The sequence below is a fragment of the Vibrio sp. CCUG 15886 genome (genome assembly GCF_028570825.1).
GTDB classification, from domain to species: domain Bacteria; phylum Pseudomonadota; class Gammaproteobacteria; order Enterobacterales; family Vibrionaceae; genus Vibrio; species Vibrio vulnificus_B.
This window is the reverse complement of record NZ_JAQQBT010000015.1, coordinates 1-56289: the sequence shown is the minus strand read 5'-3', so window position 1 is coordinate 56289 and position 56289 is coordinate 1. Positions and strand designations below refer to the sequence as shown.

61 protein-coding genes, 5 tRNA genes and 1 other RNA gene (1 of these 67 only partly in view) are annotated in these 56289 nt (G+C 47.1%); 35 read left to right on the top strand and 32 right to left on the bottom strand.

Annotated elements, in window-relative coordinates:
• From PQQ36_RS18625 to rpoE, 14 genes are all read right to left on the bottom strand, one after another.
• A protein-coding gene (locus PQQ36_RS18625) for a GGDEF domain-containing protein (RefSeq protein WP_011151160.1) crosses the window boundary here: on the bottom strand, positions 1 to 433 show its beginning. Its footprint begins 839 nt before the window's first position; the window shows 433 of its 1272 coding nt (coding positions 1-433); the start codon lies at positions 431 to 433; its stop codon lies off the left edge, out of view.
• A complete protein-coding gene (locus PQQ36_RS18620) occupies positions 414 to 827 on the bottom strand; it encodes a hypothetical protein (RefSeq protein ID WP_011079506.1) in 414 nt (137 codons plus the stop codon). The genes PQQ36_RS18625 and PQQ36_RS18620 overlap by 20 nt, the downstream gene beginning before the upstream one ends.
• 6 nt (positions 828 to 833) lie before the next feature.
• On the bottom strand, positions 834 to 2114 hold the full coding sequence (locus tag PQQ36_RS18615; RefSeq protein ID WP_045622070.1) for a hypothetical protein: 1281 nt from the start codon (positions 2112 to 2114) through the stop codon (positions 834 to 836).
• A 291-nt stretch (positions 2115 to 2405) separates the two neighbouring features.
• Complete coding sequence (gene acpS / locus PQQ36_RS18610; protein ID WP_013571115.1) at positions 2406 to 2786, bottom strand: holo-ACP synthase; 381 nt, start codon at positions 2784 to 2786, stop codon at positions 2406 to 2408.
• Positions 2787 to 3518 carry a pyridoxine 5'-phosphate synthase gene (pdxJ, locus tag PQQ36_RS18605; RefSeq protein ID WP_011079503.1) on the bottom strand — a complete coding sequence of 244 codons (732 nt, stop codon included), beginning with the start codon at positions 3516 to 3518 and terminating at the stop codon, positions 2787 to 2789.
• A complete protein-coding gene (recO, locus tag PQQ36_RS18600; protein WP_011151163.1) occupies positions 3515 to 4246 on the bottom strand; it encodes a DNA repair protein RecO in 732 nt (243 codons plus the stop codon). Before recO ends, pdxJ begins: the two co-directional genes overlap by 4 nt.
• A gap of 85 nt (positions 4247 to 4331) precedes the next feature.
• Positions 4332 to 5294 (bottom strand): GTPase Era, encoded by a 963-nt coding sequence (gene era / locus PQQ36_RS18595; protein WP_011079501.1) that lies wholly within the window; start codon positions 5292 to 5294, stop codon positions 4332 to 4334.
• Positions 5287 to 5964 carry a ribonuclease III gene (rnc, locus tag PQQ36_RS18590; RefSeq protein ID WP_013571113.1) on the bottom strand — a complete coding sequence of 226 codons (678 nt, stop codon included), beginning with the start codon at positions 5962 to 5964 and terminating at the stop codon, positions 5287 to 5289. The genes era and rnc overlap by 8 nt, the downstream gene beginning before the upstream one ends.
• 22 nt (positions 5965 to 5986) lie before the next feature.
• A complete protein-coding gene (lepB, locus tag PQQ36_RS18585; protein ID WP_011079499.1) occupies positions 5987 to 6886 on the bottom strand; it encodes a signal peptidase I in 900 nt (299 codons plus the stop codon).
• A gap of 106 nt (positions 6887 to 6992) precedes the next feature.
• Entirely contained in the window at positions 6993 to 8786 is a 1794-nt protein-coding gene (lepA, locus tag PQQ36_RS18580) for a translation elongation factor 4 (protein WP_011079498.1), read from the bottom strand.
• Between the two features lie 113 nt (positions 8787 to 8899).
• A complete protein-coding gene (locus PQQ36_RS18575) occupies positions 8900 to 9370 on the bottom strand; it encodes a SoxR reducing system RseC family protein (protein WP_011079497.1) in 471 nt (156 codons plus the stop codon).
• On the bottom strand, positions 9367 to 10344 hold the full coding sequence (gene rseB, locus PQQ36_RS18570) for a sigma-E factor regulatory protein RseB (RefSeq protein ID WP_011079496.1): 978 nt from the start codon (positions 10342 to 10344) through the stop codon (positions 9367 to 9369). Before rseB ends, PQQ36_RS18575 begins: the two co-directional genes overlap by 4 nt.
• Complete coding sequence (locus PQQ36_RS18565; protein WP_013571110.1) at positions 10341 to 10961, bottom strand: sigma-E factor negative regulatory protein; 621 nt, start codon at positions 10959 to 10961, stop codon at positions 10341 to 10343. The genes rseB and PQQ36_RS18565 overlap by 4 nt, the downstream gene beginning before the upstream one ends.
• Positions 10962 to 10988: 27 nt before the next feature.
• Positions 10989 to 11567, bottom strand: coding sequence for an RNA polymerase sigma factor RpoE (gene rpoE / locus PQQ36_RS18560; RefSeq protein ID WP_011079494.1), 579 nt, complete (start codon positions 11565 to 11567; stop codon positions 10989 to 10991).
• 350 nt (positions 11568 to 11917) lie between these two features.
• On the opposite strand from rpoE, the gene nadB reads away from it, so the two are divergent.
• Positions 11918 to 13525, top strand: a complete 1608-nt coding sequence (gene nadB, locus PQQ36_RS18555; RefSeq protein ID WP_011079493.1) for an L-aspartate oxidase — start codon at positions 11918 to 11920, stop codon at positions 13523 to 13525.
• A gap of 26 nt (positions 13526 to 13551) precedes the next feature.
• Here the strand turns inward: nadB and PQQ36_RS18550 are convergent, their stop codons facing one another.
• Positions 13552 to 13920, bottom strand: a complete 369-nt coding sequence (locus PQQ36_RS18550) for a protein YgfX (RefSeq protein WP_043920939.1) — start codon at positions 13918 to 13920, stop codon at positions 13552 to 13554.
• A gap of 31 nt (positions 13921 to 13951) precedes the next feature.
• Positions 13952 to 14212: an FAD assembly factor SdhE gene (locus PQQ36_RS18545; RefSeq protein WP_011151170.1), complete on the bottom strand. Its 261-nt coding sequence runs from the start codon at positions 14210 to 14212 to the stop codon at positions 13952 to 13954.
• A gap of 196 nt (positions 14213 to 14408) precedes the next feature.
• Here PQQ36_RS18545 and ygfZ point away from each other — a divergent pair, with 196 nt between their 5' ends.
• The 3 genes from ygfZ (at position 14409) to PQQ36_RS18530 (ending at position 16680) form a co-directional block, all read left to right on the top strand.
• Positions 14409 to 15383: a tRNA-modifying protein YgfZ gene (ygfZ, locus tag PQQ36_RS18540; RefSeq protein ID WP_207308092.1), complete on the top strand. Its 975-nt coding sequence runs from the start codon at positions 14409 to 14411 to the stop codon at positions 15381 to 15383.
• Complete coding sequence (locus PQQ36_RS18535) at positions 15373 to 15885, top strand: aminoacyl-tRNA deacylase (protein ID WP_273662186.1); 513 nt, start codon at positions 15373 to 15375, stop codon at positions 15883 to 15885. The genes ygfZ and PQQ36_RS18535 overlap by 11 nt, the downstream gene beginning before the upstream one ends.
• Before the next feature lie 588 nt (positions 15886 to 16473).
• On the top strand, positions 16474 to 16680 hold the full coding sequence (locus PQQ36_RS18530) for a DUF1107 domain-containing protein (RefSeq protein WP_011079489.1): 207 nt from the start codon (positions 16474 to 16476) through the stop codon (positions 16678 to 16680).
• 81 nt (positions 16681 to 16761) lie between these two features.
• Here PQQ36_RS18530 and PQQ36_RS18525 read toward each other — a convergent pair whose 3' ends face one another.
• Genes PQQ36_RS18525 through PQQ36_RS18515 form a run of 3 tightly spaced genes read right to left on the bottom strand, consistent with a single transcriptional unit; the run spans position 16762 to position 19773 of the window.
• Positions 16762 to 17994, bottom strand: a complete 1233-nt coding sequence (locus PQQ36_RS18525) for an FAD-dependent 2-octaprenylphenol hydroxylase (protein ID WP_273662184.1) — start codon at positions 17992 to 17994, stop codon at positions 16762 to 16764.
• 13 nt (positions 17995 to 18007) lie between these two features.
• Positions 18008 to 19183 carry a 2-octaprenyl-6-methoxyphenyl hydroxylase gene (gene ubiH, locus PQQ36_RS18520; protein WP_039554680.1) on the bottom strand — a complete coding sequence of 392 codons (1176 nt, stop codon included), beginning with the start codon at positions 19181 to 19183 and terminating at the stop codon, positions 18008 to 18010.
• A 14-nt stretch (positions 19184 to 19197) separates the two neighbouring features.
• Positions 19198 to 19773: a YecA/YgfB family protein gene (locus PQQ36_RS18515; RefSeq protein ID WP_039554682.1), complete on the bottom strand. Its 576-nt coding sequence runs from the start codon at positions 19771 to 19773 to the stop codon at positions 19198 to 19200.
• A gap of 246 nt (positions 19774 to 20019) precedes the next feature.
• On the opposite strand from PQQ36_RS18515, the gene zapA reads away from it, so the two are divergent.
• The 5 genes from zapA (at position 20020) to serA (ending at position 23323) form a co-directional block, all read left to right on the top strand.
• The gene (gene zapA / locus PQQ36_RS18510; RefSeq protein ID WP_011079485.1) at positions 20020 to 20331 is read left to right on the top strand and encodes a cell division protein ZapA; all 312 of its coding nucleotides are present in this window, start codon (positions 20020 to 20022) and stop codon (positions 20329 to 20331) included.
• Between the two features lie 6 nt (positions 20332 to 20337).
• Positions 20338 to 20522, top strand: a non-coding RNA gene (gene ssrS / locus PQQ36_RS18505) — 6S RNA.
• A gap of 3 nt (positions 20523 to 20525) precedes the next feature.
• Positions 20526 to 21125, top strand: coding sequence for a 5-formyltetrahydrofolate cyclo-ligase (locus PQQ36_RS18500; protein WP_011079484.1), 600 nt, complete (start codon positions 20526 to 20528; stop codon positions 21123 to 21125).
• A 52-nt stretch (positions 21126 to 21177) separates the two neighbouring features.
• Entirely contained in the window at positions 21178 to 21834 is a 657-nt protein-coding gene (gene rpiA, locus PQQ36_RS18495; RefSeq protein ID WP_011079483.1) for a ribose-5-phosphate isomerase RpiA, read from the top strand.
• Positions 21835 to 22093: 259 nt separating this feature from the next.
• Complete coding sequence (gene serA / locus PQQ36_RS18490) at positions 22094 to 23323, top strand: phosphoglycerate dehydrogenase (RefSeq protein ID WP_273662182.1); 1230 nt, start codon at positions 22094 to 22096, stop codon at positions 23321 to 23323.
• A gap of 58 nt (positions 23324 to 23381) precedes the next feature.
• Here the strand turns inward: serA and PQQ36_RS18485 are convergent, their stop codons facing one another.
• Entirely contained in the window at positions 23382 to 24074 is a 693-nt protein-coding gene (locus PQQ36_RS18485; RefSeq protein ID WP_273662180.1) for an oxidative stress defense protein, read from the bottom strand.
• A gap of 128 nt (positions 24075 to 24202) precedes the next feature.
• Positions 24203 to 25099: a LysR family transcriptional regulator ArgP gene (locus PQQ36_RS18480; protein WP_273662179.1), complete on the bottom strand. Its 897-nt coding sequence runs from the start codon at positions 25097 to 25099 to the stop codon at positions 24203 to 24205.
• Between the two features lie 127 nt (positions 25100 to 25226).
• On the opposite strand from PQQ36_RS18480, the gene PQQ36_RS18475 reads away from it, so the two are divergent.
• Positions 25227 to 25847 (top strand): LysE/ArgO family amino acid transporter, encoded by a 621-nt coding sequence (locus PQQ36_RS18475; RefSeq protein ID WP_273662178.1) that lies wholly within the window; start codon positions 25227 to 25229, stop codon positions 25845 to 25847.
• Between the two features lie 68 nt (positions 25848 to 25915).
• Here the strand turns inward: PQQ36_RS18475 and mscS are convergent, their stop codons facing one another.
• The 4 genes from mscS to epd all read right to left on the bottom strand — a co-directional run bounded on the left by mscS (position 25916) and on the right by epd (position 30652).
• Positions 25916 to 26779, bottom strand: coding sequence for a small-conductance mechanosensitive channel MscS (mscS, locus tag PQQ36_RS18470; protein WP_011079478.1), 864 nt, complete (start codon positions 26777 to 26779; stop codon positions 25916 to 25918).
• Between the two features lie 295 nt (positions 26780 to 27074).
• Complete coding sequence (fbaA, locus tag PQQ36_RS18465) at positions 27075 to 28151, bottom strand: class II fructose-bisphosphate aldolase (RefSeq protein ID WP_011079477.1); 1077 nt, start codon at positions 28149 to 28151, stop codon at positions 27075 to 27077.
• A gap of 149 nt (positions 28152 to 28300) precedes the next feature.
• Positions 28301 to 29461 (bottom strand): phosphoglycerate kinase, encoded by a 1161-nt coding sequence (locus PQQ36_RS18460; protein ID WP_011079476.1) that lies wholly within the window; start codon positions 29459 to 29461, stop codon positions 28301 to 28303.
• 150 nt (positions 29462 to 29611) lie between these two features.
• Positions 29612 to 30652: an erythrose-4-phosphate dehydrogenase gene (gene epd, locus PQQ36_RS18455; protein WP_011079475.1), complete on the bottom strand. Its 1041-nt coding sequence runs from the start codon at positions 30650 to 30652 to the stop codon at positions 29612 to 29614.
• Between the two features lie 200 nt (positions 30653 to 30852).
• On the opposite strand from epd, the gene PQQ36_RS18450 reads away from it, so the two are divergent.
• Positions 30853 to 31089: a hypothetical protein gene (locus PQQ36_RS18450; protein ID WP_273662177.1), complete on the top strand. Its 237-nt coding sequence runs from the start codon at positions 30853 to 30855 to the stop codon at positions 31087 to 31089.
• A gap of 51 nt (positions 31090 to 31140) precedes the next feature.
• Here the strand turns inward: PQQ36_RS18450 and tkt are convergent, their stop codons facing one another.
• Positions 31141 to 33135, bottom strand: a complete 1995-nt coding sequence (tkt, locus tag PQQ36_RS18445) for a transketolase (protein ID WP_039508169.1) — start codon at positions 33133 to 33135, stop codon at positions 31141 to 31143.
• A gap of 329 nt (positions 33136 to 33464) precedes the next feature.
• On the opposite strand from tkt, the gene metK reads away from it, so the two are divergent.
• From metK to PQQ36_RS18425, 4 genes are all read left to right on the top strand, one after another.
• Positions 33465 to 34619, top strand: coding sequence for a methionine adenosyltransferase (gene metK, locus PQQ36_RS18440; RefSeq protein ID WP_011079472.1), 1155 nt, complete (start codon positions 33465 to 33467; stop codon positions 34617 to 34619).
• Between the two features lie 252 nt (positions 34620 to 34871).
• Entirely contained in the window at positions 34872 to 35666 is a 795-nt protein-coding gene (locus PQQ36_RS18435; RefSeq protein ID WP_011151188.1) for a DUF2189 domain-containing protein, read from the top strand.
• 73 nt (positions 35667 to 35739) lie between these two features.
• Positions 35740 to 36246 (top strand): SprT family zinc-dependent metalloprotease, encoded by a 507-nt coding sequence (locus tag PQQ36_RS18430; protein ID WP_011079470.1) that lies wholly within the window; start codon positions 35740 to 35742, stop codon positions 36244 to 36246.
• A 100-nt stretch (positions 36247 to 36346) separates the two neighbouring features.
• Positions 36347 to 37042, top strand: a complete 696-nt coding sequence (locus PQQ36_RS18425; RefSeq protein ID WP_039554694.1) for an endonuclease — start codon at positions 36347 to 36349, stop codon at positions 37040 to 37042.
• A 45-nt stretch (positions 37043 to 37087) separates the two neighbouring features.
• On the opposite strand, the gene PQQ36_RS18420 is transcribed toward PQQ36_RS18425, so the two are convergent.
• Positions 37088 to 38422, bottom strand: coding sequence for a hypothetical protein (locus PQQ36_RS18420; RefSeq protein WP_225470991.1), 1335 nt, complete (start codon positions 38420 to 38422; stop codon positions 37088 to 37090).
• A 237-nt stretch (positions 38423 to 38659) separates the two neighbouring features.
• On the opposite strand from PQQ36_RS18420, the gene rsmE reads away from it, so the two are divergent.
• The 4 genes from rsmE to ruvX are packed head-to-tail and all read left to right on the top strand — an operon-like array spanning position 38660 to position 41421.
• Complete coding sequence (gene rsmE / locus PQQ36_RS18415) at positions 38660 to 39391, top strand: 16S rRNA (uracil(1498)-N(3))-methyltransferase (RefSeq protein ID WP_011079467.1); 732 nt, start codon at positions 38660 to 38662, stop codon at positions 39389 to 39391.
• Between the two features lie 14 nt (positions 39392 to 39405).
• Positions 39406 to 40359 (top strand): glutathione synthase, encoded by a 954-nt coding sequence (gene gshB, locus PQQ36_RS18410; RefSeq protein ID WP_013571098.1) that lies wholly within the window; start codon positions 39406 to 39408, stop codon positions 40357 to 40359.
• A gap of 54 nt (positions 40360 to 40413) precedes the next feature.
• Positions 40414 to 40977 carry a YqgE/AlgH family protein gene (locus PQQ36_RS18405; RefSeq protein WP_273662175.1) on the top strand — a complete coding sequence of 188 codons (564 nt, stop codon included), beginning with the start codon at positions 40414 to 40416 and terminating at the stop codon, positions 40975 to 40977.
• Between the two features lie 21 nt (positions 40978 to 40998).
• Positions 40999 to 41421 carry a Holliday junction resolvase RuvX gene (gene ruvX / locus PQQ36_RS18400; protein ID WP_039554698.1) on the top strand — a complete coding sequence of 141 codons (423 nt, stop codon included), beginning with the start codon at positions 40999 to 41001 and terminating at the stop codon, positions 41419 to 41421.
• A 92-nt stretch (positions 41422 to 41513) separates the two neighbouring features.
• Here ruvX and PQQ36_RS18395 read toward each other — a convergent pair whose 3' ends face one another.
• Positions 41514 to 42620 (bottom strand): PilT/PilU family type 4a pilus ATPase, encoded by a 1107-nt coding sequence (locus tag PQQ36_RS18395; RefSeq protein WP_273662199.1) that lies wholly within the window; start codon positions 42618 to 42620, stop codon positions 41514 to 41516.
• Between the two features lie 18 nt (positions 42621 to 42638).
• Complete coding sequence (locus PQQ36_RS18390; RefSeq protein ID WP_011079462.1) at positions 42639 to 43676, bottom strand: type IV pilus twitching motility protein PilT; 1038 nt, start codon at positions 43674 to 43676, stop codon at positions 42639 to 42641.
• 24 nt (positions 43677 to 43700) lie between these two features.
• Between PQQ36_RS18390 and PQQ36_RS18385 the strand changes: the two genes are divergently transcribed.
• The 7 genes from PQQ36_RS18385 to hemW are packed head-to-tail and all read left to right on the top strand — an operon-like array spanning position 43701 to position 48419.
• Entirely contained in the window at positions 43701 to 44411 is a 711-nt protein-coding gene (locus PQQ36_RS18385) for a YggS family pyridoxal phosphate-dependent enzyme (protein ID WP_011079461.1), read from the top strand.
• Between the two features lie 34 nt (positions 44412 to 44445).
• Positions 44446 to 45264 carry a pyrroline-5-carboxylate reductase gene (gene proC / locus PQQ36_RS18380; RefSeq protein WP_039554700.1) on the top strand — a complete coding sequence of 273 codons (819 nt, stop codon included), beginning with the start codon at positions 44446 to 44448 and terminating at the stop codon, positions 45262 to 45264.
• Between the two features lie 41 nt (positions 45265 to 45305).
• Positions 45306 to 45863 (top strand): YggT family protein, encoded by a 558-nt coding sequence (locus tag PQQ36_RS18375; RefSeq protein WP_013571095.1) that lies wholly within the window; start codon positions 45306 to 45308, stop codon positions 45861 to 45863.
• Entirely contained in the window at positions 45863 to 46153 is a 291-nt protein-coding gene (gene yggU / locus PQQ36_RS18370) for a DUF167 family protein YggU (RefSeq protein WP_017789833.1), read from the top strand. Before PQQ36_RS18375 ends, yggU begins: the two co-directional genes overlap by 1 nt.
• Before the next feature lie 42 nt (positions 46154 to 46195).
• Positions 46196 to 46627 (top strand): DUF4426 domain-containing protein, encoded by a 432-nt coding sequence (locus PQQ36_RS18365; RefSeq protein ID WP_011079457.1) that lies wholly within the window; start codon positions 46196 to 46198, stop codon positions 46625 to 46627.
• 10 nt (positions 46628 to 46637) lie between these two features.
• Positions 46638 to 47240, top strand: a complete 603-nt coding sequence (locus PQQ36_RS18360) for an XTP/dITP diphosphatase (RefSeq protein WP_011079456.1) — start codon at positions 46638 to 46640, stop codon at positions 47238 to 47240.
• A 9-nt stretch (positions 47241 to 47249) separates the two neighbouring features.
• Positions 47250 to 48419, top strand: coding sequence for a radical SAM family heme chaperone HemW (gene hemW, locus PQQ36_RS18355; RefSeq protein ID WP_273662170.1), 1170 nt, complete (start codon positions 47250 to 47252; stop codon positions 48417 to 48419).
• Position 48420: 1 nt separating this feature from the next.
• Here hemW and PQQ36_RS18350 read toward each other — a convergent pair whose 3' ends face one another.
• The 3 genes from PQQ36_RS18350 to trmB all read right to left on the bottom strand — a co-directional run bounded on the left by PQQ36_RS18350 (position 48421) and on the right by trmB (position 50860).
• Positions 48421 to 49047: a DNA-3-methyladenine glycosylase family protein gene (locus PQQ36_RS18350; protein WP_011079454.1), complete on the bottom strand. Its 627-nt coding sequence runs from the start codon at positions 49045 to 49047 to the stop codon at positions 48421 to 48423.
• A gap of 46 nt (positions 49048 to 49093) precedes the next feature.
• Positions 49094 to 50014: a glutaminase B gene (gene glsB, locus PQQ36_RS18345; protein ID WP_011079453.1), complete on the bottom strand. Its 921-nt coding sequence runs from the start codon at positions 50012 to 50014 to the stop codon at positions 49094 to 49096.
• Positions 50015 to 50140: 126 nt separating this feature from the next.
• Positions 50141 to 50860 (bottom strand): tRNA (guanosine(46)-N7)-methyltransferase TrmB, encoded by a 720-nt coding sequence (gene trmB / locus PQQ36_RS18340; RefSeq protein WP_039449199.1) that lies wholly within the window; start codon positions 50858 to 50860, stop codon positions 50141 to 50143.
• A 165-nt stretch (positions 50861 to 51025) separates the two neighbouring features.
• Between trmB and mutY the strand changes: the two genes are divergently transcribed.
• The 9 genes from mutY to PQQ36_RS18295 all read left to right on the top strand — a co-directional run bounded on the left by mutY (position 51026) and on the right by PQQ36_RS18295 (position 56287).
• A complete protein-coding gene (mutY, locus tag PQQ36_RS18335; RefSeq protein WP_263123079.1) occupies positions 51026 to 52078 on the top strand; it encodes an A/G-specific adenine glycosylase in 1053 nt (350 codons plus the stop codon).
• A gap of 21 nt (positions 52079 to 52099) precedes the next feature.
• A complete protein-coding gene (locus PQQ36_RS18330) occupies positions 52100 to 52372 on the top strand; it encodes an oxidative damage protection protein (RefSeq protein ID WP_011079450.1) in 273 nt (90 codons plus the stop codon).
• A 79-nt stretch (positions 52373 to 52451) separates the two neighbouring features.
• Positions 52452 to 53591 (top strand): membrane-bound lytic murein transglycosylase MltC, encoded by a 1140-nt coding sequence (gene mltC / locus PQQ36_RS18325; protein ID WP_273662168.1) that lies wholly within the window; start codon positions 52452 to 52454, stop codon positions 53589 to 53591.
• A gap of 100 nt (positions 53592 to 53691) precedes the next feature.
• Positions 53692 to 53767, top strand: a tRNA-Phe gene (locus PQQ36_RS18320).
• 54 nt (positions 53768 to 53821) lie between these two features.
• Positions 53822 to 53897 (top strand) — tRNA-Thr (locus tag PQQ36_RS18315).
• 14 nt (positions 53898 to 53911) lie between these two features.
• Positions 53912 to 53987, top strand: a tRNA-Asn gene (locus PQQ36_RS18310).
• Between the two features lie 234 nt (positions 53988 to 54221).
• On the top strand, positions 54222 to 55847 hold the full coding sequence (locus tag PQQ36_RS18305) for a methyl-accepting chemotaxis protein (protein WP_273662167.1): 1626 nt from the start codon (positions 54222 to 54224) through the stop codon (positions 55845 to 55847).
• A 233-nt stretch (positions 55848 to 56080) separates the two neighbouring features.
• Positions 56081 to 56156, top strand: a tRNA-Phe gene (locus tag PQQ36_RS18300).
• Positions 56157 to 56214: 58 nt separating this feature from the next.
• Positions 56215 to 56287, top strand: a tRNA-Thr gene (locus tag PQQ36_RS18295).
• The last annotated feature ends 2 nt before the right edge of the window (positions 56288 to 56289 follow it).

Genomic DNA, 56289 nt, shown 5'->3' with positions numbered 1-56289 from the left:
GTTGAATCACTAAATGATTGTCGTGCACATATAGAATCCCCAACGGTTTGGCATCCACTGGTGAGAGTAAAGGGTATTGATTCGCGTGCAGCCACATGTCTTTTTCAAACTGCCCCGGTTTGATTTTGTCAAACGTCACGCCCTCTAAACTTTCAAGACGCACAGCATTGATTTCATCATGCAGCAGTAAAGAGTCAATCACCTCTTCAGCAATCTCATGGTTATTGACATACAACGCGATGGCCGCCGAGTTAGAGAGAGACAGCACCAATTTTTGTTCTAACTCCGTATGCGCTTGCTGCGCATTTTTAAAGCCAAACGGAATCATCAGCGCCAGCAAAAGCACTAGATAGACAATCGCGCATATCGAAACAAATCTCAGCAGGCGATTCGCTAATGAATGTCTCGGCAAGTTATTCATAAATTGTGGCAACCACCTTTAACTCCTCAGGAGGTGAAGTTTGCATATAACCAATGGCATTTGGGTTGGCAAGCAAGTGCTCAACCAGTTCAATGTCGGTTTCAATCACATCAGGCGCTCGCATCCGTCCTGAAAATTTAAGCTTAGCCCAATACGCGTTAATCTGACTGGTGCGCATATTGGCCACTTTGCCAAAAAAACGCGCTCGAACCTCATCACTGCGGTCAAAAACTTGCGTAATGTCCACGCGGCCAAAAGAGCGTTTTCTGCCTAAATACACATCCGCCACTTCGCTTTCGTTCATTTGATGAATGGCGCTTTCATGGCTAACGACCACAAAAATTTCGCCGTAAACGGGCATCATCACCAAGCTGGCTAGGAGGGAAATTAGATATCTCATCTTCATCTCCCCCTAAAAAATAAAGTTCACACTAAGGGTGTAAAGCTGAACGTCTCGCCCTTGAGTTGATGAACGACCGTCAGCCGCCCAAAGGCCATACCCCACATCGTGAATCTGGATGTAGTCAAATTGCCCTTTGATCGCGACTTGCGGGTGAATATCCCAGCGTATGCCTAAGGAGTAAGTATTCTGATCGATGTAAGTGGAATTGATGCCGCTAATGATGAGTTGCTGAAATTGCCCTAACTGTGGGGAGATGAGCCCCCAATCGCTTTGTGCTTTAACGATGTCTCTTGCTGGCTCAAAAAACGATACGGTTGCATAAGGTGTAAAACGATGAATGCTTCGACCTAACATCAGATAGCCACCACTACCTTGCGGGATGGCTTGCTTCATACCTGCCACATAAAAAAGCTCGGACTGCATCTGCCACTCGCCATCAAAGTAACCAAGCCCGACCTGCCAGTACTTTACCGATTCTCCATTAAGGTTGGATTGGGCGTAAATCTCAGCCGCTTCTAAACTGGCCGCCCCCAATCCTGCTTGCGCTAACTGGGCAATCCCCAGTTGTGCTTGTTGGCTGTTTGGACCAAGTGAGACCGTTAAATCCGCCACATCAACAAAAGAAAAGCGCCCACTCCACTCGTGGTAATCAAACGTCAGTGCGATGGCCAACGTATGATCTGAACTGGCCTCTGAATGATCTTTTGTTCGCTCATCTTCGATCACCTGAGAAATGGCGCCATATTGCAAGCTGGCAGACCAGTTCACCTCGTTAATCGAAGAGCGGTACGTAACATCAAGACCATCAATTGAGTCATAAAAAATACTGCCGTAAAGCTCTTGAGGTGGGCGAACCCAGAGGTGGGCGTAGTCAATCCGTCGGCTGTCTGCTGCGGTATAGGCATTCAGGCCAACACGGCCGATGCGCAAATCCCAGTTGGCATCGGGTAAGTAGCGAATAAACGCCAGCTCGGTGACGTTATTAAAATCTTGCTCAACGCGATCTTCTAGCACCCACTGTGAAGTGAGCGACCATTGATAATTCAGCGCCCAATCAACCTGTACACCAAAATTTGAATCGGGAAGAAATGAGCCGTTGCGTTCAACATCAGGCGGCTGAGAAATGTTACGCAAATAGCCGATATCGGGCTCATTTTCGTAGCTATAACCCACAGAGCCGAAACCTGAAAACGCCACTTCATTCGCTGAAGCGGTACATGAGCTGCTGAGTAAAAGACCCAGCAGGGTGAGAAAAGAGAGCCTAAAAGGCCAAAAAGCAACACTCAACATGGCACCGCCTTTCTTAATGAAATCATCGCTATACTGCTTTTAAACCGACCCATTCAAGTTAAAAATTAGCGAATAAAAAAGGATAAACTGGCCAACCTTGTATTTATGATTGTTATATTTAAAAACCCTACACCCCTAGAGTATATGCAATTTAATCAACAATCGACACGATCATTTGGAACAAAGATCACTGACTAAAAGAGTATTTTTGGAATTTGTGAAAAGACAGACAAATATGAAAAGTTTATAAAAGCGCCTTATCTCGCTGAAATATCGATAAAGCGCTTCTCATTAAGATTCGAAGATGACCGTTGCGACAGCGTAGTGACGCTCATCGGAAAGAGAAAGGTGGGTGTGGCAAACCCCCATTTGATGGGCCAGTTCTGCCGCTCTACCAGCAAGCTGCAGATAGGGTTTACCATTGCCATCATTCTTGATGGTGAAGTCTTGGAAAGAGACGCCGTGAGCGATCCCGGTTCCTAACGCTTTAGAGGCCGCTTCTTTGGCCGCAAAACGCTTAGCAAGAAAACGCCCTTGCTGTTTTAAGCTGACAAACGTTTCCATTTCTTGCGCAGAGAGGATCCGTTCTGCAAACGCAACACCACTGCGAGCAAGTGCCTTTTCCACTCGCTCGATTTCAGCAATGTCGGTACCCAGTCCAACAATAGCCATTTACTGACGAGCCGCAACCATGATGGCTTTCATGTCCGCTACCGCTTTATGGAGACCATCAAATACCGCACGACCAATGATCGCATGGCCGATGTTCAGCTCGTAAATCTCAGGCAATGCCGCAATTGGTGCCACGTTGTGGTAAGTCAAACCATGACCTGCGTTCACCGTAATACCCAAATCCGCTGCGTAACTTGCGCCTGCAGCAATCTTCTTCAGCTCATCCAATTGGTCGGCTTCTGTCGCGGCATCCGCGTAATGACCCGTATGAAGCTCAATAAAAGGCGCGCCACACGCTTTGGCGGCATCAATTTGTTCACGATCTGCATCAATGAATAGGGAGACTTTAATGCCCGCTGCGGTTAATTTTTCCGTCGCAGCTTTGATTTTGTCTAAATGGCCAGCAACATCTAACCCGCCTTCGGTGGTGAGCTCTTCACGCTTTTCAGGTACCAAGCAAACATATTCAGGTTGCGTTTTGAGGGCAATCTCGATCATTTCATCTGTGACAGCCATTTCTAAATTCATACGCGTTTGCAGGGTTTCACGCAGAATACGAACGTCACGGTCGGTAATGTGGCGACGGTCTTCGCGTAAATGAATGGTAATGCCATCCGCGCCCGCTCGCTCTGCCACTTCTGCGGCATGGACAGGATCAGGATACTTAGTACCGCGGGCATTGCGTAAAGTGGCGACGTGGTCGATGTTAACACCCAGGTAAATTGAACTCATTTTTCCATACTCCGTGTTCGGGGAATCCTCATCTGTATAAACAATTCCCGACTTTTTAAAGGTTTGCCGCCAAGATACGGCTTTAAGGCTATTCGTGTAAAGCGTTTTGCCGCTTGAAGTTGCTCTTTCGTGAGAAAGCGACGCTCACTGATGGCAATCAATTCATTGCCCAAAAACGTCAGGTTGTCACGCCGCACTGACGCAATAAACCCTTTTTGCTCTCGGTAGCGATAAGTCATTTGCGGATCAATCGGCTCGCCAGTGCCAGCACAATGCAAAAAATCCACGCCGTAGCCCATCGCAGCCAGCAACGCGAGCTCAAAACGGCGCAAAGCCGGTTCAGGATTGTCCGCTTGGGCAAGCTCCGTCAAAGCAAATAGATAGTCATGGAACAGTCCCGGCATCGGCACTTCTTGCATTAGAACGCGTCCGATCAGCTCATTCACGTACAATGCAGAATAGAGATTAATGCCCGTCAGAGGCAGGCCTAAGCTGATCGGCTCAGCTTGGCGTAAGGTTTTCATTGCACCTTTGCCAGACCATTTCAGCAGTAAGGGGGTAAACGGTTGGAGTGCCCCTTTTAAATTTGATCGCTTACTGCGTGCCCCTTTCGACATCAAGGTGATGCGACCGAACTCTTCGCTGAATACGTCCAAGATCAGACTGGATTCGCTATAAGGGCGACGATGGAGAACAAAACATCGCTGTAAACCGTCAGGCGCGTTCATGCTGTGCTTCTATTCCACAAAAAATAAGGAGCCACTTAGGCTCCTTAACAAGATACGATCGGAGCGATAACTCTCGCTAACCGAGTTAGAGGTCGTCAATGTAACCCAATGAGCGCAACGCACGTTCATCGTCTGCCCAACCGGATTTCACTTTCACCCAAGTTTCTAGGTAAACCTTGCGACCAAACAGTTCTTCCATATCGAGGCGTGCCTCGCGTCCGATGGTTTTGATTTTCTCACCGCCTTTACCAATCACCATTTTCTTCTGGCCGCTACGCTCAACCAAAATTAACGCGTTGATGTGGAAACCATCGGTTTCCGGGTTGTAGTCAAAACGTTCGATCTCCACGGTCACTGAGTATGGCAGTTCGTCACCGGTAAAACGCATCAGTTTTTCACGTACGATTTCAGACGCCATGAAGCGCTGCGAACGATCCGTCACATACTCTTCAGGGAAATGGTGCACTGCTTTTGGCAAGTGATCGCGAACGTGCTTACGCAGTACATCGATGTTTTTACCCTGTTTAGCAGAAATAGGCACCACATCGACGAAGTTCATCTTCTTCGACATTTCCATCATGTGCTGCATGACTTCATTTCGATCTTGTACGTTGTCGACTTTGTTGACACACAATACGACTGGGAAATTCGCTTTCTGCAGCTTATTGAGCACCATTTCATCGTCGTTGGTCCAGTGGGTACCGTCGACCAAGAAAAACACCAAGTTCACATCACTGAGTGATGAGTTGGCTGCGCGGTTCATCAAACGGTTGATGGCGCGTTTCTCTTCGATGTGCAATCCCGGAGTATCGACGTAAATCGCTTGGTAATCACCATCAGTATCCACACCCATAATGCGGTGACGCGTGGTTTGTGGTTTGCGCGAGGTAATCGAGATTTTCTGACCAAGAATTTTGTTCAGTAGGGTCGATTTGCCCACATTAGGACGACCAACAATGGCGATAAAACCACAGTGCTGGTTTTCGGACGATGTGCTTTTCTTCTCTGTCGAGAAAAACGCATCGATATCAAATTCATTATCAGCCATTGGTTAACTGCTCCAGAGCCAATTCCGCAGCCGCTTGTTCTGCCTTGCGGCGGCTGGTACCTCTACCGACAACGGGCTTATCCATACCCGCGATATCACACTCAACCGTGAATTCCTGATTGTGTGCTTCACCTTTAATATTAGTCACTGTGTAAACAGGCAGCGGTTTTCTTCTGCCTTGCAAGAACTCTTGCAAACGTGTCTTGGGATCTTTCTGTGAAACACCAGGCTTGATGGCTTCCAAACGAGAGGCGTACCAATTGAGTACAATACCGCGCACCACTTCTAGATCGCTATCTAGATAAACGGCACCGATAATGGCTTCAACGGCATCAGCCAGAATCGAATCGCGACGAAAACCGCCACTTTTCAGCTCGCCTGGACCTAATTTTAAGTAATCTCCCAAACCGAATTCACGGCCTAGCTCTGCCAATGTATTACCGCGTACTAACGTCGCTCGCATGCGGCTCATGTCTCCCTCATTCACTTTCGGGAAACGATGATAAAGTTCATCAGCAATGACAAAACTTAAAATTGAATCGCCCAGAAATTCAAGACGTTCATTATGTTTGCTGTTGGCGCTGCGGTGAGTCAGCGCCAAATTGAGCAGCTCGTCATCTTGAAATTGATAGCCGAGCTGTCTGGTTAGTTTCTCAATTGGAGAATTCATACTTTTCCGATAATCATCAAAGTTAGTGAATACCGCCGATGCGGTTAAAACGCACGCCAGTAGGGATCCAAGAAGGCAGTACGCTATCTGAACCACGATCAAACTCGAAGCTGATCCAAATCGCCACGGCCTTACCTACTAGGTTAGCTTCTGGTACAAAGCCCCAGTAACGGCTATCAGCACTGTTGTCACGGTTGTCACCCATCACAAAATACTGACCTTGTGGTACCACCCATTCACTCACACCTGCACGAGGCGCATACGCTTCTACGCGGTCTTGACGCAGTGGGTTAACCAAAATCTGGTGTTTTACTTCGCCCAATTGTTCATCTGTTTGCGTTAGGTTGATGCCGTCTTGAATAAATTCGCTTTCCACAACGTTATTGCGGATCGCCATATGACAGACGCTCTCGCCTTTTGGCTGGATACAGATTTCTTTTTGGCGGTTATAACGCACCGTATCACCAGGCAAGCCGACTACTCGTTTGATGTAGTCAATGTTAGGTGACGGTGGGTATTTGAAGACAACAATATCGCCACGCTCTGGCTTACCCGTTTCCACTAACTGGGTACGCCAAACCGGATCTTTCAGGCCATAAGCGTATTTCTCTACCAGAATAAAATCGCCCACAAGGAGAGTCGGCATCATTGAGCCTGAAGGGATCTGAAACGGTTCATAGATAAACGAGCGTAACACCAAAACAAAGGCGATAACCGGGAAAATAGAGACACTGTTTTCCACCCACCAAGGCTGCATTTTCGCCTTTGCGAGAGTTTGTGCATCTAACCCATTAACCGTTTGACTTTCAATCTCCGCCACTTTTTGTTGGCGTTTCTTGGCCCAAACCAGTTTTTCGAGCAACCAAACCACACCTGTGATCAGCGTGACGATGACCAAAATCAGTGAGAATGTATTCGCCATGGACTTCCCTTATCTAAAAAATACGAAAGTGAAAGAGCCGTAACCCTTTCACTTATTTGGATATCTACCGTCTTATGACTGGTAAGCAAGATGTAAGTTCAAACTGTTAATCTTTACCTACATGGAGAATCGCTAGGAAAGCTTCTTGCGGTAGCTCAACGTTACCGATTTGCTTCATGCGTTTCTTACCTTCTTTCTGCTTCTTCAGTAGTTTCTTCTTACGGCTCACGTCACCACCGTAACACTTCGCTAATACGTTTTTACGTAGCTGTTTTACAGTAGAACGCGCAATAATGTGGTTACCAATTGCGGCTTGAATCGCGATGTCGAACATCTGGCGAGGAATGAATTCTTTCATTTTCTCAACCAATTGACGGCCACGAGTCTGAGACTGATCTTTGTGAGTAATGATCGCCAAAGCATCGACTTTGTCGCCGTTTAGCAACACGTCTACACGCACCATGTTCGACTCTTCAAAACGTTGGAATCCGTAATCAAGCGACGCATAACCACGCGAGGTCGATTTCAAACGGTCGAAGAAATCCAGTACCACTTCCGCCATCGGAATATCGTACGTCAATGCGACTTGGTTGCCGTGGTAAACCATGTCTACCTGAGTACCACGCTTCTCAATACACAAGGTAATCACATTTCCAAGGTAATCCGCTGGCACAAGAATATTACAACGTGCGATTGGCTCACGAATTTCTGCCACGTCATTCACCGCAGGCAATTTCGCTGGGCTATCAACATAGATAGTCTGTTTGCTGGTGGTCAGTACTTCGTAAACTACCGTTGGCGCAGTGGTGATCAGGTCGAGATCGTATTCACGCTCTAAACGCTCTTGAATGATCTCCATGTGCAGCATACCAAGGAAGCCACAACGGAAACCAAAACCAAGCGCTGCCGAGTTCTCTGGCTCGTAGAAAAGTGACGCGTCGTTTAGGCTGAGTTTGCCTAGTGCATCGCGAAACGCCTCATAATCGTCAGAGGAAACAGGGAACAGACCCGCGTATACCTGAGGTTTCACTTTCTTAAAACCAGGCAACGCTTTCTCTGCACCATTTTTCGCCAGAGTTAACGTATCGCCAACAGGTGCGCCAAGAATGTCTTTAATACCACAAACCACCCAGCCTACTTCGCCAGTGTTGAGTTCTGTTGTATCGATCTGTTTTGGTGTAAAGATACCTAAACGGTCTACACCCCAAACTTGGCCCGTACTCATCACTTTGATCTTGTCGTTTTTCTTCAGCTTGCCGTGTTTAATACGCACAAGAGAGACAACGCCAAGGTAGTTGTCAAACCACGAGTCAATGATCAGTGCTTGCAGTGGCGCTTCCGGATCGCCTTCTGGTGCTGGGATCGCGGAAACAATCTTCTCTAGCACATCATCAACGCCAAGACCGGTTTTGGCTGAACAGCGAACCGCATCAATCGCATCGATACCAACGATGTCTTCAATCTCTTCCGCCACACGCTCAGGCTCTGCCGCCGGAAGGTCAATCTTGTTTAGGATTGGAACGACTTCCAAATCCATTTCAATTGCGGTGTAACAGTTTGCAAGCGTTTGAGCTTCAACACCCTGACCTGCATCCACCACCAACAAAGCACCTTCACACGCGGCCAGCGAGCGCGATACTTCGTAAGAAAAGTCAACGTGTCCCGGAGTATCGATAAAGTTAAGCTGGTAAGTTTCACCATCTTGGGCTTTATAGTCGAGGGTCACACTCTGCGCTTTAATGGTAATTCCACGCTCACGCTCTAACTCCATGGAGTCTAGAACTTGTTCTGCCATTTCACGGTCGCTCAATCCACCACAAACTTGGATTAAACGGTCTGATAGGGTCGATTTGCCGTGGTCAATATGGGCGATAATCGAAAAATTACGAATGTGCTTCATAGATTTGGGGTGACTAAACTCTGTTATTCTGGGACATAGAAACGCCGCTCATTGGCGGCATTTCAGTTAAGTTGGCAGATTCTACCCAATTTCAACTCTGGGCGCATCATAATTTAGGCGATAGGTTCACCAAACACTCTCATCAACTCGACCTGAGCAGCACTTTTCTGCTCAAGCGGCTGAGCCAGTTTTTTGGCTAAGAGGATGCCGATAAACGCAAAAAGCATCGAGGTCAGTACTACCGCCCCCTCTCCCATCTCTAACCATGGAGAAAGCACCAGATGGCCAAACAAAGCCCCCAGCAACATCGCAACGATAGGCAGCAGATAAACCAACATCGCCGATTGAAGAAGGCTTTGCTCTGGAATACCTATTTCAACCACTTGACCAACGTGAAGTCGTCGCTGAGTCTCTAAATGCCAAAGTAAACTTTTGTTACCAAACGCTTTACTGACAACCCCTGTTCCGCAGCTTTTTTGTGAAGAACAACTGCTGCAACTGGTTTGCTGCTCACAACTCAACGCCACCTCAAACCCATGGTCATTCGGTGTCACTTGGGTGACGGTGGCGAGTGCAGTCATCATTGCGGTTTTGCCTTATTCTGATTAAGTTCAGCCGTGAAGGTGACCGATTGAGCGATACGCTGCGCAGTGGCTGGCGGAATATCTCCCACCACAGAGATTTCATGCTCACCCACCACCACACTATGCAAAGTACGGCGGCCTTGACGTACCAATTGGCCTTTCAACGAATGATCGTCTTTCTCTGCGACATAAACAGAGAAACTAAACAAGCCATCAGTGAAAAGCTGGCTTTCCACCATTTGATCTGTCAATGCCAAGCGATAACGGCTTAGGTCGTTGGCAACAAATCCTTCCGGAGTCCATGACACACGCCAGTTGCTCTTCTCCACTTCCCCTTTCGGTAAAGTCAGAACAGCAGGTAGCTGCACATCTTCAAGACCACTCATTAGGTCGGCAATTTTCTGATTCACGGTGTATGTAATGGCACGATACTGCTCAATCACCTCACCGTCACGATCCACTAGGTCGGCGCGTAAAGGCAGCTTGCTCTGCTCATCAATCCAAACCACGTAGGAATAACGTAACCCATCTTTCGGCACAATACGGATCACTTGCGTAGGAGAGCCGGCTTCACGTGCTCGGCCGACTTGCACGTAATCATAAAACTTGTGCAGTTGATCAATGTCACTGCCTAACATAGGCATGACCGGGGCAACCATTTCTCCGGCTTGAATGGTAAACGGCTCCACACCAGGTTCTATATAGCTGACTTCATGGCCACGTTTAATCACTTCGCGTACCGGGCCACTAAGATAAATCAAATGCGCATACTGCTGCGCTTCTTTACTGGCATGACGATACAGTAAAGGCTCTATGCTGTTTTTCTTGATAAGAATATAAGCTAACTCGTAGCTCAAATTTTGGCTGGCTTCGCTCATTTGATGCAATAAAGCCTCCGCCGGCTTATCGCTGGCAAAGGCTTGGGGAGTCATCACACTGAACAGAGCACAGACACTGAACAGGAATTTCTTCATTCAATTTCCGATGTAGATTGCTCACCTGCAATATGAGATGAGTCACTATTTAATCTTAGCTGGAGCTCATAATCACGTAACATAGCATGAACGCGTTTACGCTGCTCTTGAATTGACGATTCGCTCATCGATTTTTCGACCGATTCACGCGTCAAACTCACTGGCTCAGCACTGCCGGCAAACGGAATTGTCTGCAACACAGGTAATTGATCCGCTTGAGGCGCCGCGGGATCACTGCCACCGTATTGTTGCACGCCAAGGATGACCGCAAGGGACACACACGCCGCAACCGCGACTTGGCCAAACTGAGACAACCACGCTGGTAACTGCCTTCTTGCCTGTTGTGGCAAAGGTTGTGACTCTGGAGGCATCTGAGTAAGCTCAATGACTTTTTGCTGATGTAAACTGTGCGCGGGTTCGTTTTCCAACGCTAATGCGACACTTTCAGCAATATTCCACTCGGGCTGTTGCGGTGCTTCACCACGCATAACATCACCGATTAAGTGGTAATTGCGCCAAGAGGCCAAAACGTCATCGTCTTGAGCGATCTCTTTGATCAAAGCCTTATCGACAATTTCGCCATCCATGAGCGCCGAAAGCTTTTCTTTGTCAGCCATTCTAATTCACCATTGTTGTTACTGGTACTAGCGTTGCAAAAGAGGTTGAATTTTCTTTTCCACCGCCTCACGAGCACGGAAGATACGCGAACGTACCGTTCCTACAGGGCAATCCATTACTTCTGCAATTTCCTCATAGCTCAAGCCATCAAGCTCTCGTAGAGTCATTGCTGTTTTTAAATCTTCTGGTAACGCATTGATCGCACTAAAAACCACTTGCTTCAACTCATTGGACAACGTGAGGTTCTCAGGGTTCGAAATTTCTTTCAAAGCGTTACCTGTCTCATATAATTCAGCTTCATCAGCATCCACATCACTGGCGGGTGGCCTACGGCTCTGGGCAACAATGTGGTTTTTCGCCGTATTCACTGCGATGCGATACAACCAAGTATAGAAGGCGCTTTCGCCACGAAAACTTGGAATAGCTCGGTAAGCTTTAATAAAAGCCTCCTGCGCTACATCAGGGACATCACCAGGATTACTAACGTATCGGGAAATAAGATTGCAGACTTTGTTTTGGTACTTCACCACCAAAAGATTGAATGCTTGCTTATCGCCACTCTGAACTCGCTCAATCAATACTTGATCGGTCAACTGCTCGTTCATTCGAGCGGATACTCCTATTCGTTATGCTCCACATATCTCAGATATGGGCAATAATTATGCAAAATGTAGTATTGACACCACTGCTTACTTGAGCACTATTGTGACTCGCGCCAATCAAGAAAGTTCCCACTTAAGTGAAATTTTTTGTCAATTATTGAGGCGCAATGTGATGTAATAAACACTCTCTGTCGCTGATTTTGGAGGGATGGAGTGAGAAAAGCAATGGCATTAATCTCAGATTGCCTTTCTAGCCGATGTAAATCGGCGTTTTTGCGTGTACTGGAAGCACATGATGTGCGGATTTATACAAAGTGAACTCATTCACTTTAGACCGGGATTTTGAAAATTTTATGAACGCAAACCGTGAACATGAATGTGATGTGTTAGTGGTGGGCAGCGGAGCTGCTGGCTTGTCGTTGGCCTTGCGCGTCGCCAATCACTGCAAAGTTATCGTGTTAAGTAAAGGACCTCGTAGCGAGGGAGCAACCTACTATGCTCAAGGTGGTATCGCTGCGGTATTCGATGAATCAGACAGTATTGAGTCACACGTTCAAGACACTCTGATCGCCGGAGACGGCATCTGTGAAGAAGCAACTGTGAAGTTTATCGCTGAAAACGCCAAAGAGTGTGTGCAATGGTTGATTGATGGCGGTGTGCCCTTTGATCGTGAAGAGGACGACTCTGACGACGAACCGCGTTATCACTTAACCCGCGAAGGCGGCCATAGCCATCGCCGTATTTTGCACGCAGCCGATGCCACAGGCATGGCGATGCAAACCTCGCTGCAAGATAACGCTCACAACCATCCTAATATTCATGTTTTAGAGCGTCATAATGCCCTCGACCTGATCACCGAAGACAAAATTGGCGGCGATAAAAATAAAGTGATCGGCGCGTATGTCTGGAACCGAAACCAAGAGCATGTGGAAACCGTTAAGGCGAAGTTTGTCGTGCTCGCGACCGGCGGCGCATCAAAAGTTTATCAGTACACCTCCAATCCAGATGTTTCTTCTGGTGATGGTATTGCGATAGCTTGGCGCGCAGGATGTCGCGTGGCCAATATGGAATTTAACCAATTCCACCCAACCTGTTTATACCACCCAGAAGCTCGCAACTTCCTCCTGACAGAAGCATTACGTGGTGAAGGCGCCTATTTACGTCGTCCGGATGGTTCACGCTTCATGCCCGATTTTGACCCGCGTGAAGAGCTGGCTCCTCGTGATGTCGTGGCACGAGCAATTGACTTCGAAATGAAACGTCTTGGCGCTGACTGCATGTACCTTGATATCAGCCACAAACCCGCTGAATTCATTACCAAACACTTCCCAATGATCCACTCACGTCTGATGGATTTGGGCATTGATATGACCAAAGAGCCGATCCCCATCGTTCCGGCCGCACATTACACCTGTGGCGGTGTGATGGTCGATACCAACGGGCAAACAGATTTGCACAATCTCTATGCCATCGGCGAAGTGAGCTACACTGGCCTACACGGAGCAAACCGTATGGCTTCAAATTCCTTGCTGGAGTGTGTGGTCTATGCATGGGCGGCGGCAAAAGACATTTTGAAAAAACACAAACAAGTCGACTTAGCCTCCAGCTTACCAAGCTGGGACGAAAGCCAAGTGACCTGCAGTGATGAAGAAGTGATCATCCAACACAACTGGCATGAGCTGCGACTGTTTATGTGGGATTACATGGGTATTGTACGCACTGACAAGCGCCTTGAGCGTGCACTGCGTCGCATTCAAATGTTGCAACAAGAGACGCATGAATACTACAGTAACTTCCGCGTATCCAATAACTTATTGGAGTTGCGTAACTTACTGCAAGTCGCGGAGCTGATGGTACGTTGTGCGATGCAAAGGAAAGAGAGCCGCGGTTTACACTACACACTCGATTACCCTGAGCAACTTGAAAACAGTGGCCCGACGATTTTGCGCCCAGAAGAGTAAACCACTTTTATCGCTGTTCATCTTTTTTATGACTTGGGGAACGAATTCAGTTCCCCTTTTTGTTGCCACTGTTTTAGCACAATCATCAACTGTCGATAATCCGAATCCTGACAGCTATCTCGCCAAATCAAATAGCGCCGCCCATTGGCCAGCTTTATTGAAACAAACCACCAATAAAACAACAAACTCAATGAGTGGATATGCTCAACCTGCCGTTGATATTTAATGGCCCCAGAAGCGTTTACCGACACAGCTCCTTGCCATGCGGGATAACAGAAACCATGTATGGTTTGAAATTGATAGAGGGGGTAAAACAGGGCGACTACGACAACAAGCGGAAAGGGAGAAAAAAGTAACGCCCAGATGATGCTGATAGCAATCAAGCCATCAACCATCCGAGCGCCACGAGAGTCATTGAGATTAAGGTTAACGAACCTTACTGAGGTTGTGTGCGACAATTTTATCTACCATTGACGCATGACCAAGATTCTCACTTCGTCCATGCCCCATCACCCAAGTAAACAAATCGGGATCATCGCACTCCAATAAAGAGACAAAATCACGTTGTTCTTGTTCACTGAGCTTATCAAAACACTCTTCAAAGAAAGGCATAACAACCACGTCCAACTCCAACATGCCACGGCGACATGCCCAGCGGATACGTGCTTTTTCTTCTGTAGTGTACATCGGCTATTCCCCACCAAAGTATTTATAATTTAGCGCGGAGTGTAACAAGGCTACTGATTTGCCACTAGTAGATATGTCACAAACTGAGTAGCAATCGCATCTCAACAAAGGGAAGTCCCTACATTTCCTCTGCTGACAAATGGTCACTTGCAGATTAACATATCTCAATAAATCGACTTTATGGATAGCGAATAACATGCAATCGACTCAACCAATCCAACGATGCACACTTGGCAGCCAACAAGCGTTACCAGAGCTCGCCGTCAGCTTATTAGATAATCTTGGTCTGATTACCATGACAGGTAACGATAAAAAATCGTACCTTCAAGGTCAGGTGACTTGCGACGTCGTTTCTTTAGAAGCGGATCAAGTGACTTGGGGCGGCCACTGCGATGCAAAAGGCAAGCTGTGGAGTGCCTTTCGTCTGTTTCATTACGCCGATGGCTATGCAATGTTGCAAGATAAGTCAGCCATTGACGTGGAGTTGCGTGAACTCAAAAAATACGCCGTCTTTGCCAAGGTTGAAATCCATGTTAGCGATGCCATCTTGCTGGGCGTTTGCGGTGTACAGGCGGAACAAGCCATCGCGAAACTGACCAACAATGCAGAGGCGGCAGTGGCAACCTTTGCCCAAGGGACAGCGGTAAAGATCTCACCACAGCGCTGGTTATTGGTCGTAGATGCAAACCAACAAGATGAAGTGCTTGCCATGTTGGCGACAGCACCGTTGTGTGACCACGCTCTTTGGGATCTTTACGATATCCTAGAAGTCTCTCCACGCATCCCTGCTTTTGCCCAAAATGAGCACATTCCTCAAGCCGTAAATTTGCAGGCGGTGAATGGCATTAGCTTTAAAAAGGGCTGCTACACAGGCCAAGAGACCGTTGCACGAGCCAAATATCGTGGTATCAACAAGCGAGCTCTGTATCGACTCTCTGGCGCCATAGAACCATCAGCACCAGAGACAACGATCAGCTTGGAACGCAGTGTGGGTGATAACTGGCGCGCGGCTGGTGAAGCGTTGGTGAGTTATCACTTTGATGATGGGCGCGCGACCGGACTCTTTGTGCTACCAAATGATCTGGAGCCCGAGACGCAATTTCGCCTAGCAGGTCAAAGTGAGCAATTGTGGCAACGAGAGCCCCTACCGTATTCCCTCGATGACGAATAGTGATTTGTCCACAGCATTGACCCGCTACCTTGATGAGCAACAGATACCTTATCATCTGTTGCCTCATCAAACGCCAGCCACCACCATCGAAGACGCAGCCAAACAGCGGGGGATTCGTCCTGCGCAAATGGTCAAATGCATTTTGCTGCGTGATATGAGTGATCGCTATGTACTGACGTGTGCACCAGGCGATCGCGCTGTTGATCCGAAAAAAGTCAGAGCATTAATGGATTATCGGCGCATGACCTGTGTTGACAGTTCGCAAATTTATGCAATTACAGGATATCAACTGGGCACCGTGACTCCCCTGTTACTGAAAACCCCTATGCCAATTGTCTTTGACCATGCACTCCAAGCGGAGTCGATGGTCACCATCAGCAGCGGAAACAATATGGCAGGAGTGGCTTTATCGTTAACAAGCCTAGCTCAACTCAGCACCCCCATCTGGGCTGACATTTGTCGTTCTAGTGAGCTAGGCACATTCCCAACCCACCAAAAGTAATCGATTGCGCTCACAATTTGTGATCAACTTCAAATCAACAGAAAAATCTCAATAGAATTTTTAGTCACATTAAAAACATAAATAGTCACAGCGATTATTTTAGGATAACCTGAATTTGTTGATTGACCGCTCAATGAGCGTTCAGTTGACCCAAGTGAATCCACTGACCTTAGTCAGGAAATCCACTTTTGTGTAATGCATCTGTGACTATTCGCCCGCTGTTGCGGGCTTTTTTTTAGGCTCCAACCTATTCGAGTGAATCTTTTCCCCATAAATAGCCACCTCATAGTGCGTAACAAATAATTACCAACTATTCTTATTCTTGTAACAAAACTATTGCTTAATGCGTCACGTAAAACATGAGTGACCATGATTCGAAAAGAGACAGATAACGTTAAGGTTCCGTTTGCATGACCATTTTGAGCTTAACCTCACTAAATTGAGGGCAATTATGGGGAAATTTGTCTAGCTCAGCACAATTATCTAAACACGAAAGACTTAGCTCTATTTTAATCCAGAGATGTCACACATTTAAGTCACAGTAACTGTTAGACTAGCGGAGCTGATTGAGAAAAAAGGAAAGTAAGTATGAGACTGTTTAAGCGCTATACACCAGGTATGATTGCTAAACACGTGAGTCGACTATTTAAGGGAAGAATTTACATTTACGGCGTAGGAAAATTTGAGTTTGATAATGGTAAATTGATCCTGCCAGCAAAAGCTGAGCAAAAGCATTTTCAAACCGTGAAAGAAGTCAATCAGGAGATCATGAAGCTGCGCTGTGCCTACGCTTAATTGTCTTGTCGATAAAACAAGATAACCCACTGAATTCAAAAAAAGAAAGGGCTGAAAATCAGCCCTTTCTTTTTATTCTCACTATGAGCGAATCAGCTCTGGTTGACGACGTTTCGCCAACTCAGGAAGCTCGCCATCCAATCCCAACGCACGTCTCATGATTTGCTCTTTAGCACCCGGAAGGTGTCCTGCCATTGTCAAACCAACGCCACGTAAGAACTTTTTCAACGGATTATAGCCGGCAAACAACTCTCGAAAACCTTGCATCGCGGCAATCATTTGCGCCGCTTCCGCTTTACGCCAACGTTCAAAACGACGCAGGTTGCGCTTGGTACCAATGTCTTCACCACGTTGCCAAAGCGCGAGGATCTCTTGCGCCAGACTGGCAGCGTCGAGCAAGCCCAGGTTCACACCTTGCCCCGCCAACGGATGGATTGTGTGTGCAGCGTCACCAATCAGAGCGACACGCTCTTTGACAAAATCTCGAGCAAAACGCATTTTCAGTGGAACGCTAAAACGCTCCCCAACCACTTCGCACAGTCCCAAACGCATATCAAATTCGGCACTCAGCGCCTTATTGAACTCACTGTCTGACATCGCCATCAAACTCGTTGCGCGCAATGATTCAGTCGACCACACAATCGAGGTCATGTTCTCTTCAGACATTGGCAGGAAGGCCAAAGGTCCTTGAGGAGTAAAAATTTGACGTGCAACTGAGCAATGTGGCTCGACAGTGCGAACATTGGCTACGATCGCAGAATGGCCATAATCCCAATGAGTTAGCGGGATATCCTGCTGACGTCGAACCCAAGAATTGGCGCCATCAGCACCAACCACCAATTTGGCCGTGAGCGCCTGACCATTGTCGAGCGACAACCACACTTCGCTCTCTCCTACACTCATCGATTGACACTGACAAGGCATCAGCACCATCACATTATCCAGCTTGTTAACCTGCTCCAAAAGTGCCAGTTGAATGACGCGATTTTCAACAATATGGCCAAGATCCGGCTGTGCCATCGCATCCGCACTAAAGTCAATGTGGCCAAAACTGTCTTGATCCCACACTTCCATCGCCACATAAGGAGAGGCTCGTTTTTCCACAATGGATTGCCAAGCACCCAGATTTTTTAAGATATGTTCGCTGGAACGACTGAGCGCGGAAACTCTCACATCCGGTAGTTCATTCATTTGCAGATTTGGAGCCTGCCCTTCAATCACTGCAACACGCAAATCACTGTCTTTAAATGCCGCGGCCAGTGCCAGTCCCACCATGCCACCGCCAACGATCGCCACATCCACACTTTGTATCATTTTGTTTTACTCGCTATCGGCTCACCAGACCTAATGTCTGGCGTAATAGTGGCTGTTTCAGCCCAGAAAGATTATCCATCATCACTAGCCCGAGGTTGCGAGCCACTCTGAGTGCAAGGTAATCATTAGAGAAAAGGTGTACCAAACTGGTCGTCATCCAAATGGTGTTCTGTCGGTCACCACAACGGCGCTGCTTAAAGCGCATAAGAGAAGAATACGCCCCAACATCATCAAGCTGCTTGGTGATCTCTTCTGCCAGTGAGGCCACATCGCGAATGCCAAGATTAAACCCTTGTCCTGCAATCGGATGTAAGGTTTGCGCCGCGTTACCTACCACAGCAAAGCGATGAGAGATGTTCTGCTCTCGATGACGTAATATCAGCGGATAACTCGCTCGCATACCCACTTTTTGCATTTGACCTAACCGCCAACCAAACTCTTGCTGCAAACGTGCCAAAAATTGCTCTTCAGAAAGCAACATCACCTGCTCAGCTAAATCCGGAGGCAGACACCACACCAAAGACATGCGATTGTCAGACATCGGCAGCAACGCGACTGGACCATGCTCAGTAAAGCGTTCAAACGCACGCCCACGATGCGCCTGTTCTGTCACAACATTAGCAATGACAGCGGTTTGTTCAAAATCATGCTGCGCAAGGGGCATGCCCAGTTGCTGGCAACAGTTGGAGACAGCCCCATCAGCGGCCACCAGCAGTTTTGCCTGCAGCGTTTCTCCATTATTCAAATGCACCGCAACGCTATCCGTGAATCGCTCAACGCGTTCCACTGCGTCAGGGGTGTAGAGGGAAATGGACTCACAACGCTGCAATAACGACTGATAGATGCTCCCAACATCCGCCAGCTCCACCACATAACCCAGTGCGTCAACGCCAACTTGTTGCGCGGAAATATCGGTCATTGCCAGATGAGAGCGATCAGAAACGTGAATATCCGTAATCGGCGTGGCACAAGGCGCTATCGATGACCAGAGTTGGAAACGACGCAAAATATCAACGGTGCCATATGAGAGTGCTATTGAGCGAGAATCGAACCCCGGGTGACTGGTATCAACCTGATAAGGTTCGACAACCGCGACGTTCAATTTATTATCCGTCAGGTGCGAAAGTGCCAAAGCGAGCGTCGCCCCAGCCATTGCTCCGCCTGCAATTACAACATCATATTGCGTCATTTCCGCCCCTAAGATTAATGAATGGTCGGGGTTTCAGAGGAAGACGTTTTGGCGCCAAACTCTGCATGAATCAGCAACGTACACGCTTTAACATGTTCAATAACTTGTTCCAGCAGCTCTGCCTGCTCTTGCAAATCGTCGTCTTCATCAACACCGAGACGAGCCATCTCTTCGAGATCCGCCAGTGCTTCTTTCGCCTCTTCTGACGCCTTGTTGAGCGCTGCTCCCGCTAAGCCCAAGCCAGAAATATAATGATTAACCCAATCAGAAAGGGCATCCGCCAACGCAAAAATGGCTTCTTCACCTTCTGCGTTTGGCAACAACAGGTTTAACACCATTTCATCACTGGTTAACTGAGCTGAAGTCACGTTAAACAACGCTTGCGCCTGTTCCAACGCCGCACTCGGCCAACCCATGCCATCATTGGTATAATCAAACAACATTGGCTGCCAACTTTGATCTTGCTGTGACAAACCACCACTGATCATGCCTGCAAGTAATCCATGCAGCTCCGCTGGAGTTACCGCCAGAGTGGCCATTTTCATTTCATCAGCAACGACTTGGTAGCTTGGAAGTTGATTTTTACTCATTGTCTTTCTTCATAGTGATCATCTGTGGGGAGTAATCCTACCATTTAGCGCCTTGAGCGAAAACGATGATAAACGCGTTTTCTGCATAGCAAATGAGCAAATTGTCCAATAACTGACTTCTTGTTGTCACATTTATCTCAAGACGTTGTGAAATGCTTGAATCTTGATAGCGCTTTACCTATAGTTTGTTCCTCAGTCGTTGTTGAGTACAGCATCTCAGTTCGCGCGTTATAGAGTTAATCCATCATGAGCAACCAAGCGGTAGACGTTGAAATTCTTGGCAAAATCACCCGTGTTAACTGTCCTCCAGGGCAGGAAGAGGCGTTGGTCGCAGCTGCTCAAGATCTCGATGCCCGTTTGAAAGAGATGAGCGAACGTACTAAGGTAACTAATGAGATCCAGTTACTGACTTTCGCAGCACTGAACATCTGTTACGAGCTCAACAGCAAGAGCAGTGCGAGCAATGAACAGCAACAACTGATGGTAGAGCGAATGGAACAGCTCACCGATTCGCTTGATAAAGCGCTAATGAAAGTCACGCAAGGATCGGCGCAATAACAGCATTTTACCCTGGAGTGTTTGTCAGCCGGATTAAAGTCCCTGAGCCGATAAGCAACACCAAAGGGTTGGTACTTGATCGCTATTGAGCAAGCTTGGCCCGTACCGAGAAGCCTACGGTAATCATTGCCGATCCGCCTTGAACCAGCTGGTTCAAGGGCCACAATCCGCGACGGCACTCTGGGGTATCCTCTATGCAAAATCTTTCCCGGCAAGACATCCGTACACTTATCCGCCAAAGACGCAATCAATTATGCAGTGATACTCAATATCAAGCTGCGCTGGATTTGACAGCCCACTTTGCCCAGCTCGATGAACTCACTGACGCGCAACACATCGCCCTCTATCTTTCTGCTGACGGAGAGCTCGATACCAAACCGTTGATTGAATGGCTTTGGGAACTGGGTAAGCAAGTGTATCTCCCAGTCATCCATCCTTTTTCCAAAGGGCAGCTTCTTTTTCTGCACTACCATCGCCACACCGATTTGATCTACAACCGCTACGGTATCCTTGAGCCCAAGCTTGATAAACGTCATATCATCCCACTCGCAGAGCTTGATTTAATTTGTACGCCACTGGTCGCCTTTGACAGCACAGGGCAAAGGCTCGGTATGGGAGGCGGCTACTATGACCGCACCTTAGAGCGTTGGTTTCGCACTGGCTTAGGTGCCAAGCCTATCGGTATCGCCCATGATTGCCAGCATGTTGAGCAGCTACCTTGCGAAGTTTGGGATATTCCTTTGCCTAAGATCGTGACCCCAAGCCAAATCTGGCAATGGGAAAACGACGTTTAACTCGTTATAATCGCGCGGCACGAACTATCCTTCATCAATTCAGGAGATGAGCATGACTCAAGATGAAATGAAAAAAGCCGCTGGTTGGGCAGCGCTCAAATATGTGGAAAAAGGCAGCATTGTTGGCGTAGGAACAGGCTCAACGGTTAATCACTTCATCGATGCTCTTGGAACCATGAGTGAAGAGATCAAAGGTGCGGTATCCAGCTCTGTTGCATCAACAGAGAAACTTGAAGCGCTAGGTATTAAAATTTTCGACTGCAATGAAGTTGCCTCTTTAGACATTTATGTTGATGGCGCGGACGAAATCAACGCCGATCGTGAAATGATCAAAGGTGGTGGCGCGGCGCTCACTCGCGAGAAGATCGTTGCGGCGATTGCGGACAAGTTTATCTGTATCGTTGATGGCACAAAGGCTGTCGATGTTCTTGGGACTTTCCCTCTTCCTGTTGAAGTCATCCCAATGGCTCGCTCATACGTTGCGCGTCAATTGGTTAAACTTGGTGGTGATCCTTGTTACCGCGAAGGAGTGATTACTGACAACGGTAACGTCATCCTTGATGTTTACGGTATGAAGATCACCAATCCAAAACAGCTGGAAGATCAGATCAACGGCATCCCAGGTGTCGTCACTGTCGGCCTATTTGCTCATCGCGGTGCTGACGTGGTCATCACCGGCACTCCAGAAGGCGCCAAAATTGAGGAATAAATAGCTGGTTTTGCGCTATTTTCCGTTATTTGATTACAGACGGCGCCCAAGGGCGCCGTTTTTTATGACTTTCTTGAAGAAAATTATCTCTTATTCCGTAATTTTCTTACCCAAAACAAAAATTTTTTGTTACTTTATTGAGCAGAAGACGCACAAGGAAACGTTTGTCCTCCGCCAAAACTGTTAATTTCACTGCTCTTAACGATTTTGTTTAACGTGCGCCAAATTAGCCCACCTTTCCATTTTAAGGACGAAAACAATGGCCAAAGTTTCACTGGAAAAAGAGAAAATAAAAATCTTACTTCTTGAAGGCCTCCACCCTTCTTCGGTAGAAGTGCTACAAACGGCAGGTTACACCAATATCGAGTACCACAAGGGTTCCTTGTCGGATGCGGATCTTCTAGAAGCGGTTAAAGATGCGCACTTCATCGGTATTCGCTCTCGCACCAACTTAACCGAAGAAGTCATTAACGCAGCGCAAAAACTGGTTGCGATTGGCTGCTTCTGTATTGGCACCAACCAAGTGGATCTGAATGCGGCGGCAAAACGTGGTATTCCTGTGTTTAATGCCCCATTCTCTAACACGCGAAGCGTAGCGGAATTAGTGTTGGGTCAAATCCTGCTGTTACTTCGTGGTATTCCAGAAAAAAATGCCTTGGCACACCGTGGTATTTGGAAAAAGAGTGCCGACAATTCTTACGAAGCTCGTGGTAAGCGTCTTGGTATTATTGGTTACGGCCATATCGGTACTCAGCTCGGTATTATTGCTGAAAACTTGGGTATGCGTGTTTACTTCTACGACATTGAAAACAAACTGTCATTGGGCAACGCAACGCAAGTGCACACAATGAGTGAACTACTCAACAAGTGTGACGTAATTTCTTTACACGTACCTGAGACTCCAGACACGAAAAACATGATGGGCACAGAAGAGTTTGCGCGCATGAAGCCAGGATCTATCTTCATTAACGCGGCACGTGGCACCGTTGTGGATATCGAAGCGCTTTGCCATTCACTCGAATCAGGTCATATTGCTGGTGCAGCAATCGATGTGTTCCCGGTAGAACCTGCAACCAACGCAGATCCTTTCGAGTCGCCATTGCAAAAATTCGACAACGTGATTCTTACTCCACACGTTGGAGGGTCAACTCAAGAAGCACAAGAGAACATTGGTGTTGAAGTCGCAGGCAAATTAGCGAAGTATTCAGACAACGGCTCAACGCTGTCTAGCGTTAATTTCCCTGAAGTGTCACTGCCAGAACATCGCAGCTGTTCACGCTTGCTGCACATTCACCAAAACCGCCCGGGCATTCTGACGCAAATCAACACCATTTTTGCTGAAGAAGGGATCAACATTGCTGGTCAGTACCTACAAACATCCGCTGATATTGGTTACGTGGTGATTGACGTCGAAACTGAGCGTTCTGAAGAAGCATTAGTGAAATTGAAAGGCATCGAAGGCACCATCCGCTCTCGTATCCTTCACTAAATCACACAGACAATAAAGGGCAGGTTATCCTGCCCTTTGCTATGGACTCACATTTTTTCTAATCGAGTTTGTAGGTCACATCCACCTGATCACGAATGATTAAGCTCGAATCTTGATAGCTGTTACTTTCCGATTTAGCGTCCATCATCATCGTACGCATCAACACAGGCTGAACGTTCGGCTGGTTATAGTTGATCTGCCAAACCTCGCCCAGCGATTTACCAAACCCTTTCGCCAAGAATCCCGCCTTCTGCTGCGCATCTTTAATCGCTTCAAGGCGAGCTTGCTGCTGATATTCCGCCTCGTTGCTAACCAACAACTGAATATTATCCACCTGATTGATCCCCGCATTCAACGCAAGATCAAGATAGGCATTAAGGTTTGCTAAGTTGGCGACTTTCACCGTGACACTACGAGAAGCGCGATAACCAACGAGGTCTGGCTTTTCATTTTTCGGGTAATGATATTGAGGAGCAAGATAGAGATTGGTACTGGTGATTTGCTGTTTGTCCACTCCCGCCTTGGTTAAAGCCACTAAAAAAGCATCCACTGTGGTATCGACTGACTGTTTGGCGGATTCTGCGGTCATGGTCGAATCCACCACTTTCACCGTAAATATCGCCATATCCGGTTTTGCAACCACTTCACCATAACCCGTTGTTGACAGGTGAGCGAAGTTGGGGGCCTCTGCCATTGCATAACCCGCGACCAAACTTGCCGAAAGCACCACGCTTGTAGGAAACCATTTCATGCCATAAACCTTCTGTAAAGAAACTGTCTTGATAATAGAAGGTTTAGCAGATTAACCAATATCTCATGAACACTTCTTACACAACTTTGACTCTGTTATCTCTGTGCTAATGCTCCCCTGAGTCGCCTCTACTGGGGTAAATGAGCTTGTGCGTATTGAACAATCGCTTGCGAAATTTCCTTCAACACCCCGCTCTCTAGCTGCCAATGATGCCAATAAATACGGTAAGACAATAAAAATCCTGGCGTGATGTCCATCAGTACGCCCGACGCCAACTCTTGTTCGATTTGCAGTTTAGGAATCAAGCAGTAGGCAATTCCTGAAACGGCAAGACGGACAAACGCTTCTGAGCTTCCAACATTATGATTGATGATGGAATCGCGAGAGATGTTGAAATGGTCGTGCAAAAAACGGTTATGAAGATCATCATATTGGTCATAAGACACAGCAGGCGCTTTACGCAACGTTTGGTAATTCACCCCTGCAGCAAAATAACGTTGATAAAAATCCGGACTGGCGACACAAACATAATCCATTCGCCCAAGGTAGTCGGCTTTACACCCCGCAATGGGTTGCGACTCAAGGCTTATCGCACCAGCAACTTCACCACTCTTTAGCTTTTCAATGGAGCGAGATTCTCCATAAATGGCTAAATTAAGTTCTACTTGTCGCAGTGTCATCACCTCTTTGAGTGCTGGCAGTAACCACGTAGCCAAACTATCCGCGTTGGTTGCCAAAGCCAGTTGAATGGGCTTTGCTGTGTCATCGTTCATGAGCTCAGGAATCAGCTCATATTCAAGAATGCGCACGCGTCGATACAAGCCCAACAACTTCTTTCCCACAGGTGTTGGTTTAGGTGGCTGTTCACGTATTAGCACTGGTTGCGCCAAAAAGCGCTCTAGTTGTTTAATTCTCTGTGATACCGCCGATTGAGAGATGTACAATTCTTCCGCGGCTCGCTCAAATCCACCTTGTGCAACGACAGCATCTAACGCTTCTATCCATTTGTAATCTAAACCACGCATGACACTTACCTCAAACAAATCAGCCTTGCTTATATAGGATTAAAATCATTAATTATACTTATGCCAGTTAAAACGATACCTTGCTCACATTCTCTTTATCATTAGATCATTGTTACCGAGGTTTATCGTGAATTTTTGGGTGTTACTACAAGGCTTTGGTTTAGGTGCCACCATGATTATTCCCATTGGGGCACAAAATGCCTTCGTTCTCAATCAGGGCGTCAAACGTAACCACCATTTAACGACTGCAGCTGTTTGCAGTGTCTTAGATATGGTGTTTATTTCTCTGGGTATTTTTGGCGGTGGTGCCATTCTCTCGCAAAATGAAGTGCTGCTTACCGTGGTGACATTAGGCGGTATTGCCTTTCTCAGTGTTTACGGTTTGATGTCGCTCAAAAGCGCCTTTAAACCCATCGAGCAAGTTGAGAAGCATCATGAAGTGATTGCTCGTGGACGCAGAATGGTCATTTTGGGTGCCTTGGCTGTTACGGTATTAAATCCACATCTGTATTTGGATACGGTTGTGATTTTAGGCTCGATTGGCGGCCAATTTGAAGGTCACGATCGCATTGCCTTTGCGATTGGAACAACACTGGCATCGTTCACTTGGTTCTACGCACTCTCCATGGGTGCCGCAAAACTAGGGCCAACATTATCAAAGCCTAAAGTGAAGAGAGGGATCGACATTGCGGTGGCGGCTATGATGTTTACCATCGCTGCGCTTCTTACTAAGTCTCTTTTGGCTTAACAGCAATAAACCGTGCTGTGACGGAAACAAAAAAGCGAGGTCGTAACCTCGCTTTTTTCGATTTGGATTTAGTCCACCTTGTTTAGGTGCACATCCATTTGTGGGAATGGAATTTCGATGCCATTCGCATCCAGTGCTTCTTTGATAGCTTGCATAGAATCAAAGTAAACATTCCAATAATCTTCTGTTTTACACCATGGGCGTACCACGAAGTTCACTGATGAATCTGCCAGGGCGACAACACCGATCGTCATGTCTGGATCTTTCAAAATACGCGCATCTTTTTCTAGCGTCTCACGGATCACTTGTTTCGTTTTCTTCAGATCCGATTTGTATGAAACACCGATCATTAGATCGACACGGCGTGTTGCATGGCGAGAATAGTTAGTGATCGCACCACCAATCACACCTGAGTTAGGTACAACCACCATCTTGTTGTCAGGAGTTTTCAAGACCGTTTGGAAGATCTGAATCGCTTCAACAGAACCCGCTACACCACCGATTTCCACGTAGTCACCCGATTTAAACGGACGGAATGCAACAATCAAAACACCAGCAGCAAAGTTTGATAGAGAACCTTGCAAAGCAAGACCAACAGCAAGACCCGCCGCACCGATCACTGCAACAACAGAGGCGGTTTCAACACCAACACGGCCTAAAGCGGCAATCAATACGATAACAAACAGCAAGTAACGAACTAAACCGTGGATAAACTCCACAACCGCTTTGTCCATTTCTTTCTTATTAAGAACTTTCGATACACTGTTCGCAACGGCTTTCACAATGATGTTACCAATGAACAGAATGACGATCGCAGAAATGATGTTCACACCGTACTGAATCAGTAGATCTGAATTGTTGGTTAGCCAAGTTTCAGCCTGATTTAGACCATCCACTAATGAGGTATCAATCCCCACTGTTTCACCTGCCATAATGTTATTCCTCAAGTTATGACTTTAAAAATGGTACTGGCGTTATATATACGCCCGTTCTTGTTAGTCATCTGAATATGCGTCAGAATTTTGGCACGATATCTCATTTTTGACATTTTGCAAAGTCAGGTTTTTGCAAAAGCTGTCAAAACAGAGATTTACACTCCGTTCAATATCGCTGATCAAGATTAAGCAATTATTTCAAACTGTGCCAGAGTTTTTCTATCCGTCAGCAAGTGGTATAAAAAAACCCGCTCAGAGAGCGGGTTTTGTCTGCAAATCATTCTGTTCAGAATTACAGTACGTCAACTGCGTTAAGGTCAGCGAATGCTTTCTCTAGACGAGCAACCATTGACTCTTGGCCAGCACGTAGCCATACACGTGGATCGTAGTATTTCTTGTTTGGCGCAGATTCGCCAGTTGGGTTACCGATTTGACCTTGAAGGTAATCGTGGTTCTTCGCTTCGTATTGACGAATACCATCCCAAGTTGCCCACTGAGTATCAGTATCGATGTTCATTTTGATAACACCGTAGCTGATAGACTCTTTGATTTCTGCTTCAGAAGAACCAGAACCACCGTGGAATACGAAGTTTAGTGCGTTTGGAGCAATACCAAATTTCTCAGAACAGTAAGCTTGAGAATCACGTAGGATAGTTGGAGTTAGAACAACGTTACCTGCTTGGTAAACACCGTGCACGTTACCGAAAGATGCTGCGATAGTGAAACGGTGGCTGATTGGGATCAGTTTCTCGTAAGCGTAAGCAACGTCTTCTGGAGAAGTGTATAGCTCAGACTGATCCATGTGAGAGTTGTCTACGCCGTCTTCTTCACCACCAGTACAACCTAGTTCAAACTCTAGAGTCATACCCATTTTTTCCATACGCGCTAGGTACTTAGCACAGATTTCGATGTTCTCTTCTAGAGACTCTTCAGAAAGGTCAATCATATGAGAAGAAAATAGAGGCTTACCAGTTTGAGCGAAGAACTCTTCACCTGCGTCTAGTAGACCGTCGATCCATGGAAGTAGCTTCTTAGCAGCGTGGTCAGTGTGTAGGATTACTGGCACACCGTAAGCTTCAGCAACTGCGTGTACGTATTTCGCACCAGCGATAGCACCAAGGATTTGAGCACCTTGACCTTCAAGTTTCACGCCTTTACCAGCGAAGAAAGCAGCACCGCCGTTAGAGAACTGAACAACAACTGGCGCTTTCACTTTAGAAGCTGCTTCAAGAACACCGTTGATTGAGTCAGTGTTTACTACGTTTACAGCTGGAAGAGCGAAGTTGTTTTCTTTTGCTACTTCAAATACTTTCTGAACGTCATCACCAGAGATAACACCTGGTTTTACGAAATCGAAGATCTTAGACATGGATGTAATCCTATTTATCTGTCGTTTTAAAAATAAAACTCGTTAAGTTTAAATTCTTGCAAACGTTTGCTCACAACTCGCGCTATTCTAGCAAAAATGAGATGTGCCGCAAACAAGAAAGCGGGAGAGTTACCCCCGCCTTCGTTTAATTACTTAGCGCGTGCTTCTAGCATTTCAACTGCTGGAAGTACTTTACCTTCTACAAACTCAAGGAACGCACCGCCGCCAGTAGAGATGTAAGATACGTCCGCTTTGATACCGAACTTGTCGATAGCCGCTAGCGTATCGCCACCGCCTGCTACAGAGAATGCTGGAGACTGAGCGATCGCTTCAGAAATACCTTTAGTACCCGCTTCGAAGTTTTTGAACTCGAATACACCAACAGGGCCATTCCACAGAATAGTTTTCGCGTTTGCGATGATTTCAGCTAGTGCAGCCGTTGAGTCTGGACCAAGGTCGAAGATCATGTCGTCGTCTTGTACTTCAGAAACATGTTTGATTTCCGCTTCTGCGTTCTCGTCGAATGCTTTCGCACACGCTACGTCAGTCGCGACAGGAATTGCACACTCTTTCATCAGTTTTTGTGCAGTTTCAACAAGATCCGCTTCGTATAGAGACTTACCTACATTGTGACCTTCAGCTGCGATGAATGTGTTCGCGATACCACCACCAACAACAAGTTGGTCAGCGATTTTAGATAGCGACTCAAGAACCGTTAGTTTAGTAGACACTTTTGAACCACCAACGATAGCAACTAGCGGGCGCTCTGGGTTGCTCATTGCTTTGCCTAGTGCTTCTAGTTCAGCAGCAAGTAGAGGACCAGCACACGCTACTTCAGCAAACATACCCACACCGTGAGTTGACGCTTGTGCACGGTGAGCCGTACCGAATGCATCCATTACGAATACGTCACATAGTGCCGCGTATTTCTTAGAAAGTTCTTCGTCGTTTTTCTTCTCGCCTTTGTTAAAGCGAACGTTTTCAAGAACAACAAGTTCACCAGCGTTTAGCTCAAGACCATCTAGGTAATCTTTAGCCAGTTTCACTTCGCAATCTAGCGCGTCGTTTAGGTAGTTAACAACTGGTTGTAGAGAGAACTCTTCTGCGTATTCACCTTCAGTAGGACGACCTAGGTGAGAAGTGACCATTACTTTCGCGCCAGCTTCTAGACATAGCTTGATAGTAGGAAGAGATGCGATGATACGTGCATCAGAAGTTACTTTACCGTCTTTTACTGGCACGTTTAGGTCAGCACGGATGAATACACGTTTACCTGCTAGATCCAGGTCAGTCATCTTGATTACAGACATGATGTGTCCTCTCAAATATTAAAAATAAAGTTTTTGAAAACTCGGCAACCCTGCCAAGCCTGTTAATTCTTCAAACTGGTTATTGATATGGAGTCATTACGAATTTATTTCAAGGCTAAAAATAAATTTTCTCCGACGCTGCCGATACGACTATTGGGCAGCTTGCATTGCGAGCGCAGTATCCAGCATACGGTTCGCAAAGCCCCATTCGTTATCGCACCAAACCAGCATTTTCACCAAATGCCCGTTACTGACTCGAGTTTGGCTACCATCTACAATCGCGCTATGGGGATCGTGATTAAAGTCGATGGAAACGAGCGGCGCTTCAGTATAGTCAACAATGCCACGTAATGTACACTGAGATGCGTTAACAATGGTTTGATTTACGTCATTAACTTTCACATTTGTATTAATCGTGACACTTAAATCCATTGCAGTGACGTTTACTGTCGGCACTCTCACTGAAATAGCTTCAAATTTGTTGGAAAATTTCGGGAAGATTCTTTCAATTCCCTTATGCAACTTGGTGTCAACTGGAATGATGGATTGACTTGCGGCTCGGGTGCGGCGTAAATCGCTATGGTAGGCATCAATCACTTGTTGATCATTCATCGAAGAGTGAATGGTGGTAATGGTACCAGATTCAATACCAAATGCCTCGTCCAACACTTTAATGATCGGCACAATACAGTTAGTGGTACACGAACCGTTGGAAACGACGTTGTGCTCGGCTTTCAAGGTTTCATGGTTAACACCATAGATGATGGTGTTGTCGAGGTCACTGGCACCTGGATGCGAAAACAGCACTTTTTTCGCTCCGGCTTTGATGTGTTCTAGCCCATCAGCCTGACAACCAAACACACCCGTACAATCGAGGACCAGATCGACCTCGAGGTCACGCCAAGGCAGAAGATTGATTTCGGAAAGGTGCAGAATACGGATAGAGTCAAATTCTCCCTTACCTTGAGGGCAGGCGTCATGGTGAACGTAGAGATGTTCTTGATCGTGGGAGATTCTCTTGCCAAAACGGCCATGACTGGTGTCATATTGTAGCAAGTGAGCCATGGCTTCTGGTTGAGCAAGCTCATTAACCGCGACCACTTTAATTTGTTGATGCTTACCGCTTTCATACACGGCGCGCAGAACATTACGACCGATACGTCCAAATCCATTGATCGCAACTTTTAGCATCTATCCTTCGCCTCACCAAAAATTTCGTGTCACAGATAGTACCCGATACGCAGGCTAAACGCATTAAGTAAGTGATCTCAGTCGCGGTAAACTCTCTTTTCACTTCCAGAGACATTCATTTCACCAATATATTGAATTGAGACGTCGCGTATTTCACTTGGCACTTTAGCTCCTTGTTTGATCACCAAAAGGAAACGCGTATGTCTGGTTTTCCCGCTGCTCACTTTTGCAAGCGATGCAATAAAGAAACACCGCACTCAGAAGTGCTGGTCCGTAAGCCAAGTCGCTATGATACGGATAAAACGATTCTTGGAACTTTAAAGCTTTGGGCTCATACCCTGATAAATGGCGGTCACTATTACGATATGGATCGCTATGCCACCTGCAAGGAATGTGGGCACAAAGAGAAGGACAATTGGGGAAAAGAATTTGAATAGGCACAAAAAAACCGAGCTTTGACGCTCGGTTTTTCTTTTATCTTCTTCAGCTTACGCGAGAAGTTCTTTCGCTGTGTTCACCACATTTTCTACCGTGAAACCGAACATTTCGAACAGTTGATCTGCTGGTGCAGATTCACCGAAGGTAGTCATACCGATGATGCGACCGTCGAAGCCAACGTACTTGTACCAGAAGTCAGCAATACCCGCTTCGATAGCGATACGTGCCGTTACGTCTGATGGCAGTACTGCTTCACGGTAAGCCGCGTCTTGTTTGTCGAAAGTATCAGTAGCAGGCATTGAAACCACACGTACTTTCTTACCTTCAGCGGTTAGTTGTTCTGCCGCTTTCACTGCTAGCTCAACTTCTGAACCCGTTGCGATTAGGATGAGCTCAGGCTTACCATCGCTGTCTTTCAGGATGTAACCACCTTTGGCGATGTCTGCCACTTGCTCAGCGCTGCGTGGTTGCTGTGCTAGGTTTTGACGAGAGAAAATCAGTGCTGATGGACCATCTTTACGTTCAATCGCCAGTTTCCATGCCACTGCAGATTCCACTTGGTCACATGGACGCCATGTGCTCATGTTTGGCGTTAGACGTAGCGATGCGATTTGCTCAACTGGTTGGTGAGTTGGGCCATCTTCGCCAAGACCGATAGAATCGTGCGTGTACACTTGGATGTTTTGCACTTTCATCAGAGCCGCCATACGCATTGCGTTACGTGCGTATTCCATGAACATTAGGAAGGTTGCGCCGTAAGGTACGAAACCACCGTGTAGTGCGATACCGTTCATGATCGCAGTCATACCGAATTCACGTACACCGTAGTGGATGTAGTTACCAGAGAAGTCGTTGGCTTCTAGCGACTTAGAACCCGACCACATGGTGAGGTTAGAAGGCGCTAGGTCAGCAGAGCCGCCCATGAATTCTGGCAGCATTTTACCAAACGCTTCTAGCGCGTTTTGCGATGCTTTACGTGATGCGATGTTTGCTGGGTTTGCTTGAAGATCCGCAATGATTTGGTTTGCTTTCTCTTCCCACTGCGCTGGCAGTTCGCCATTTACGCGGCGTTTAAACTCGGCAGCTTCGGCTGGGTACGCTGCTGCGTACGCGTCGAACTTCGCATTCCAAGCGGCTTCTTTTGCAGCGCCTGCTGCTTTTGCATCCCACTCTGCATAAACATCAGCAGGGATTTCAAATGCAGGGTGTTCCCAACCTAGGAATTCACGTGCCGCTGCGATTTCTTCCACGCCTAACGGTGCACCGTGACAGTCGTGAGAACCCGATTTGTTTGGTGAACCAAAACCGATGATAGTCTTAGTACAAATTAGAGTTGGGCGAGGATCTGCTTTAGCGGCTTCAATTGCTGCGTTGATCGCTTCAGCATTGTGACCATCCACAGCTGGGATAACGTGCCAGCCGTATGCTTCAAAACGCTTAGGCGTATCGTCAGAGAACCAGCCTTCAACGTGACCGTCGATAGAGATGCCATTGTCATCCCAGAATGCAATCAGTTTACCAAGGCCTAGCGTACCCGCTAGAGAACATGCCTCATGCGAGATACCTTCCATCAGACAGCCATCACCCATGAACACGTAAGTGAAGTGGTCAACGATGTCGTGGCCAGGTTTGTTGAACTGCGCTGCGAGCGCTTTCTCAGCCATTGCCATACCAACCGCGTTGGTGATGCCTTGGCCTAGAGGACCCGTCGTTGTTTCGATACCAGGAGCGTAGCCGTACTCTGGGTGACCTGGAGTCTTAGAGTGAAGCTGACGGAAGTTTTTCAGATCATCGATAGAAAGCTCGTAACCGCTCAAGTGCAGTAGCGAGTAAATCAGCATCGAGCCGTGGCCGTTAGAGAGTACGAAACGGTCGCGATCAGCCCACTCTGGATTTGATGGGTTGTGGTTTAGGTGGCCACGCCAAAGAACTTCAGCGATGTCCGCCATACCCATAGGTGCGCCTGGGTGGCCTGAGTTTGCTTTTTGTACGCCGTCCATGCTGAGTGCGCGGATTGCATTAGCGAGATGTTTACGAGAAGGCATGTCTGCTCCTGAGTGCATTAAGCGAATTGATAACATAGAAAATCGAGTGGCGATTATTTTCGCAAAGCAATCTCTCGACTGCAAACGATTTACCTGAACAATTTGTGGAAATGTAAGCGACTTAATGCCATTTCACTGAGAAAAAAACATTTTCTCACTCAACCAAGCAAACGTTTGGTTTTCGCTAATAATAAAAAAGAGCTTGTAATTCGAGCATTAAAAACTAGAATAGACGTCTAGATGTAGAAACACCTACAAATATTATTGTATTTCCTGCTGCTGGAGTATGCATTCTCACAGCAGAATAGATTAACAAAAGTGGAGCTCTCATGGCTAAGCACCTGTTTACTTCTGAGTCGGTTTCAGAAGGTCATCCAGATAAAATTGCAGACCAGATTTCTGATGCGGTTCTTGATGCGATTCTTGAACAAGACCCAAAAGCGCGTGTTGCATGTGAAACGTACGTAAAAACTGGCATGGTAATGGTTGGTGGTGAAATCACCACTTCAGCATGGGTTGATATCGAAGAGTTAACTCGTGAAACGGTGCGTGAAATTGGTTATGTACATTCAGATATGGGTTTCGATGCAAACTCATGTGCAGTACTGAACACTATCGGTAAACAGTCTCCAGACATCAACCAAGGTGTTGATAAAGCCGATCCTAAAGAGCAAGGCGCGGGCGACCAAGGCATCATGTTCGGTTACGCATGTAACGAAACTGAAGTCCTTATGCCAGCACCCATCACTTACGCTCACCGTTTAATGGAGCGTCAAGCGAAAGTTCGTAAAGATGGCACACTGCCATGGTTGCGTCCTGATGCAAAATCACAGGTTACTTTCCAATACGAGCAAGGCAAAATTGTTGGTATTGATGCGGTTGTTCTTTCAACTCAGCACTGCGATTCTATTTCCACACCGGATCTTCGCGAAGCGGTCATGGAAGAGATCATCAAGCCAGTTCTTCCTTCTGAGTGGCTAAACAAAGAAACCAAATACTTCATCAACCCAACCGGCCGTTTCGTTATCGGTGGTCCAATGGGTGACTGTGGTTTGACTGGTCGTAAGATCATCGTTGATACCTACGGCGGCGCAGCTCGTCACGGTGGTGGTGCTTTCTCTGGTAAAGATCCATCGAAAGTAGACCGTTCAGCTGCTTACGCAGCACGTTACGTAGCGAAAAACATCGTCGCGGCGGGTATGGCAGATCGCTGTGAAATCCAACTGTCTTACGCAATCGGTGTTGCTGATCCAACCTCTATCATGGTGGAAACATTCGGTACTGAGAAAGTATCACACGACATCATCATTGAAGCGGTACGTCAGTTCTTCGACCTACGTCCATACGGTCTACAAGAGATGCTGAATCTACTTCAGCCAATCTACAAGAAGACCGCAGCATACGGTCACTTCGGTCGCGAAGAGTTCCCATGGGAAGCGACTGACAAAGCAGCACTACTGCGTGAGTTTGCTGGTATCAAGTAAGATAACCTCACCTCATTCTCCAAAGCCTTCGCTCAATGCGAAGGCTTTTTCATTTGTGCGACGAAAAATTCGCCACGGCATTTGTATTTTTAACTAACTCCAACGATAGTTAAATAAATGTTAAATGAGATTTATCTCTCATCTTAACGACAACAAAACAGATGCTAACGGTAATAAAAGAGAGCTTGCCCCGCATCTGAAACCTACTGACAGTCAACGTCAGTCTGACAGTGAATCGATCAAGGAGGAGCTATGCCTCGTACCGTAGACCCATCGGATCTGGAGCAAAAACGAAAGGACGTTCCCGATCACGAATACGCTCGCACTATTCCATGTAACCAACTCAGTGTGTCCGCCCCGTTTCACTGGCTAGCACTTGGCTTGCATGACTTCATTCGAATGCCACTTATCAGCGCCTTTTATGGCTTATGCTTCATGGCTGCCGCCATCGGTATTGTGCTACTGGTTGAGTGGCAAGGAACTCATTTGGTGGTAATGCCCAGCTTAGTGGTTTACATGCTCATCGGCCCATTTCTTGCGCTTGGTTTGTATGATGCCAGTTGGGAAAGAGAACGCGGCCATAGCGCCAGCCTACTCCACTCAATGAAAGCCATTGGACGCAACTCTTCTTCTCAATGGGCCTTTGCGGTGCTGTTAGCGGTGTGCATGATTTTCTGGATGCGCATTGCCGCTTTACTCCATGCCCTCTACCCTTCTGTGCAAGGAGCACCACTTACAGAGTTTCTTCCTTTCTTAGTGATTGGTTCACTCGTTGGTTTTGTCCTGGCCAGTATCGTCTTCAGCATTTCTGCGTTTTCGATTCCTATGATGATGGAACGCCGAGTCGATATGATGACAGCGGTTTTCAGCAGCTTTAATGCCGTGAAGTCCAACATTCCGGCAATGATTGTTTGGGCAGCCATTATTTGTGGCGGCATTCTAATTGGCTTTGCCACTTATGGCATTGGTATGCTCTTCACCATGCCGATACTTGGCTACGCCACTTGGCACGCCTACCATGAAACCATCAAGAAAAAACACCACTAGGGTCTTTGCCCCTAGAAGCATCAACAGATAATGCTATTATTTGCCCTCATCACACCATGAGGGCAAATTTTTGATGAAAAAGATCGAGTTTGAGCTGCACTACCAAGCCCAAAAAGCACTGCACGCTTGTATCGATAAAGCTAACCGCTACTTTCAGCGCCAATTTCCAATGCCACTTCTTAGCTATCAATTGAGAGGCAAAGCGGCGGGTAAGGCGTATCTGCAACTCAATCAAATTCGTCTTAACCCGATTTTGTTCAAAGAGAACAAAACGGCTTTCTTGGAAGAAGTGATTCCTCATGAAGTGGCTCACTTGCTCACTTATCAGTTATATGGCCGAGTTAAACCTCATGGCGCAGAATGGCAATCCATCATGCAAGGAGTTTTTCTCTTGCCCGCCAACACGACACATCAATTTGCTGTCGCTTCCGTGCAAGGAAAAACCTTCCAATATCGCTGCCAATGTCGCGAGTTTCCGCTAACTATCCGTCGCCACAACAAAGTTCTGCGTAATGAGGCAAGCTATACCTGCCAAAAGTGCCGACAAACCTTGATCTTCACCGGCATCCAACTCTCATAGCTTGGCACTCCCCCCTGTTGCTATTATTAACTTACTTATTACATTGAATAAAATACGCGTGTTAGAATGCTAAAAGTCATACTTTTTAAAGACTTTTAGCATGAAGCGATTATTCATTTTTATTGCCTCGTTCACTGCCTTTGCGATCCAGGCCGCGCCACCCAGCTCCTTCTCTGCCGCCAAACAACAGGCGGTGAAGATCTACCAAGATCATCCCATTAGCTTTTACTGTGGCTGCGACATTGAATGGCAAGGCAAGAAAGGCATTCCTAACTTGGAGGCATGTGGCTACCAAGTACGCAAACAGCAAACTCGCGCATCGCGTATAGAATGGGAACATGTCGTCCCTGCTTGGCAATTTGGCCACCAGCGTCAATGCTGGCAAAAAGGTGGACGCAAAAACTGCAGTAAAAATGATCAACAGTTTCGCTTGATGGAAGCGGACTTACATAACCTCACGCCAGCGATCGGTGAAGTCAATGGCGATCGTTCAAACTTCAACTTCAGTCAGTGGAATGGCATGGATGGTGTCAGTTATGGGCGCTGTGAAATGCAGGTCAACTTCAAACAACGTAAAGTCATGCCGCCAGACAGAGCTCGTGGGTCTATTGCTCGAACCTATCTCTACATGAGTCAAGAGTATGGCTTTCAGCTTTCCAAGCAACAACAGCAACTGATGCAGGCTTGGAACAAATCATACCCCGTTGATGAATGGGAGTGCACAAGAGATGATCGCATTGCCAAGATTCAAGGCAATCATAATCCGTTTGTGCAGCAATCCTGTACCGTGAGATAAAAATATCCCAGCTCTTTGGCTGGGATATATGTTACGAGCAAATGATCACTCTTTAGCACCGATATCTTCTAGGTAACCAAAGCGCTCTCCTGCTTTAAAATACGGAGCAGCAAAACGAGCACCTGCGGCACTATCATAATTAGCCCCTAGAGTCTCACACCACCCTTTTCCTATTGGCATCGCCGTTGGCACTGAGGAAACAGGAGGCAAATTCTCCTCGATTACTTGAGGCGTTTGATCGAGAATTTGCTGAGCAACAAACAGTGCTCTACTGCGTACATTTTTATCGGATAAACGATCTCTTTGTCCCCAAAGTATTTTCCAGTCATCACAGGTGTATGCTTCTGTTTGGGGAACGCTTACAAAGGCCACTTCATCAATAGCGCCATATTTTTTGTACATCATATAGCTTTCAAACAACGTTGCGACATCTTCTCGTTCGGTCGAATAGCCATAAAAGGCAGCGGCACCGTCTGTTTCAAATTCTCCTCCAGCCTGCTCTCCCGTTGAATTTCTCACTAGGTCCGTCATCGGTTTACCATGAAACGATGTCGCTGCCGCCTCAAGAAGCAGTTGCGACGTTAAACCGTGTGCGGAGCTAAGCTGAGAGTAGATGTGATTGGCATCTTCAATCTCATTAAGGATAGTGCCACGGCTAGCGAGCTGAAGTAGGTCGTTGGGGGGAAGCAAATCATTGGCATGTGCCAGTTCATGCGCCAACAGCCTAAATAGGCCGGGGGCAATCTTCTCTGCACTGCGAGTGCTATTTCGCTTCGAATCATACTGATTGGAGACTGTTACGTAGTTAAGTGTCTGGCCATAGACATAACGAGACGCATTTTCGTACGTAAACTCTCGAGCGAACTCCTTACGATAATCGTCTTGTTGATGAATCGTTCTCCAATCGGAGTAATCTCGCCAAAGGTAGCGAGCATCAATGTACATTGATGCAGTCCGTGAATGATAAAAAGAAGGACGGATGTCATAACTCAGGACTATCGTGTTCAGTGGTTTGAACAAATTCAGCAAATCTTGATCATTTATCGCTTTAAGTGCTGCGATAAAGCTTTCTGCCATCCATTGATGTGATACGAGCAGCCGACTTTGAATCTCTTCAAGGGTAATATCCTCGGTTCGATTAGCACCGATTGGGCGTATTTTTTCCAACGAGCAAGACAGATTTTGTTTGTAAATCTTGGTACACTCGATGGCCGTGGTGGATAAATCACTCTCTTGGTAGGAATAAATTTTATCCAGTGAAGGATCCCCTTTGATGTTAGGGCTACCAAGCTCACCAGGGCCATCAGAAGATGATCCTGAGTTACACCCAGCCATCGTTGTTAGCAACGCACAAACCATTGCCAGTTTGGTCTTATTCATAACACTTTCCATTATTTTTCATTATTGTTTATCTCTTAAACCACCTAAGCCATTGAGTAAATTCGCAAAAGCTAAAGCATCAAGAACGAAAGAAAGTATTCACACCAAGAATGAATTACAATCAAATCCTCCTCAAATTATGAACTCACGCTTAAATTACTTAACTGACTTGTTTTTTACCCTCGCAGCATCCATGTTAGTCTCTAAATATTCGCGTAGTCAGGAACTTGAAATACCATGCGTATCCCTCGAATTTATCATCCAGAAACCATTCAACACCTTGGCGTTATTGCACTTAGTGATGACGCTGCTGGCCATATCGGGCGTGTGTTACGCATGAAAGAAGGCCAAGAAGTCTTGCTCTTTGACGGCAGTGGCGCTGAGTTTCCCGCCGTGATCAGTGAAGTGGGTAAGAAGAGTGTGATGGTAGAACTCAGTGAAAGGGTTGAGCGTAGCAGTGAGTCACCGCTCGATCTTCATCTTGGGCAGGTCATCTCCCGCGGTGAAAAAATGGAGTTCACTATCCAAAAATCGGTAGAGTTGGGGGTAAATACCATTACTCCGCTGATTTCTGATCGTTGTGGTGTGAAACTAGATGAAAAACGTTTCGAGAAAAAACTGGCCCAGTGGCAAAAAATCGCGATCAGCGCGTGTGAGCAGTGTGGCCGTAATACCATTCCTGAAATTCGCCCAATCATGTCTTTAGAAGCTTGGTGTGCAGAAGAGTACGATGGACTTAAACTCAATCTACACCCACGCGCAAAATACTCCATTAATACCCTGCCAGAGCCTGTCACAAAAGTACGCTTGCTGATTGGTCCTGAGGGCGGTCTCTCTTCTGAAGAGATCGACATGACACAACAATATCAATTTGAAGAAACTCTGCTAGGACCACGTGTATTGCGCACAGAAACGGCAGCGTTAACGGCAATTACTGCCTTACAGGTTCGTTTCGGCGATCTGGGATAACACGGAGAACAGTGATGATCAAACTCGGCATCGTAATGGATCCAATTTCGTCCATTAACATTAAAAAAGATTCTAGCTTCGCCATGATGCTAGAAGCTCAACGTCGCGGTTGGGAAATCCATTATATGGAGATGAATGATCTACACTTAGATCAAGGCGTTGCTATTGCTGACACCAAAGTGGTGCAACTGAAAGAAGATCCTAATGGTTGGTATGAGTTCACATCAGAACAAACCATCGAGTTGGCGGAACTGGATGCGGTCTTGATGCGTAAGGATCCTCCATTTGATACGGAGTACATCTACGCGACCTACATTTTAGAGCGTGCGGAAGAGCAAGGCACCTTGATCGTCAACAAGCCTCAAAGCTTGCGCGATTGCAATGAAAAACTCTTTACCGCTTGGTTCCCAGAACTAACGCCAACCACGATCGTGACGCGCAAAGCAGAGAAAATTAAAGCGTTTCGCCAAGAGCATGGCGACATCATTTTAAAACCGCTGGATGGTATGGGTGGTGCTTCGATTTTCCGTGTGAAAGAGAATGATCCTAACGTTTCAGTGATCATCGAAACACTGACCAACCATGGCCAAAATTACGCAATGGCGCAAACTTTCGTGCCTGATATCAGCAACGGTGACAAACGGATTCTGGTGGTGGATGGCGAACCGATGCCCTATTGCTTAGCACGTATTCCTGCTAAAGGGGAAACTCGTGGTAACTTGGCTGCTGGCGGCAGCGGTGAACCTCGACCACTGAGCGAAACCGACCTAAAAATTGCAAACGCAGTGGCTCCAACATTAAAAGAAAAAGGGCTTATTTTTGTTGGCTTGGATGTGATAGGCGATAAACTGACGGAAATTAACGTCACCAGTCCAACCTGTATTCGCGAAATTGAAGCTGCCTTCGATATCTCGATTACCGGTAAACTAATGGACGCGATTGAACGTCGTTTACAAGCTCAAGCTTAAACATGAGTGTTGCAGAGCCAGCGATGGCTCTGCTGTAACAGATTGGAGTCCTGTATGAACCTGACAAATCATTTTCTGGTTGCGATGCCGGGTATGAAAGATCCCTACTTTCAGCACAGCGTCATCTATATCTGTGAACATAATGAAGAAGGCGCAATGGGCTTAATGATCAACGCGCCTATTGATATCACCGTGGGCAAAATGCTCGAGCAAGTCGATGTCCAGCCTGTTCATCCTCAGTTGAACACCTCAAGTCTGACCAAGCCAGTCTACAATGGCGGGCCAGTCGCTGAAGATCGCGGCTTCATTCTCCATAGACCGAAAGATTTCTATGAGTCGAGCTTACAAATGACCGAGCAGATCTCCGTTACGACCTCAAAGGACATTTTGACTGTGCTTGGCACAGAAGCGGAACCAAGCAGCTACATCGTCGCACTCGGTTACTCAGGCTGGAGTGCTGGACAACTCGAAGCCGAATTAGCGGAAAACTCGTGGCTCACGGTTGAAGCCAATCCTGATATTATTTTTGACACACCGATAGCAAAGCGCTGGCAAAAAGCCGTGCAGATGCTTGGAATTCACGCGTCTCAGCTTTCCGATCAAGCTGGTCACGCTTAACCCGTTTGACTTAGGTTATTTATGTCTCGCACCATCATGGCATTCGATTTTGGCACCAAAAGCATTGGTAGTGCCATCGGCCAAGAAATTACTGGCACCGCATCACCACTGAAGGCTTTCAAAGCCAATGACGGCATTCCAAATTGGGATGAGATTGAAAAGCAAATCAAAGAGTGGCAACCCAATTTATTGGTGGTGGGACTGCCGACAGATTTGCACGGCAAGGCCTTAGAAACCATTACCCCACGCGCGAAGAAGTTTGCTCAGCGCCTACAAGGGCGCTTTGGTCTTCCGGTTGAATTGCATGATGAACGCCTATCGACCACAGAAGCGCGTTCTGAGCTGTTCTCTATGGGCGGTTACAAAGCTTTGAGCAAAGGTAACGTCGATTGCCAATCTGCGGTGATTATTTTAGAGAGTTGGTTTGAAACTCAGTGGGGCTAACTCACAGAAGACTCTTCACCTTCGCACTCCCTAAACACAAAACGAGAGACTTCTGGTCTCTCGTTTTTTCATGGTGTTTTAGCACTGTCGAACTAATCCATATCAATCTTCACGTTCGCCAATGAGCCGGGGGAACTAATATCACCTCGCTGCGTCTTCAGCATCAAACGTAAATCATTGGCCGAATCGGCACTGTGCATGGCGTCTTCTTCGCTGATTTTGCCTTCCACTACTAATGTATAGAGTGATTGGTCAAAGGTCTGCATACCGACTTCTTTCGACTTCGCCATAGTCATTTTCAGCTCATGCAAATCGCCACGACGGATCAAATCCGACACGCGCGGGCTGTTAAGTAACACCTCGAACACACCGTGACGACCTTTACCATTTTTATCACGAATCAACTGCTGACCAACCACCCCTTTTAAGTTCATGGAAAGGTCAAACAAAAACTGCTCTTTTTGTTCTTTGGGCACCAAGTGTAAGATGCGCTCCAGTGCTTGGTTGGCGTTATTGGCATGCAGTGTCGCCATACACAAGTGACCCGTTTCAGCAAAGGTCATGGCGTATTCCATGGTTTCCCGACTGCGAATCTCACCAATTAGAATCATATCTGGCGCTTGACGTAGCGAGTTCTTTAGTGCGACTTCATAGCTTTCCGTATCCAAACCGACTTCACGCTGGGTGACAATACAGCGTTTATGTTCGTGGACAAATTCAATCGGATCTTCCACCGTCAAAATGTGTCCACTACGGTGGGTATTTCGATATCCTGTCATCGCAGCCATGGTGGTCGATTTACCTGAGCCCGTCGCGCCCACCACCAGCACCAATCCACGTTTGGCAATCGCTAAGTCTTGCAAAACATGAGGCAGCTTAAGTTCCTCAAAGGTTGGAATGTTGGTTTCAATGCGGCGAATCACCGCGCCAGGTAGCTCTCGTTGGCAGAAGGCACTGACACGAAAACGCCCCGAATCTCGCACAATGGCAAAGTTTGACTCGCGGCTTTTGCGAAAGTCTGCGCGCCGCTCTTCGTCCATCGCCCCATCCAGCAGCTGAGCGACTTCAATTTGCGATAATTTTTCGCCTTGCGGGCGCAGCTCGCCATCGACACGAAACAGCACGGGGGCACCAACCGTGATATAAAGATCCGACGCTTTAAGCGTGATCATCCCTTCTAAAATCTTGTTTAAATCCATGCTCATTGCAGACCTCAGTTAAAACTGGATAGTTTCAATCTCAATTTTGGCGTCGACTTCTTCTTTGGCCACTTTGCCCTGTGCAATCAACTGACGCGCATTCTGTTCCATCGTCTGCATGCCGTGCGCAGCCCCTGTTTGGATAATGGAGTACATTTGTGCCACTTTATCTTCACGGATCAAGTTACGAATGGCGGGCGTTGCCATCATGATCTCATGACACGCCACTCGCCCGCCGCCAATGCGTTTCAGCAGTTTCTGTGCGATAACGGCGCGCAATGATTCAGAAAGCATTGAGCGCACCATGTCTTTGTCACTGCCAGGGAACACATCGATAATACGGTCAATGGTTTTCGCTGCACTACTGGTGTGCAACGTACCAAACACCAAGTGACCCGTTTCTGCCGCGGTAAGCGCTAGGCTGATAGTCTCTTGGTCACGTAACTCACCCACCAAGATAACGTCTGGGTCCTCACGCAAAGCACTGCGCAGGGCATTTTTAAAACTGTGGGTGTCACGATGAACTTCGCGTTGGTTAATCAAACATTTCTGATTTTGGTGAACAAATTCAATCGGATCTTCAATGGTCAGGATGTGTTTATTGTAGTTGCGGTTAATGTAATCCACCATCGCCGCTAACGTGGTCGATTTACCCGAACCTGTCGGCCCGGTGACCAACACCAAGCCCTTTTCACACTTCGCAATTTTTTCAAAAATTTGCGGGCACTCAAGCTCTTCCAAGGTTGGGATATTGGTTGGAATGGTACGAAACACCGCAGAGCAGCCGCGAGATTGGTTGAAGGCGTTAACACGAAAACGACCTACGTTAGGCAATTCAAAGGAAAAATCGACTTCCAACTTCTCTTCAAACTCACTGCGCTGTGAATCGTTCATGATCTCAAAAACCAAACGATGCACATCAGCATGATTAAATGCGGGCACACCGAGCTTTCTTACATCGCCATCTATGCGTACCATAGGAGGCACACCCGCAGAAAGATGTAGATCTGATGCGTTATGTTTTACACTAAAATCCAGTAACTCAGTGATATCCATTATTTTTCCCTTAAAAGACTTGCGATGAACAGTATTCAACAAAACATTGAACATATCACCACACAGATTCACGACTCTACGCAAAAGTGTGGACGAGCTCGAGACTCAGTGCAACTTTTAGCGGTCAGTAAAACCAAACCTGTCGAGGCGATTCTCGAAGCCTATCATGCAGGTCAAAGGGCTTTTGGTGAGAACTACGTGCAAGAAGGCGTAGAAAAAGTCCGATTTTTTGCCGAGCAACACCCTGAGAAATCCATCGAGTGGCATTTCATCGGTCCCATTCAATCGAATAAAAGTCGCTTAGTGGCGGAGCACTTTGCGTGGGTACATACCATTGATCGTGACAAAATCGCTCAACGTTTAAATGATCAACGCCCAGCCGAGCTCCCTCCGCTGCAAGTGCTGATCCAAGTGAACACCAGCGGCGAAGCCTCTAAGTCAGGCGTATCCGGTGAGGAAATATTTGCACTTGCTGAGTTGATTTCTACCCTCCCGAACCTCACGTTAAGAGGGTTGATGTCAATCCCTGAAAACGTCGATGACCACGCTTCTCAGTTGGCTGCATTCCAACCGCTTGCTGAGCTACAACAACGCTTGGTTCAACGCTATCCAAGCGTGGACACTTTATCGATGGGCATGAGTGGCGACATGGATGCCGCCATCGAATCAGGTTCAACCATGGTGCGTATTGGCACCGCCATTTTTGGCCATCGCGATTACAGCAACAAAGCGTAACTCGGCGACTTTTACTTACTAGCGGAACAGAAATATGGAACATAAGAACATCGCTTTTATCGGTGCTGGCAATATGGTGAGAGCCATTGTCTCTGGCTTAGTGGCAGACGGTTACCCTGCCGATAAAATCACTGCCACCGCACCCAGCGAGACGCGTCGTTTACCCCTTGAGCAGCAGTTTGGCATTCAGACCACCAGCGACAATCTCATGGCAGCAACGCAAGCCGACGTGATCGTCCTTTCTGTCAAACCGCAAATGATGGAAGAGGTGTGCAAACCACTGCAATCCGTCGATTTCTCCAATAAGCTGGTTATTTCGATTGCCGCAGGCATCAATTGCGCACGATTAAATGACATGCTCGCCACTCAACTCAACTTAGTGCGCGTCATGCCCAATACCCCATCACAACTCGGGTTAGGCATGAGCGGCTTATATGCACCAGTCTCCGTGGCAGAGCAAGATCGCCACTTTGCCGAGCAGTTGATGCAAGCGGTCGGCAAAACCTGCTGGGTCGATGAAGAATCGGGCATTAACCACGTTATTGCGGCGGCAGGCAGTGCTCCGGCGTACTTCTTCCTCTTTATGGAAGCCATGCAAGCTGAAGCGATGGCGCAAGGGTTTGATAAACAAACCGCTCGTTTACTGGTTCAACAATCCGCATTGGGGGCGGCCAGTATGGTGGTGGAAAACCCAGACACCGAACTGGCAACTCTGCGCGAGAACGTCACCTCGAAAGGAGGGACCACCGCCGAAGCATTACGCACTTTCAATGAACATCAACTCTCTGATATCGTAGCCAAAGCCATGCAAGCGGCAGTGGCTCGTGCGCAAGAGATGGAAAAACTGTTTTAATCACCTGGCTGCTTAGCAGCTCTACGTTTTAAGGGGCATCTATGAATGCAATGAGTTTTCTGATTTCGACGCTGTTTGATCTCTATATCATGGTCGTGATCTTACGAATTTGGCTGCAAGCCGCGCGTGCGGATTTTTACAATCCATTTTCGCAGTTTATCGTCAAAGCAACCCAACCCGTGATTGGCCCACTGCGCCGTGTGATTCCATCCATTGGTAGCCTAGATCTGGCAACCGTGTTGTTTGCCTACGTCTTGTGTGTGTTGAAGTTTGTTGCGTTGATCCTGATTGCTTCTGGTGGTTCCGTCACCTTTAGTGCCGATTTCCTCTACCTTGGCCTACTGTCACTGGTGAAAGCCGCAGGTGGTCTGTTGTTCTGGGTACTGTTGATCCGTGCGATTCTGAGCTGGGTGAGCCAAGGTCGCAGCCCTATCGAATACGTGTTCCATCAATTAACTGAACCTATGCTGGCACCGATTCGTCGTATTTTGCCCGCCATGGGGGGCTTTGACTTAAGCGTGCTGGTGCTGTTCATCGCTCTGCAATTTGCCAACTTCTTGATGGGCGATGTGATTGGCCCGATTTGGTATCAGTTGTAATGAACCCAGCGGTTTGGCTTGATGGTGAGGATGTGGTGCTTCGTCTCTACATCCAACCCAAAGCAAGTCGTGATAAAATCCTTGGCTTGCATGGTGATGAACTGAAAATTGCCATCACCGCGCCCCCCGTGGATGGGAAAGCAAATGGGCATTTAACCAAGTTACTGGGTAAGTGGTTTAAAGTTGCTAAAAGTCTGGTCACGATAGAAAAAGGAGAACTCGGACGGCACAAACAAGTGCGTGTTCACGCTCCACAACAAATACCAGACGAAGTGAAAGCCATCTTGTGATGGCTTTTTGTTTACCGCCAATAACGAGTAAGGAAGTCTACAATGAACAAATGGATGGTTGCGTTACTGAGTTGTCTGATGGCTCTGCCAACATGGGCAGAACAATTCAAAACCATTAAAGATGCGGAAGTGCATTACATCGCATTCAACTCCACCTTTTTAACCGCTAAAGTGGCGAGAAGCTATGGGCTAAAACGTAACGAATACAGTGCCATTATCAACATCAGTGTGTTGGACAAAAGCCGTGTAGGAAAACCAGCACTGGACGCCACAATATCCGGCCAAGCCAAGAATTTACTCGGCCAAATTCGTACTCTGGAATTTAAGCGAGTCCAAGAAGGGAGCGCGATTTATTATTTAGCTGAGTTGCCGATCAGCCACGAAGAGACCCTGACCTTCGATCTGGATGTCAACGCGGGCATCAAAGGCGCAGGCAAGCTCAAATTTACCCAAAAGTTTTATGTTGAAGAATAACGAGAACACCATGAAAAAGATCGTATTAGCCACAGGTAACCAAGGCAAAGTTCGCGAAATGGCAGACCTACTTGCCGATTTCGGTTTTGATGTCGTCGCACAAAGCGAATTCAATGTGTCTGAAGTGGCTGAAACGGGCACGACTTTCATTGAAAATGCTATCATCAAGGCGCGTCACGCCGCTAAAGAGACCGGGCTTGCAGCGATTGCGGATGATTCAGGTTTAGAAGTGGATTTTCTTCAGGGCGCTCCTGGGATTTACTCTGCACGTTACGCAGGAGAGAAAGCCTCAGATCAAGAAAACTTAGAAAAGCTATTAACAGCGATGGAAGGTGTGCCAGAAGCACAACGTACCGCGCGTTTCCATTGTGTGTTGGTGTTGATGCGCCATGAAAACGACCCGACACCCATTGTCTGCCACGGCAAATGGGAAGGCCGTATCTTAACACAAGCACACGGTGACAACGGCTTTGGCTACGATCCAATCTTCTTCGTCCCAGAAGACAACTGCGCTTCTGCCGAGCTTGAACCTGTGCGCAAGAAACAACTCTCTCATCGTGGTAAAGCATTGAAACAGCTTTTTGCTACGCTACGTGAACAACCTTTGGTGTAAGGTGCTCGCATGTTAACGCCCCCAGCACTCAGTTTGTATGTTCACATCCCATGGTGTGTACAAAAGTGCCCTTATTGCGACTTCAACTCTCACGCGCTCAAAGAGCAGATCCCAGAGCAGATGTACATCAATGCGCTGCTGGAAGATCTTGACCGTGACATCGAAAAGTATCAGCTTCACCGCGCGCCAAGACCACTGCACTCGATTTTTATCGGTGGAGGCACACCAAGCCTCATCTCAGCAGAAGGCATTCGAGATCTTTTGCAAGGGATCGAAAAACGCATTCCCTTTACGCCTTCGATCGAGATCACCATGGAAGCCAATCCCGGCACCATCGAAGCTGAGCGCTTTGCGGGCTATCGCAAAGCAGGGGTCACGCGCATCTCCATCGGTGTACAAAGTTTTGAACAGCAAAAACTTGATCGTTTGGGGCGTATTCATGGCCAAGATGAAGCAGTGAACGCCGCGAAACTGGCTCATCAAATTGGCTTGAACAGTTTTAACCTCGATCTCATGCACGGTTTGCCCGATCAAAGCATCGAACAAGCTCTGGCCGATCTGGACAAAGCGATTGAACTTAATCCGCCTCATCTTTCTTGGTATCAGCTCACTATTGAGCCAAATACCATGTTCTACTACAAACCACCGGCTCTCCCCGACGACGACCAGTTGTGGGACATCTTTGAGCAAGGCCATCAAAAACTCACACAAGCGGGATACGTGCAGTATGAGATTTCCGGTTACAGCAAACCCGGTTATCAATGTCAGCACAATCTTAACTACTGGCGTTTTTTTGATTACTTAGGGATTGGCTGTGGCTCACACGGCAAACTGAGCTTTGCTGACGGTCGCATAATTCGCACCACCAAAATTAAGCACCCGAAGGGCTACTTGGCGGCGCATCAAAATATGGTCAAACCCTATCTTGATAGCGAACAGTTGGTCGAAGAGATCGATCGTCCGTTCGAGTTCTTTATGAATCGCTTTAGATTGATGGAAGCGTGCCCTAAACAAGATTTTATTGACACAACAGGGCTACCACTGAGTTTTATCGAGACAACCATTCAATGGGCCGTTGAGATGGGCTATTTGAATGACAACGAAACCAGTTGGCAAATCACAGAGAAAGGTAAGCTGTTCCTAAACGATTTGCTCGAAGCGTTTATGGCTGAAGAGTAGCCTACTCGGAGAGCAGTTCGGCATCCAGCATCTCCCAGATATGCAAAGCAAGATAGGTACGATAAGGCGTGGCTGCGGATAAAATAGCTTCAGCATCAACGCCTTCTTTTTCGGCCAACGATGAGAGACCACGCATCAGAGCGGCATCACCAGCAGACCAGACATCAGGCATGCCAAAGAAAAACATCAGCGCCATCTCTGCCGTCCAAGGCCCAATCCCCCATAAACCCGTTAACTGCTTCACAATCGTCTGGGGATCATTACTGGCCAAAAATGCACTGTCCAGCGCCCCTTCCATCAGGGCCTGATTAATGCCCAAAATGGTTTTGACTTTGGCATTCGATAACCCGCAATCGCGCAGTGCTTGATAGTGTTCATCAACAAACGTCTGTTGCAAAGAGCCCTTCTCTGCGCTCAACGACTCTACACGTCGCCAGATGGTCTTCGCTGCGTTAACTGACAACTGCTGCCCGGCGACCGCTCGGCTTAAGTAAGGCAGAAAACTCGACGTCGGTTGTCGCTCAAGTGTGCGTGGGCCATTACGCTCCAGCACGGAACACAGAAACGGGAAAGATTGGCACTGCATCAGCAGCGCTTGATGAATTTGCTGGCTTGTTTGGTGTGGCATCTCGCCTCCTTGCGATTTCCCTCATGGATCCTGAAAGATTGGGGTATTAAAAAATCGAACGCCCAATTCGCTCAGAAAGCAACTCTAGCGCTTTCGTGCCCGCTAACGAGTTTCCTGACGGGTCTAACTCTGGTGACCAAACCGCAATGGTCATTTCCCCCGGCACGATGGCGATTATCCCGCCGCCCACGCCCGATTTGCCCGGCATTCCCACGCGATACGCAAACTCCCCCGCCCCATCGTACAAGCCACAGGTTGCCAATAATGCATTGAGCTGTTTAGTTTGCACTGGGCTAATAACGCGTTGGTCTGTGTGTACCGACACGCCTTTGTTCGCTAAATAACTAAAGGTCTTAGCCAAATCGACACAACTCATTTTCAATGCGCAAGCATGGAAGTAGTTGTTCAAAACCGGGATCACTTCGTTCTCAAAATTGCCAAATGAACGCATCAGATAGGCAATGGCCGCATTGCGGTCGCTGTGCATCATTTCAGAGGCCGCCACCACTTTGTCGTAACAGATATGCGTTTCACCAGAAAGCTGGCGGACAAATTCCAGCAAACGCTGGCGTGGCGCAGATAAACGGCTGGCCAGCAGATCGGCCACCACAATCGCCCCCGCATTAATGAACGGGTTGCGCGGAATCCCCTGCTCCATTTCTAACTGAATCAGCGAGTTAAACGCCTGTCCAGAAGGCTCCTTACCCACTCGACGCCAAATTTCGTCCGGCTGATACAGGCCCATGGCGAGGGTTAAACTCAGCGCTTTAGAAATGGATTGAATCGAGAACGCCTCATCGGCATCTCCCGCTTTGATCACCTCACCTTGATTGGTGTACACCGCGATAGCAAGCTTATGCGCCGGCACTCTGGCCAAAGCAGGAATATAGTTGGCGACTTTCCCACGCCCAATCAAAGGGCGAACTTCATGCAAAATTTCATTGAGCAGTTCTTTTGTTGGCTTCATGACAGACTTTACCAAACCATTATTGTGTTTATTGTAGGGTCAAAAAAGCCAACATTTCTCAATGTTGGCTCTTCTTTTTCGCAGTGTGCTGATTTTATAAAAACCAGTCAAACAATAAATCCGCGATTAGCTCACTCGCTTAAATTTAATATCCCACACACCGTGGCCAAGACGATGACCACGCGCTTCGAATTTGGTCAGCGGACGCTCTTCAGGGCGTGGAATATAATCGCCTTCTTGGGCAATATTGCTGTAACCTGGCGCTTGGTTCATGATTTCAATCATGTGCTCAGCGTAGTTTTCCCAATCCGTCGCCATATGGAAGATACCTTCATTCGGGATCAGCTTTTGACGAACCATTTCCGCAAACTCAAGCTGTACAATACGACGCTTGTGATGGCGCTTTTTGTGCCATGGGTCTGGGAAGAACAATTGCAACGTCGCTAGGCTGTCGTTCGGAATCATGTGCTCAAACACTTCAACCGCATCATGACACATCACACGCAGATTGGTGATGCCTGCTTCACGAGCGTCTGACAGACACGCACCAACGCCAGGGCTGTGCACTTCAATACCAAAGAAGTTCTTTTCTGGGGCATTTTTCGCCATTTCAACCAAAGAAGCGCCCATACCAAAGCCAATTTCAAGCACGACAGGATTATCGTTACCAAATACCTCTTTCCAATCAAGAAGTTGCTTTTGGTAATCGATGCCCATTGTTGGCCAGCACTCTTTCATCGCATTTTCTTGACCTTTGGTTAAACGGCCTTCGCGACGAACAAAACTGCGGATTTTGCGGATCAGCTTGCCGTCTTCATTGTATTCGTTAGTGGTGACTTCACTCATGGATTCTGCCTGCACATTGATTAATCAAAGCGGGGATTATCCAAAGAATTTTCTTTGGTGCAAGTGTTATCAATAAAAACCATTATCCCCACACTTTGTCGGTTGTACTTTCACCACAATCTGTGGTGCAATTTTGCCTACAAATAATAGAACACAGAGCATGTCGTGACACCTTTTGCCAGCGCCATTTTGAAATGGTATGACGCCTACGGAAGAAAAAACCTTCCTTGGCAACACAATAAGAGCGCTTACAGCGTTTGGTTATCGGAAATTATGCTGCAACAAACGCAAGTTGCGACCGTAATTCCCTATTACCAACGTTTTTTACAGCGCTTTCCGACCGTGGTTGATCTCGCCAACGCCGAGCAAGATGAAGTGCTTCATCTATGGACGGGGTTAGGCTACTACGCTCGCGCACGCAATCTGCACAAAGCCGCGAAAATGGTGGCTGAGCAATATCATGGTGAATTTCCATTGGAACTGGAGCAGATGAATGCTCTGCCGGGGATTGGCCGCTCTACCGCCGCTGCCGTGCTCTCTTCCGTTCACAAACAGCCACATGCCATTCTTGATGGCAATGTGAAACGCACCTTATCTCGCGCCTTTGCCGTTGAAGGTTGGCCTGGGCAAAAAACGGTCGAAAACCAATTGTGGCAATTAGCAGAAGCACACACCCCCAACACCGATGTCGATAAATACAACCAAGCGATGATGGATATGGGGGCAATGGTCTGCACACGCAGCAAACCCAAATGCACATTGTGCCCGGTGGCCGAGCTATGCCAAGCCAACAAACAAGGTAACCCGCTGAACTACCCCGGTAAAAAGCCTAAAAAAGAGAAACCCGTTAAAGAAACGTGGTTTGCCATGCTGCACTACAACAATCAAGTGTGGTTGGAACAAAGGCCACAAAATGGTATTTGGGGCGGATTGTTTTGCTTTCCGCAAAATGAGCATGCACAACTTGAAGCACTGCTCGAGAAGCGAGGCATAAAAGAAGGTGACATTCGCACACAAAACACCTTAATTGCTTTTCGCCATACTTTTAGCCATTACCATCTCGACATCACTCCGATTTTGCTGGACCTATCAAAGCAACCTGACATGGTGATGGAAGCCAGCAATGGTCTTTGGTATAACTTAGCCAATCCCGAAGAAGTTGGGTTAGCGGCTCCCGTCAAACAATTACTGGAGAGCTTGCCCCATGAACTTCGTTAATGCTTTATTTAAGGAGTCATTATGAGCCGCACTGTGTTTTGTGCTCGTCTAAACAAAGAAGCTGATGGTTTAGATTTTCAGTTGTACCCAGGAGAGCTTGGAAAGCGCATCTTTGACAACATTTCTAAAGAAGCTTGGGGTCAGTGGCAGCATAAGCAAACCATGTTGATCAATGAGAAAAAGCTCAACATGATGGATCCTGAACACCGCAAATTGCTCGAAACTGAAATGGTCAACTTCCTCTTTGAAGGTAAAGAAGTCCATATCGAAGGTTACACACCACCGAGCAAATAATCTGGTTTTCTTCATGGTTAATCAATGACATCATAGCCAACGCTGTGATGTCATTTTTTTAGGTTTGAATAGGTAAACGATGAAAAAGTTTGGGTATTTTTTAGCTGCATTGCTCTTAACCGGTTGTAGCCGCGAATTTATCGAAAACATCTATGACGTCAATTACCAACCGACCAACCGCTTTGCTAAAAATCTCGCAGAGCTGCCAGGACAATTTGAAAAAGACACGGCAGCACTGGATGCTTTGATCAACAGCTTCTCAGGCAATATTGAAAAACGCTGGGGGAGCCGAGAAATAAAAATGGCAGGCAAAAGTAACTATGTGAAATACATAGACAATTACCTCAGCCGAGCCGATGTCAACTTTAGCAATGGCACCATCCTCATTGAGACGGTTTCACCCACAGAACCCAAACAGCACCTGAAAAATGCCATTATCACTACCTTGCTAACTCCAGATGATCCGGCCAATGTCGATCTTTTCTCCTCCAAAGAGATCCGCTTGGAAGGGCAACCTTTTCTCTACAATCAAGTGTTAGATCAAGACAAACAAGCTATCCAGTGGACTTGGCGCGCCAATCGCTTTGCCGATTATCTGATCGCCAATAAACTCAAGACACGTACGGTTGATTTTAAGAAAGCCTACTACGTTGAAATTCCCATGGTGGCAGACCACGTAGACAAACGCAGTTATAAATACGCCGATATCGTACGCCGCGCCTCAAGAAAGTACGACATTCCCGAAGATCTGATTTACGCCATCATCAAAACCGAAAGCAGTTTCAACCCTTATGCCGTGAGCTGGGCAAACGCCTATGGCTTAATGCAAGTCGTACCGAAAACCGCAGGCCGCGATGTGTTCAACTTGGTTAAAAATCGCAGTGGCGAACCCAGTCCGGAATATCTCTTTAACCCAGAAAACAATATCGACACCGGAACGGCTTATTTTTATCTGTTGAAAAATCGCTATCTAAAAGAGGTCAATCATCCTACATCTCTCGAATATTCGATGATTTCAGCCTACAACGGTGGTACAGGCGGGGTACTCAACACCTTTAATCGCGACGATCGCAAGCGCGCAATGCGCGATCTCAACGCATTGCAACCCAATCAAGTGTACTGGGCATTAACCAAAAAACACCCCAATGCAGAAGCTCGCCGTTATTTGGAAAAAGTAACCAAATTCAAGCAAGACTTTAATCAAGGACATTCTCTTTGATTACAAATGAATATTTTCTAAGCAAATGATCAATTTTTTACTTTTTTTGCAAAAAATCGGTTGACGAGGCAGGTAAAAATCCGTTTAATAGCGCTCCGTCGCCCGGATAGCTCAGTCGGTAGAGCAGAGGATTGAAAATCCTCGTGTCGGTGGTTCGATTCCGCCTCCGGGCACCACGAATTCAAATCGTTGGTGCAAATAGTACAAGCGATAATTAAAGCATATAGTGTGCCGACTTAGCTCAGTAGGTAGAGCAACTGACTTGTAATCAGTAGGTCACCAGTTCGATTCCGGTAGTCGGCACCATTCTTAAAATTTGTTCCTCCTTAGCTCAGTCGGTAGAGCGACGGACTGTTAATCCGCAGGTCGCTGGTTCGAGCCCAGCAGGAGGAGCCACCTTTAAAAGCCAAGTCGAAAGACTTGGCTTTTTTCATTTCTGCGCTTTATTTCCCTGCCAATTCATTACTTTTCCTCTATTTATACTTTTTTCACGCTATAAATTTAATCACGATCATGCTTTGACGCTAAGCAGCTACTTGTTTCACTCGTGCTACATTAATATTTCATTTCAATTAAACGGACAAACCAAGCATTTGCCGTGTTCATTGTGACTACAATATGAGCATTTTTATGAAACTTAAGACACAAGCTTATTTATTATCGGGAATTATCTTAATTGCCCTACTCGCGTTAACCGCTACTGGCCTTTGGACACTAAGGGTGGCCAGTAATCTAGATAACAAAGCACGAGTAACCGAACTCTTTCGCAGCGCTTATAGCATCCTGACCGAAGTCGAGAAAATGGCCGTAGAAGGAAAAATGTCTGAGCCAGAAGCGAAAGCATTAGCCACTCGACTACTGCGTAATAACATCTACAAAGACAATGAGTATGTTTACGTTGCCGATGAAAAAATGATCTTTATTGCCACTCCATTAGATCCACAACTTCATGGCACCAGTTTTCATGATTTTCGAGATGGTAATGGCAACAGCGTTGGCCAGTTAATCCTAGATGTGCTTGGCCGAAAAACAGGCCAACTGGTGGAATATACTTGGACGCAAAAACTGGCCGATGGCTCGATTGAGGAAAAACTCTCAATCGCAGAAAGAACCCCACACTGGGGTTGGGTTGTCGGTACGGGTATCGGCTTCAATGAAGTGAATGCTCGCTTTTGGTCTACCGCCCAATGGCAGTTGGTCCTTTGTCTTGTGATTGCAGGCACGATTTTGGGTGGCTTGATTGTTTCCATCAATAAAATGCTGAATCTGTTGGGTGGCGAGCCAAATGATGTGCGCAACGCAGTACAAGACGTGGCAAAAGGTCGCATCCAAACCAGTTTCGACAATAAAGCGCCACAAGGCAGTATTTACCAGGCCGTGCAAGAGATGAGCCTCTCCTTAGCCGAGATGATCAGCAACCTAGAACGTTCAATGCACGCACTGCGTGACGAACTGGCGTCCGTTGAAAGCCGTAGCGATACCATTTCCAGCCTCACTGCGACACAGCAACAGTCGACCGCGATGATAGCAACAGCGATGACAGAAATGGCTTCTTCTGCAAATCACGTCGCCGATTCCGCCAGTGATACGGCCAACAATACGGATGAAGCCGATAAACAGAGTAAACATACACAGGAGCTGATTCACAATACCGTCAGCAACATCCAGGGATTGGCAAGCCAGTTAGGCACCGCCAGCCAAGCGGTGGCAGACCTCGACAAAGACGTGAACAACATTGTAAAAGTGCTCGATGTGATAGGCGATATTGCGGAGCAGACTAACCTGCTCGCGCTCAATGCAGCGATCGAAGCGGCGCGAGCGGGCGAGCAAGGAAGAGGTTTTGCTGTCGTCGCGGACGAAGTACGTAACCTTGCAGGAAGAACCCAATCCAGCACTAAAGAGATCCAGTTGATGATCAATAACTTGCAACAAGGTTCTCGCAACGCCATCCAAACCATGGAAATCTGTGCGGAGACCAGCCAAAGCACCGTTGTTGAATCGCAAACAGCTTCAGAAGCGTTGCAACAGATTGTTCAGGCATTGGAGTCCATCAGTACCATGAGTCAACAAATTGCGACCGCCGCTGCAGAACAAACACAAGTGAGTGATGATATTGCACAGCGTATCAACATGATTGAAGACAGCGGCAATCAGCTTACCAGCGTCGTCACAGAGAGTCACAACAGCACGCGCAGCTTGGCGACCTTAGCGAACCAACTCGAAAACTGGGTCAATAAGTTTTCTGTAAAGCATTAAACTAAACTTGTTTTCTAACTAAGCACGCCTTATCGCGTGCTTTTTTATTGCTGGAATCGCTGTTCATCCCATTAAATCTGATAAACAAATGTCGCTTAGATGTTTATATACTGTACTTCCATCGTTTAAAACGAATAAAAACACCCCATTGCGGGTACAAAAGCAGCAAACGATATTTTTTTTGCATTTTTATATTGACCTAGAAAGCGAAAAACCGTTTAATACACCTCGTCGCCCGGATAGCTCAGTCGGTAGAGCAGAGGATTGAAAATCCTCGTGTCGGTGGTTCGATTCCGCCTCCGGGCACCACGAATTTAAAGTCGTTGGTGCTTAACGTACGAACGACAATTTAAAAAGAATATAGTGCGCCGACTTAGCTCAGTAGGTAGAGCAACTGACTTGTAATCAGTAGGTCACCAGTTCGATTCCGGTAGTCGGCACC

Coding starts and splice junctions, on each gene's coding strand:
- PQQ36_RS18305 (WP_273662167.1), top strand. CDS start 54,222: ATGAAACTTAAGACACAAGCTTATTTATTATCGGGAATTATCTTAATT.
- PQQ36_RS18375 (WP_013571095.1), top strand. CDS start 45,306: ATGAATGCAATGAGTTTTCTGATTTCGACGCTGTTTGATCTCTATATC.
- PQQ36_RS18330 (WP_011079450.1), top strand. CDS start 52,100: ATGAGCCGCACTGTGTTTTGTGCTCGTCTAAACAAAGAAGCTGATGGT.
- serA (WP_273662182.1), top strand. CDS start 22,094: ATGGCCAAAGTTTCACTGGAAAAAGAGAAAATAAAAATCTTACTTCTT.
- rpiA (WP_011079483.1), top strand. CDS start 21,178: ATGACTCAAGATGAAATGAAAAAAGCCGCTGGTTGGGCAGCGCTCAAA.
- PQQ36_RS18405 (WP_273662175.1), top strand. CDS start 40,414: ATGAACCTGACAAATCATTTTCTGGTTGCGATGCCGGGTATGAAAGAT.
- PQQ36_RS18420 (WP_225470991.1), bottom strand. CDS start 38,422: ATGAATAAGACCAAACTGGCAATGGTTTGTGCGTTGCTAACAACGATG.
- yggU (WP_017789833.1), top strand. CDS start 45,863: ATGAACCCAGCGGTTTGGCTTGATGGTGAGGATGTGGTGCTTCGTCTC.
- PQQ36_RS18615 (WP_045622070.1), bottom strand. CDS start 2,114: ATGTTGAGTGTTGCTTTTTGGCCTTTTAGGCTCTCTTTTCTCACCCTG.
- PQQ36_RS18360 (WP_011079456.1), top strand. CDS start 46,638: ATGAAAAAGATCGTATTAGCCACAGGTAACCAAGGCAAAGTTCGCGAA.
- PQQ36_RS18530 (WP_011079489.1), top strand. CDS start 16,474: ATGAGACTGTTTAAGCGCTATACACCAGGTATGATTGCTAAACACGTG.
- PQQ36_RS18535 (WP_273662186.1), top strand. CDS start 15,373: ATGACGAATAGTGATTTGTCCACAGCATTGACCCGCTACCTTGATGAG.
- PQQ36_RS18480 (WP_273662179.1), bottom strand. CDS start 25,099: ATGCGTGGTTTAGATTACAAATGGATAGAAGCGTTAGATGCTGTCGTT.
- mltC (WP_273662168.1), top strand. CDS start 52,452: ATGAAAAAGTTTGGGTATTTTTTAGCTGCATTGCTCTTAACCGGTTGT.
- trmB (WP_039449199.1), bottom strand. CDS start 50,860: ATGAGTGAAGTCACCACTAACGAATACAATGAAGACGGCAAGCTGATC.
- lepB (WP_011079499.1), bottom strand. CDS start 6,886: ATGGCGAATACATTCTCACTGATTTTGGTCATCGTCACGCTGATCACA.
- lepA (WP_011079498.1), bottom strand. CDS start 8,786: ATGAAGCACATTCGTAATTTTTCGATTATCGCCCATATTGACCACGGC.
- fbaA (WP_011079477.1), bottom strand. CDS start 28,151: ATGTCTAAGATCTTCGATTTCGTAAAACCAGGTGTTATCTCTGGTGAT.
- proC (WP_039554700.1), top strand. CDS start 44,446: ATGGAACATAAGAACATCGCTTTTATCGGTGCTGGCAATATGGTGAGA.
- PQQ36_RS18575 (WP_011079497.1), bottom strand. CDS start 9,370: ATGATGACTGCACTCGCCACCGTCACCCAAGTGACACCGAATGACCAT.
- nadB (WP_011079493.1), top strand. CDS start 11,918: ATGAACGCAAACCGTGAACATGAATGTGATGTGTTAGTGGTGGGCAGC.
- PQQ36_RS18395 (WP_273662199.1), bottom strand. CDS start 42,620: ATGGATTTAAACAAGATTTTAGAAGGGATGATCACGCTTAAAGCGTCG.
- acpS (WP_013571115.1), bottom strand. CDS start 2,786: ATGGCTATTGTTGGACTGGGTACCGACATTGCTGAAATCGAGCGAGTG.
- metK (WP_011079472.1), top strand. CDS start 33,465: ATGGCTAAGCACCTGTTTACTTCTGAGTCGGTTTCAGAAGGTCATCCA.
- PQQ36_RS18450 (WP_273662177.1), top strand. CDS start 30,853: ATGTCTGGTTTTCCCGCTGCTCACTTTTGCAAGCGATGCAATAAAGAA.
- epd (WP_011079475.1), bottom strand. CDS start 30,652: ATGCTAAAAGTTGCGATCAATGGATTTGGACGTATCGGTCGTAATGTT.
- rpoE (WP_011079494.1), bottom strand. CDS start 11,567: ATGAACGAGCAGTTGACCGATCAAGTATTGATTGAGCGAGTTCAGAGT.
- PQQ36_RS18485 (WP_273662180.1), bottom strand. CDS start 24,074: ATGAAATGGTTTCCTACAAGCGTGGTGCTTTCGGCAAGTTTGGTCGCG.
- pdxJ (WP_011079503.1), bottom strand. CDS start 3,518: ATGAGTTCAATTTACCTGGGTGTTAACATCGACCACGTCGCCACTTTA.
- PQQ36_RS18350 (WP_011079454.1), bottom strand. CDS start 49,047: ATGCCACACCAAACAAGCCAGCAAATTCATCAAGCGCTGCTGATGCAG.
- PQQ36_RS18365 (WP_011079457.1), top strand. CDS start 46,196: ATGAACAAATGGATGGTTGCGTTACTGAGTTGTCTGATGGCTCTGCCA.
- rseB (WP_011079496.1), bottom strand. CDS start 10,344: ATGAAGAAATTCCTGTTCAGTGTCTGTGCTCTGTTCAGTGTGATGACT.
- tkt (WP_039508169.1), bottom strand. CDS start 33,135: ATGCCTTCTCGTAAACATCTCGCTAATGCAATCCGCGCACTCAGCATG.
- PQQ36_RS18390 (WP_011079462.1), bottom strand. CDS start 43,676: ATGGATATCACTGAGTTACTGGATTTTAGTGTAAAACATAACGCATCA.
- ubiH (WP_039554680.1), bottom strand. CDS start 19,183: ATGACGCAATATGATGTTGTAATTGCAGGCGGAGCAATGGCTGGGGCG.
- glsB (WP_011079453.1), bottom strand. CDS start 50,014: ATGAAGCCAACAAAAGAACTGCTCAATGAAATTTTGCATGAAGTTCGC.
- PQQ36_RS18545 (WP_011151170.1), bottom strand. CDS start 14,212: ATGTACACTACAGAAGAAAAAGCACGTATCCGCTGGGCATGTCGCCGT.
- recO (WP_011151163.1), bottom strand. CDS start 4,246: ATGAACGCGCCTGACGGTTTACAGCGATGTTTTGTTCTCCATCGTCGC.
- PQQ36_RS18460 (WP_011079476.1), bottom strand. CDS start 29,461: ATGTCTGTAATCAAGATGACTGACCTGGATCTAGCAGGTAAACGTGTA.
- rsmE (WP_011079467.1), top strand. CDS start 38,660: ATGCGTATCCCTCGAATTTATCATCCAGAAACCATTCAACACCTTGGC.
- PQQ36_RS18525 (WP_273662184.1), bottom strand. CDS start 17,994: ATGATACAAAGTGTGGATGTGGCGATCGTTGGCGGTGGCATGGTGGGA.
- gshB (WP_013571098.1), top strand. CDS start 39,406: ATGATCAAACTCGGCATCGTAATGGATCCAATTTCGTCCATTAACATT.
- rnc (WP_013571113.1), bottom strand. CDS start 5,964: ATGAATTCTCCAATTGAGAAACTAACCAGACAGCTCGGCTATCAATTT.
- PQQ36_RS18425 (WP_039554694.1), top strand. CDS start 36,347: ATGAAGCGATTATTCATTTTTATTGCCTCGTTCACTGCCTTTGCGATC.
- PQQ36_RS18515 (WP_039554682.1), bottom strand. CDS start 19,773: ATGAGTAAAAATCAACTTCCAAGCTACCAAGTCGTTGCTGATGAAATG.
- PQQ36_RS18565 (WP_013571110.1), bottom strand. CDS start 10,961: ATGGCTGACAAAGAAAAGCTTTCGGCGCTCATGGATGGCGAAATTGTC.
- era (WP_011079501.1), bottom strand. CDS start 5,294: ATGGCTGATAATGAATTTGATATCGATGCGTTTTTCTCGACAGAGAAG.
- PQQ36_RS18435 (WP_011151188.1), top strand. CDS start 34,872: ATGCCTCGTACCGTAGACCCATCGGATCTGGAGCAAAAACGAAAGGAC.
- ygfZ (WP_207308092.1), top strand. CDS start 14,409: ATGCAATCGACTCAACCAATCCAACGATGCACACTTGGCAGCCAACAA.
- mscS (WP_011079478.1), bottom strand. CDS start 26,779: ATGGCAGGTGAAACAGTGGGGATTGATACCTCATTAGTGGATGGTCTA.
- PQQ36_RS18500 (WP_011079484.1), top strand. CDS start 20,526: ATGCAAAATCTTTCCCGGCAAGACATCCGTACACTTATCCGCCAAAGA.
- PQQ36_RS18430 (WP_011079470.1), top strand. CDS start 35,740: ATGAAAAAGATCGAGTTTGAGCTGCACTACCAAGCCCAAAAAGCACTG.
- ruvX (WP_039554698.1), top strand. CDS start 40,999: ATGTCTCGCACCATCATGGCATTCGATTTTGGCACCAAAAGCATTGGT.
- PQQ36_RS18550 (WP_043920939.1), bottom strand. CDS start 13,920: ATGGTTGATGGCTTGATTGCTATCAGCATCATCTGGGCGTTACTTTTT.
- PQQ36_RS18620 (WP_011079506.1), bottom strand. CDS start 827: ATGAAGATGAGATATCTAATTTCCCTCCTAGCCAGCTTGGTGATGATG.
- zapA (WP_011079485.1), top strand. CDS start 20,020: ATGAGCAACCAAGCGGTAGACGTTGAAATTCTTGGCAAAATCACCCGT.
- hemW (WP_273662170.1), top strand. CDS start 47,250: ATGTTAACGCCCCCAGCACTCAGTTTGTATGTTCACATCCCATGGTGT.
- PQQ36_RS18385 (WP_011079461.1), top strand. CDS start 43,701: ATGAACAGTATTCAACAAAACATTGAACATATCACCACACAGATTCAC.